At 70.0% G+C, this 57671-nt stretch carries 48 protein-coding genes (2 of these 48 only partly in view); 21 read left to right on the top strand and 27 right to left on the bottom strand.

What is annotated here, in order from left to right; all coding sequences use genetic code 11:
• Positions 1 to 209 carry the 5' end (the start) of a phosphoenolpyruvate hydrolase family protein gene (locus tag HL658_RS14875; RefSeq protein WP_180282869.1) on the bottom strand. Its footprint begins 466 nt before the window's first position, so the window shows 209 of its 675 coding nt (coding positions 1–209); its start codon is at positions 207 to 209; its stop codon lies beyond the left edge, outside the window.
• A 131-nt stretch (positions 210 to 340) separates the two neighbouring features.
• Between HL658_RS14875 and HL658_RS14870 the strand changes: the two genes are divergently transcribed.
• Entirely contained in the window at positions 341 to 1573 is a 1233-nt protein-coding gene (locus HL658_RS14870) for an ABC transporter substrate-binding protein (protein WP_246337607.1), read from the top strand.
• 137 nt (positions 1574 to 1710) lie between these two features.
• Here HL658_RS14870 and HL658_RS14865 read toward each other — a convergent pair whose 3' ends face one another.
• Positions 1711 to 2532 (bottom strand): DNA-binding transcriptional regulator, encoded by an 822-nt coding sequence (locus tag HL658_RS14865; RefSeq protein WP_180282868.1) that lies wholly within the window; start codon positions 2530 to 2532, stop codon positions 1711 to 1713.
• Between the two features lie 279 nt (positions 2533 to 2811).
• Here HL658_RS14865 and HL658_RS14860 point away from each other — a divergent pair, with 279 nt between their 5' ends.
• The 12 genes from HL658_RS14860 to HL658_RS14805 all read left to right on the top strand — a co-directional run bounded on the left by HL658_RS14860 (position 2812) and on the right by HL658_RS14805 (position 14735).
• Positions 2812 to 3750 carry a 3-carboxyethylcatechol 2,3-dioxygenase gene (locus HL658_RS14860; RefSeq protein WP_180282867.1) on the top strand — a complete coding sequence of 313 codons (939 nt, stop codon included), beginning with the start codon at positions 2812 to 2814 and terminating at the stop codon, positions 3748 to 3750.
• A 54-nt stretch (positions 3751 to 3804) separates the two neighbouring features.
• Entirely contained in the window at positions 3805 to 4998 is a 1194-nt protein-coding gene (locus HL658_RS14855; protein ID WP_180282866.1) for an acyl-CoA dehydrogenase family protein, read from the top strand.
• Positions 4999 to 5079: 81 nt separating this feature from the next.
• Positions 5080 to 5643, top strand: coding sequence for a flavin reductase family protein (locus HL658_RS14850; protein WP_196242231.1), 564 nt, complete (start codon positions 5080 to 5082; stop codon positions 5641 to 5643).
• A gap of 40 nt (positions 5644 to 5683) precedes the next feature.
• Complete coding sequence (locus tag HL658_RS14845) at positions 5684 to 6829, top strand: ABC transporter substrate-binding protein (protein WP_180282865.1); 1146 nt, start codon at positions 5684 to 5686, stop codon at positions 6827 to 6829.
• Positions 6811 to 7626, top strand: coding sequence for a 2-keto-4-pentenoate hydratase (locus HL658_RS14840; protein WP_180282864.1), 816 nt, complete (start codon positions 6811 to 6813; stop codon positions 7624 to 7626). Before HL658_RS14845 ends, HL658_RS14840 begins: the two co-directional genes overlap by 19 nt.
• Before the next feature lie 17 nt (positions 7627 to 7643).
• Positions 7644 to 8558, top strand: coding sequence for an acetaldehyde dehydrogenase (acetylating) (locus HL658_RS14835; RefSeq protein ID WP_180282863.1), 915 nt, complete (start codon positions 7644 to 7646; stop codon positions 8556 to 8558).
• Positions 8559 to 8572: 14 nt separating this feature from the next.
• Positions 8573 to 9604, top strand: coding sequence for a 4-hydroxy-2-oxovalerate aldolase (gene dmpG / locus HL658_RS14830; protein WP_180282862.1), 1032 nt, complete (start codon positions 8573 to 8575; stop codon positions 9602 to 9604).
• Between the two features lie 48 nt (positions 9605 to 9652).
• Positions 9653 to 10699 carry a branched-chain amino acid ABC transporter permease gene (locus tag HL658_RS14825; RefSeq protein ID WP_180282861.1) on the top strand — a complete coding sequence of 349 codons (1047 nt, stop codon included), beginning with the start codon at positions 9653 to 9655 and terminating at the stop codon, positions 10697 to 10699.
• Positions 10696 to 12498, top strand: coding sequence for a branched-chain amino acid ABC transporter ATP-binding protein/permease (locus tag HL658_RS14820; RefSeq protein WP_211109742.1), 1803 nt, complete (start codon positions 10696 to 10698; stop codon positions 12496 to 12498). The genes HL658_RS14825 and HL658_RS14820 overlap by 4 nt, the downstream gene beginning before the upstream one ends.
• Before the next feature lie 3 nt (positions 12499 to 12501).
• Positions 12502 to 13248: an ABC transporter ATP-binding protein gene (locus HL658_RS14815; RefSeq protein WP_180282860.1), complete on the top strand. Its 747-nt coding sequence runs from the start codon at positions 12502 to 12504 to the stop codon at positions 13246 to 13248.
• 18 nt (positions 13249 to 13266) lie between these two features.
• Positions 13267 to 13836 carry a hemerythrin domain-containing protein gene (locus HL658_RS14810; protein ID WP_180282859.1) on the top strand — a complete coding sequence of 190 codons (570 nt, stop codon included), beginning with the start codon at positions 13267 to 13269 and terminating at the stop codon, positions 13834 to 13836.
• 23 nt (positions 13837 to 13859) lie between these two features.
• Positions 13860 to 14735 carry an alpha/beta fold hydrolase gene (locus HL658_RS14805; protein WP_180282858.1) on the top strand — a complete coding sequence of 292 codons (876 nt, stop codon included), beginning with the start codon at positions 13860 to 13862 and terminating at the stop codon, positions 14733 to 14735.
• On the opposite strand, the gene HL658_RS14800 is transcribed toward HL658_RS14805, so the two are convergent.
• The 5 genes from HL658_RS14800 to HL658_RS14780 are packed head-to-tail and all read right to left on the bottom strand — an operon-like array spanning position 14707 to position 22392.
• Positions 14707 to 15456 (bottom strand): TetR family transcriptional regulator, encoded by a 750-nt coding sequence (locus tag HL658_RS14800; RefSeq protein ID WP_180282857.1) that lies wholly within the window; start codon positions 15454 to 15456, stop codon positions 14707 to 14709. The genes HL658_RS14805 and HL658_RS14800 overlap by 29 nt on opposite strands.
• 27 nt (positions 15457 to 15483) lie before the next feature.
• Positions 15484 to 16746, bottom strand: a complete 1263-nt coding sequence (locus HL658_RS14795) for an MFS transporter (protein ID WP_180282856.1) — start codon at positions 16744 to 16746, stop codon at positions 15484 to 15486.
• A 6-nt stretch (positions 16747 to 16752) separates the two neighbouring features.
• A complete protein-coding gene (locus HL658_RS14790; RefSeq protein WP_180282855.1) occupies positions 16753 to 18510 on the bottom strand; it encodes an ABC transporter ATP-binding protein in 1758 nt (585 codons plus the stop codon).
• On the bottom strand, positions 18507 to 20291 hold the full coding sequence (locus HL658_RS14785) for an ABC transporter ATP-binding protein (protein WP_180282854.1): 1785 nt from the start codon (positions 20289 to 20291) through the stop codon (positions 18507 to 18509). The genes HL658_RS14790 and HL658_RS14785 overlap by 4 nt, the downstream gene beginning before the upstream one ends.
• A gap of 28 nt (positions 20292 to 20319) precedes the next feature.
• Positions 20320 to 22392: a TonB-dependent receptor plug domain-containing protein gene (locus HL658_RS14780; RefSeq protein ID WP_180282853.1), complete on the bottom strand. Its 2073-nt coding sequence runs from the start codon at positions 22390 to 22392 to the stop codon at positions 20320 to 20322.
• A 254-nt stretch (positions 22393 to 22646) separates the two neighbouring features.
• On the opposite strand from HL658_RS14780, the gene HL658_RS14775 reads away from it, so the two are divergent.
• The 3 genes from HL658_RS14775 to HL658_RS14765 are packed head-to-tail and all read left to right on the top strand — an operon-like array spanning position 22647 to position 26418.
• Positions 22647 to 23153, top strand: coding sequence for a 2Fe-2S iron-sulfur cluster-binding protein (locus HL658_RS14775; protein WP_180282852.1), 507 nt, complete (start codon positions 22647 to 22649; stop codon positions 23151 to 23153).
• Positions 23150 to 24136 (top strand): FAD binding domain-containing protein, encoded by a 987-nt coding sequence (locus tag HL658_RS14770; RefSeq protein ID WP_180282851.1) that lies wholly within the window; start codon positions 23150 to 23152, stop codon positions 24134 to 24136. The genes HL658_RS14775 and HL658_RS14770 overlap by 4 nt, the downstream gene beginning before the upstream one ends.
• A complete protein-coding gene (locus HL658_RS14765) occupies positions 24133 to 26418 on the top strand; it encodes a xanthine dehydrogenase family protein molybdopterin-binding subunit (protein WP_180282850.1) in 2286 nt (761 codons plus the stop codon). The genes HL658_RS14770 and HL658_RS14765 overlap by 4 nt, the downstream gene beginning before the upstream one ends.
• 45 nt (positions 26419 to 26463) lie before the next feature.
• Here the strand turns inward: HL658_RS14765 and HL658_RS14760 are convergent, their stop codons facing one another.
• The 6 genes from HL658_RS14760 to HL658_RS14735 all read right to left on the bottom strand — a co-directional run bounded on the left by HL658_RS14760 (position 26464) and on the right by HL658_RS14735 (position 34947).
• Positions 26464 to 30081 (bottom strand): hydantoinase B/oxoprolinase family protein, encoded by a 3618-nt coding sequence (locus tag HL658_RS14760; RefSeq protein ID WP_180282849.1) that lies wholly within the window; start codon positions 30079 to 30081, stop codon positions 26464 to 26466.
• A gap of 50 nt (positions 30082 to 30131) precedes the next feature.
• The gene (locus HL658_RS14755; RefSeq protein ID WP_180282848.1) at positions 30132 to 31436 is read right to left on the bottom strand and encodes a TRAP transporter large permease; all 1305 of its coding nucleotides are present in this window, start codon (positions 31434 to 31436) and stop codon (positions 30132 to 30134) included.
• A gap of 52 nt (positions 31437 to 31488) precedes the next feature.
• Complete coding sequence (locus HL658_RS14750; protein WP_180282847.1) at positions 31489 to 31992, bottom strand: TRAP transporter small permease; 504 nt, start codon at positions 31990 to 31992, stop codon at positions 31489 to 31491.
• Positions 31993 to 32035: 43 nt separating this feature from the next.
• On the bottom strand, positions 32036 to 33004 hold the full coding sequence (locus HL658_RS14745; protein WP_180282846.1) for a TRAP transporter substrate-binding protein: 969 nt from the start codon (positions 33002 to 33004) through the stop codon (positions 32036 to 32038).
• 132 nt (positions 33005 to 33136) lie between these two features.
• Complete coding sequence (locus HL658_RS14740) at positions 33137 to 33934, bottom strand: putative hydro-lyase (protein ID WP_180282845.1); 798 nt, start codon at positions 33932 to 33934, stop codon at positions 33137 to 33139.
• Between the two features lie 95 nt (positions 33935 to 34029).
• The gene (locus tag HL658_RS14735; protein WP_180282844.1) at positions 34030 to 34947 is read right to left on the bottom strand and encodes a LysR family transcriptional regulator; all 918 of its coding nucleotides are present in this window, start codon (positions 34945 to 34947) and stop codon (positions 34030 to 34032) included.
• A gap of 146 nt (positions 34948 to 35093) precedes the next feature.
• Here HL658_RS14735 and HL658_RS14730 point away from each other — a divergent pair, with 146 nt between their 5' ends.
• Complete coding sequence (locus HL658_RS14730; protein ID WP_180282843.1) at positions 35094 to 40238, top strand: LamG domain-containing protein; 5145 nt, start codon at positions 35094 to 35096, stop codon at positions 40236 to 40238.
• Between the two features lie 22 nt (positions 40239 to 40260).
• Here HL658_RS14730 and HL658_RS14725 read toward each other — a convergent pair whose 3' ends face one another.
• The 6 genes from HL658_RS14725 to HL658_RS14700 all read right to left on the bottom strand — a co-directional run bounded on the left by HL658_RS14725 (position 40261) and on the right by HL658_RS14700 (position 46729).
• Entirely contained in the window at positions 40261 to 41583 is a 1323-nt protein-coding gene (locus HL658_RS14725) for a TRAP transporter large permease (protein ID WP_180282842.1), read from the bottom strand.
• Positions 41580 to 42158, bottom strand: a complete 579-nt coding sequence (locus tag HL658_RS14720; RefSeq protein WP_180282841.1) for a TRAP transporter small permease subunit — start codon at positions 42156 to 42158, stop codon at positions 41580 to 41582. Before HL658_RS14720 ends, HL658_RS14725 begins: the two co-directional genes overlap by 4 nt.
• 74 nt (positions 42159 to 42232) lie before the next feature.
• Entirely contained in the window at positions 42233 to 43324 is a 1092-nt protein-coding gene (locus tag HL658_RS14715; RefSeq protein WP_180282840.1) for a C4-dicarboxylate TRAP transporter substrate-binding protein, read from the bottom strand.
• Between the two features lie 16 nt (positions 43325 to 43340).
• Positions 43341 to 44993, bottom strand: coding sequence for an AMP-binding protein (locus tag HL658_RS14710; protein WP_180282839.1), 1653 nt, complete (start codon positions 44991 to 44993; stop codon positions 43341 to 43343).
• A gap of 49 nt (positions 44994 to 45042) precedes the next feature.
• Entirely contained in the window at positions 45043 to 45795 is a 753-nt protein-coding gene (locus HL658_RS14705; RefSeq protein WP_180282838.1) for a citryl-CoA lyase, read from the bottom strand.
• 52 nt (positions 45796 to 45847) lie between these two features.
• Entirely contained in the window at positions 45848 to 46729 is an 882-nt protein-coding gene (locus HL658_RS14700) for an intradiol ring-cleavage dioxygenase (RefSeq protein WP_180282837.1), read from the bottom strand.
• Between the two features lie 135 nt (positions 46730 to 46864).
• Here HL658_RS14700 and HL658_RS14695 point away from each other — a divergent pair, with 135 nt between their 5' ends.
• Positions 46865 to 47827 carry a LysR substrate-binding domain-containing protein gene (locus tag HL658_RS14695; RefSeq protein WP_211109741.1) on the top strand — a complete coding sequence of 321 codons (963 nt, stop codon included), beginning with the start codon at positions 46865 to 46867 and terminating at the stop codon, positions 47825 to 47827.
• Between the two features lie 113 nt (positions 47828 to 47940).
• Positions 47941 to 49308, top strand: coding sequence for an adenylate/guanylate cyclase domain-containing protein (locus HL658_RS14690; RefSeq protein ID WP_180282836.1), 1368 nt, complete (start codon positions 47941 to 47943; stop codon positions 49306 to 49308).
• Between the two features lie 10 nt (positions 49309 to 49318).
• On the opposite strand, the gene soxA is transcribed toward HL658_RS14690, so the two are convergent.
• The 8 genes from soxA to HL658_RS14650 are packed head-to-tail and all read right to left on the bottom strand — an operon-like array spanning position 49319 to position 55605.
• Positions 49319 to 50104, bottom strand: coding sequence for a sulfur oxidation c-type cytochrome SoxA (gene soxA / locus HL658_RS14685; RefSeq protein WP_180282835.1), 786 nt, complete (start codon positions 50102 to 50104; stop codon positions 49319 to 49321).
• Positions 50101 to 50424 carry a thiosulfate oxidation carrier complex protein SoxZ gene (soxZ, locus tag HL658_RS14680; RefSeq protein WP_180282834.1) on the bottom strand — a complete coding sequence of 108 codons (324 nt, stop codon included), beginning with the start codon at positions 50422 to 50424 and terminating at the stop codon, positions 50101 to 50103. Before soxZ ends, soxA begins: the two co-directional genes overlap by 4 nt.
• Positions 50421 to 50900, bottom strand: a complete 480-nt coding sequence (locus tag HL658_RS14675; protein WP_180282833.1) for a SoxY-related AACIE arm protein — start codon at positions 50898 to 50900, stop codon at positions 50421 to 50423. The genes soxZ and HL658_RS14675 overlap by 4 nt, the downstream gene beginning before the upstream one ends.
• A gap of 3 nt (positions 50901 to 50903) precedes the next feature.
• Positions 50904 to 51338 carry a sulfur oxidation c-type cytochrome SoxX gene (gene soxX, locus HL658_RS14670; RefSeq protein ID WP_180282832.1) on the bottom strand — a complete coding sequence of 145 codons (435 nt, stop codon included), beginning with the start codon at positions 51336 to 51338 and terminating at the stop codon, positions 50904 to 50906.
• Positions 51335 to 52615 carry an FCSD flavin-binding domain-containing protein gene (locus tag HL658_RS14665; protein WP_343055110.1) on the bottom strand — a complete coding sequence of 427 codons (1281 nt, stop codon included), beginning with the start codon at positions 52613 to 52615 and terminating at the stop codon, positions 51335 to 51337. Before HL658_RS14665 ends, soxX begins: the two co-directional genes overlap by 4 nt.
• Positions 52602 to 52952 (bottom strand): c-type cytochrome, encoded by a 351-nt coding sequence (locus HL658_RS14660; protein ID WP_180282831.1) that lies wholly within the window; start codon positions 52950 to 52952, stop codon positions 52602 to 52604. The genes HL658_RS14665 and HL658_RS14660 overlap by 14 nt, the downstream gene beginning before the upstream one ends.
• A complete protein-coding gene (locus HL658_RS14655; protein WP_180282830.1) occupies positions 52949 to 55123 on the bottom strand; it encodes a xanthine dehydrogenase family protein molybdopterin-binding subunit in 2175 nt (724 codons plus the stop codon). The genes HL658_RS14660 and HL658_RS14655 overlap by 4 nt, the downstream gene beginning before the upstream one ends.
• A gap of 11 nt (positions 55124 to 55134) precedes the next feature.
• Positions 55135 to 55605: a (2Fe-2S)-binding protein gene (locus tag HL658_RS14650; protein ID WP_180282829.1), complete on the bottom strand. Its 471-nt coding sequence runs from the start codon at positions 55603 to 55605 to the stop codon at positions 55135 to 55137.
• Positions 55606 to 55928: 323 nt separating this feature from the next.
• On the opposite strand from HL658_RS14650, the gene HL658_RS14645 reads away from it, so the two are divergent.
• Positions 55929 to 56648, top strand: coding sequence for a response regulator (locus HL658_RS14645; RefSeq protein ID WP_180282828.1), 720 nt, complete (start codon positions 55929 to 55931; stop codon positions 56646 to 56648).
• On the top strand, positions 56645 to 57671 hold the 5' portion of the coding sequence (locus HL658_RS14640) for a sensor histidine kinase (RefSeq protein ID WP_180282827.1). 428 nt of this gene lie beyond the right edge of the window; 1027 of the gene's 1455 nt are visible here — the first part of the coding sequence; it begins with the start codon at positions 56645 to 56647; its stop codon lies beyond the right edge, outside the window. The genes HL658_RS14645 and HL658_RS14640 overlap by 4 nt, the downstream gene beginning before the upstream one ends.

The raw sequence follows: 57671 nt of genomic DNA, 5'->3' as shown, positions 1-57671 counted from the left end.
ATTCCCACGGTCGTGCCATCCAGACTTCCGGGCGTCAGGGTGGCCAGCGCCTGAAGCAGCCGCCCGTTGCTGTCCTGCACCGGCAACAGGGCGAGATACTCCGCACAGTCCGGCGGGTGTCCGGCGAGGGCAGGGCAGAACAGGCGGTCACCGGTGGTGGCGGCCAATTCGGCTCCGACACACAGGATCGGAATGATTTGCACGTCCATCGGACTGTTTTGCCCAATTTTACCCATGGCGCCGCCGCGACGCGGTTGAGGAGTCGATCACGGCGCGTGACGGTGTGGCAACCGGTTTCGGCATGGGGCTCGCCGGAACGACGGAATCCAGGGAGGACGACATGAAGCGACACATGCGCAACGGGTTGTTGGCGGGTGCGGCGATGCTGCTGGCGACGGCCTTGCCGGCGGCGGCCCAGACCGGCAGGACGGTTTCGGGCGACGTCGTGCGCATCGGCGTCATCACCGACCTGTCCGGCGTCTTCTCCGACCAGAGCGGCAAGGGGTCGGTGGCTGCGGCGCAGATGGCGGTGGAGGATTTCGGCGGCAAGGTGCTGGGCAAGCCCGTCGAGCTGCTGTCGGCGGACCACCAGAACAAGGTGGACATCGGCTCGGCCGTGGTCCGCGAATGGATCGACGCGCAGGGCGTCGATCTGGTGCAGGACGTCGCGAATTCCGGCCTGGCCCTGGCGGTCGCCGACATCGTGCGGGACAAGAACCGCATCGCCATCTTCAACGGCCCCTCGGTCACCCGCCTGACCGGCGACAAATGCACGCCCAACACGATCCACTACGCCTACGACGCCTATTCGCTCGCCAAGGGCACCGGCACGCAGACGGTCAAGCAGGGCGGCGACAGCTGGTTCTTCCTGACGGTCGATTTCGCCTTCGGCCATGGGCTGGAGGAGAACACGGCGGCCATCGTCAAGGACAGCGGCGGCAAGGTGCTGGGGGCCGTGCGGTTCCCGCTGAACAGCATGGACTTCGCGTCCTACATCAACCAGGCCCAGGCGTCGAAGGCGAAGATCATCGGCCTTGCGACCACCGGGACCGATGCCCGCAACGCCATCAAGGCGGCCAGCGAGTTCGGCCTGACCCAGGGCGGGCAGCAGCAGCTCGCCGGGTTGCTGCTGTTCGACACGGACATCCACGCCCTCGGCCTGGAAGCGACGCAGGGCATGTATCTCACCACTGCCTTCTACTGGGACCGCAACGAGGAGACACGGGCCTTCTCCAAGCGCTTCTTCGACCGGGTCAAGATCATGCCGAACATGGGGCAGGCGGGCGTCTACTCCTCGACCCTGGCCTATCTCAAGGCGGTCGAGGCCGCGGGCACCGACGAGGCCGGCGCCGTCATGGCCAAGATGAAGAGCATGCGCGTCAACGACGTGTTCGTGAAGGACGGCTGGGTCCGCGAGGACGGCCGCTTCATGCGCGAGATGTACCTGATGCAGGTGAAGAAGCCCTCGGAGTCCAAGTATCCCTGGGACTATTACCACCTGCGCGCGACCATTCCGGCGGACGAGGCGTTCCGGCCGCTGGCGCAGAGCGACTGCCCGCTGGTGAAGAAGTAGGCGGGGTGACGGACGGGTCCCCGCCGCCCATGGGCACGCCGGTCACGGCCCGTGATTTGGCACGTGCACCCGTCCGTCGATCTCCCGCACGGTCCATGCGGTAACCGAACAACGCCTCACCAGCACGGCCAGGAGGCTCACGTCCGGGCGCCGGCAAGCAGGGTCGGGTTCTCGTCGATCTGCGCCTCGATCTTCGCGATGGCCGCCGTGAGATGCCCGAGGTAGCGGTCGGCGGCCTCCCCGACGCTCATCACGCTTTTCATGAACACGATGTTGATGGTCGCCAGCACCCCGCCGCGATGCCGGACGGGGAGGGCGAGCGCCGACACCTTGACCTGCTGCGACCATTCCCCGTCGTTGCTCGCATATCCCTGCTCGTGGACCCGGTTCAAGACCTTGTCGACCAGGATCCGGTTGCGGGCGAGGCCGGCCTGCTCCCCCCCTTCCACGATCAGCAGCCGCAGGATCTGCTGCCGCTCCTCCTCGCCGCAGTGGGCCAGATAGGCGCGTCCGGAGGCGGTGTACAGAACCGGCATCCTCTGCCGGATCATGGCCCGGTGGAAGGACAGCGGGCTGTAGCGGTGGGTGGTCTCGCGCACCAGCATCGCCGTGCCGTCGAGCGTGCACAGGTCCGACGGCCAGACCACCTTCTGCAACAGTTCGCCCAAGACCGGCGCGGCAAGCTCCGAAATCCATTCGTCGTCGGTGAAGCCGTCGCTCAGCTCCCGGATCTTGAGGTTGAGGCGATAGGTGTCGTCGGAGGCACTGCGGCGCACATAGCCCTCCTGCTCCAACGTGGCGAGCATGCGGCGCACCGTGGTGCGGTGGAGACCGGTCGCCACCCCGAGTTCGGCGATCGAGGCAAAGCCATTTGGTGAGCGGCTCAGCGTGCGCAGGATCGCCAGACCCCGGCTCAAGCCTTGAATGTGCCGGTACGGGCCGACGCGAGCCGCACTCATCGGGGCGCTTTCCTGTGGGTTTCTCCAATGAAAACAATGGTGTGCACTATGTGCCCATTTCTGAAAACAAGATTGTATTCATTCAATCGGCTTCATAGACTGTAGTCACAAAAAACAACCATCACGGGCGGAAACAACGTGGCGCTGATCGTGGCTCGAACAGCGTCATCCAGCGCATAGAGCGCCGGAAGTCAGCCAAAATCTCAGAAGAAATCAGGACTGCAATCACAACGCCTGAATTTGGCGAACGGCATTGCTGTGCCTATCGGGAGGCAACTCATGACCGTCATGGTAAAATGCTTGTCGCACACGCCGTTGCGCGGGCTCAACGACCCCGGTGTCGAGGTGGTCGATGAAGTCGATACGGTTCTTGCGCAAGCGCGCGCCGAGGTGGAACGCTTCGATCCCGAGCTGATCGTGATCTTCGCTCCGGATCACTACAATGGCCTGTTCTACGACCTGATGCCGCCGTTCGTCATTGCGACGGCCGCCGATTCCGTCGGCGATTACGGAACCCTGCCAGGTCCGTTGCGGGTGGACCGGGATGTGGCGCTCGCCTTGACGCGGTCCATCCTCGACAGCGACATCGACATCGCGCTGTCGCACCGTCTGCAGGTCGACCATGGCTGCACCCAGACGCTGGAGGAGCTGACCGGCAGCCTCACCCGCTATCCCACCGTTCCCGTCATCATCAATTCCGTCGCCCCGCCCTTCGCACCGTATCGGCGCGTGCGGAAACTGGGCGAGGCGGTCGGCCGATTCATCGGCGGTCTGGACAAGCGCGTCCTGGTTCTCGGGACCGGCGGCCTGTCGCACGAGCCGCCGGTCCCGCTGCTCGCCGGGGCACCGGAGGAGATCGCCAATTTCCTGATCGCGGGACGGAATCCGACGCCCGAGGCGCGCGCGGCGCGCCAGGCGCGCACGATTGCCGCCGGCAGGATCTACGGGACGCCGGACTGCCATCTGACCCCGCTCAATCCGGATTGGGATCTCGGCTTCATCGACACCCTGGTCGAAGGCCGGCTGGACGAGGTCGACACCTTCAGCGTGGAGGAGATCTCCAGCACAGCCGGCCGCTCGACGCACGAGATCCGCACCTGGGTGGCCGCCTTCGCAGCACTTGCCGCCACCGGCCCCTACCGGGCCCGCAAGGACTATTACCGGCCGATCAACGAATGGATCGCCGGCTACGGCGTGATCAGCGCGGAAGCCGCCTGACACCCTGCCCCGACCGCCCACCGGACGCACCGAAATCCGAGGAAAGCCAAGCCCATGGATTCCATCACCCTGTCCATTCCCAGCGAACGCGAACTTGTCGGCCGTGCGCGGGACATGATCCCCTGGCTGCGCGAACGCGCCGACGCCTGCGAGCAGGCCCGGATGGTCCCGCCCGAGACCATCAAGGCCTTCCAGGATGCCGGCTTCTTCCGCATCCTCCAGCCGCGGCGCTGGGGCGGGTACGAGATGCACCCCAACGTCCTCAACCGCGTGCTGATGGAGCTGGGCCGCGGCTGCCCGTCGAGCGCGTGGAACGTCATGGTGCTCGGCGTCCACCCCTTCGAGGTCGGCCTGCTCGACCCGCGCTGCGGCGACGAGCTGTGGGGCGACGACGACACGCGGCTGGTCTCCTCCTCCTACGCCCCGTTCGGCACCGTGAAGGCGGTGGACGGCGGCTACCGGCTGAACGGCGACTGGCTGACGTCGAGCGGTTGCGACCACGCGGCCGGCGGCGCCTTCGTCGGCGCCCGGCTCTTCGACGGCGACGGCAAGCTGACCGACTACAAGGCCTTCTGGGTCGAGGCGAAGGATTACGAGATCATCGACGATTGGCACGTCGTCGGCCTCGCCGGCACGGGCAGCAAGAAGCTGCGCCTCCGGGACGTGTTCGTTCCCGCCTACCGCACCCACAGCATCATCGCCTACGGCGAGGCAAGCCACGGCGGCCTCGACAACCTGTACAAGATGCCCTTCCTCTACGTGTTCTACGCGGCGGTCTCCTCGGTGATCACCGGCATGGCGCTGGGCATGCGCGACCTCTACGTCGAGCACATGAAGCCCCGCCAGAACATCTCGCAGGCGGTCGGCGCGGCCACGCAGAACCCCTTCGTGAAGGGCCGGCTGGGCGAAGCGGAGGCGAAGATCACCGCGGCGGCGGCCCGTGTGCTCCAGAACACCGACGAGGCCTGGGCCTATGCCTCGCACGGCCGGCTGGTACCGCTGGAGGACCGGGTGCGGCACTTCGCCACCAACATGTTCACCGGCGGCGAGGTCTTCGAGGCCGCCCACATGATCTTCAAGAAGACGGCGACGCGCGGCGTCTGGCTCGACAACCCGATGCAGCGGCAGATGCGCGACATCCTCGTCGGTGCCAACCACATCACCCAGAATCAGGACGACATCGGCGACCTGCTGGGCGGCTTCATGCTGGGCAACCCGCTGCCGTCGGGAAACCAGTTCGGCGCTTGACGGCGCCTGAACGCGCGTGCCGGCCGGCCGCGGCACCATCCCCGTCCTCCCCGCTCCACCCTCCCGCAGGAGTGTCCTGCCATGACTCTCACCGTGACCCGCGACATCAACCAGTTGCTGGACTGGACCCCGAACGCCGGACTGGCGGATGCCCCGACGGTGCCATCCGGCGACCACAAGCAGGGCATGCGCCACGTCGCCGCCAGCGTGTCCATCATCGCGACCCGTGACGGAGACCGGCGGCTGGGTCTGACGGCGACGGCGGTCTGTTCGGTCACCGCCGACCCGCCGCGGCTGGTGGTCTTCGTGAACAAGAACGTCGCCGCCGACGAGGCCATCCTCAACAGCGGCATCCTCTGCGTGAACGTGCTGGCCGGCGACCAGGAGGAGACCGCCCGGGTCTTCGCCGGCATGGTCGAGGGCGTGCAGGGCGAAGCCCGCTTCGCGTACGGGGGCTGGGACACGCTGGCCACCGGTGCCCCGGTGCTGCGGGGCGCGCTCGCCAACTTCGATTGCCGGGTCGTCAAGGTCTTCGACGAGAGCACCCACCACGCCTTCCTGTGCGAGGTGCTGGCCACGCGGGAGCGGGACGACGGGCAGGCGCTGATCTACCTGAACGGCGCCTTCCGCCGCATCGACCAGTAATCGCCGGTCCCAAACAACAATCATCAGGAGGAAACGGAGCATGACGTTTCGCAGTTGTGCGCTGGCCGGTGCCGCCGGCCTGGCCGCGACCCTGCTGTCGCTGCCGGCGATGGCGGACATCACCATCGGCATCATCGCCTCGCTCACCGGACCGGCGGCCGCGCTGGGGGCGGAGACCCGCAAGGCGGTGAGCCTGCTCCCGGACAGGATCGGCGACGAAAAGGTCACCTACATCCTGCTGGACGACGCCACCGACCCGACGAGCGCCGTGAAGAACGTGCGCAAGCTGATCAGCGAGGACAAGGTCGACGCACTGCTCGGCCCCAACCTGATCAGCACCGCCGTCGCGATGGCCGACATCGCCAACGCCGAGATGGTGCCGATGGTGTCGGTCGCCCCGCTGGACGTCGGCGGCGACAAGCGCGGCTATGTTTTCCGCTCCGAGCCCAGCGCCGACCTGATGGTGCAGCGCATCGTGGACGACATGGTCGCCGGCGGCGCGAAGACGGTGGGCTTCATCGGCTTCTCGGATTCCTGGGGCGAACTGTTGCTGAAGGCGCTGACCAGGCTTGCCGAGAACAAGCTCCGGATCGTCGCCGTCGAGCGCTACGGCCGCGCCGATCCCAGCGTCCAGGCGCAGGCCCTGAAGGTCATCGCCGCCAAGCCGGACATGGTGTTCATCGGCGCCTCGGGCACCCCGGCCGCCATGCCGCAGATCACCCTGCGCGAGCGCGGCTACAAGGGCCGCATCTACCAGTCGCACGGCGTCACCAGCAAGGAGTTCCTGCGCGTCGGCGGCAAGGCGGTGGAGGGTGCGGTGCTGCCGGTCGGCCCGGTGCTGGTGGCCGAACAGCTTCCCGACACGCATCCGGCCAAGACGTCCGGCGTCGCGTTCGTCCGGGAGTTCGAGGCCCGGCACGGACACGACAGCCGCTCCACCTTCGCCGGCGCGTCGTGGGACGCCTGGCTGATCCTGAAGACCGCCATGGCCGGCGCGCTCCAGGACAAGATCGCGCCGGGCACGCCCGCCTTCCGCACCGCCGTGCGCGACCGCATCGAGCGGACCAACGGTCTGACGGGCACCAACGGCGTCTACACCATCACCGCCGGCGATCACGCCGGCTACGACCCGAGCGCCATCGTGCTCGTCACCGTGAAGGACAACCAATGGCGACTGGTGAAGTGACGGGGGCGGAGCCCCCGCTGGACGCCGGGGAGGCCGCGGCTCTGCTGAGGGCCGCCGCCGCGAGCCGCGTCCCGATCCCGCCCCTGCGGGACCGTCTGCCCTCGGCGGACGTGGAGACCGCCTACGCCGTGCAGGAGGCCAACACCCGCGCATGGCTGGCGGAGGGGCGGCGGCTGGTCGGCCGCAAGATCGGCCTGACCTCGCGGGCGGTGCAGGCCCAGCTCGGCGTCGATCAGCCCGATTTCGGCATGCTCTTCGCCGACATGGCCGTCGGCGACGGGGAACCGGTGCCCGCCGGCCGCCTGATCCAGCCGAAGGTCGAGGCGGAGATCGCCCTGGTGATCGGCCGTGACCTGACGCGCGAGCGGCACACCTACGCCGACATCATCGGCGCCACGGACTGCGCGCTGCCGGCGATCGAGATCGTCGACAGCCGCATCGCCGGCTGGAACATCCGTTTCGCCGACACGGTGGCCGACAACGCCTCCAGCGGGCTCTTCGTCCTCGGCGGGCGGCCGCGCCGGCTGGCGGATTTCGACATCGCCGGCTGCGCCATGGAGATGCGGCGCGGCGACGCGGTGGTGTCGCAGGGCAGCGGCCGGGCCTGCCTCGGCAATCCGCTGACGGCGGCGGTGTGGCTGGCCGACACGATGGTCCGCTGCGGTCGCCCTCTGTTGGCCGGCGACATCGTGCTGACCGGCGCGCTCGGCCCCATGGTGGCCGTGACGCCCGGCGGACCGGACCGCTTCGACGCCGCCATCGAGGGGCTGGGCAGCGTCGCCGCCCTCTTCTCCTGAGCCCGGAGACAGGATTCATGACCGAGAAGATCAAGTGCGCCGTGATCGGCCCCGGCAACATCGGGACCGACCTGCTGATGAAGCTGAAGCGCAGCCCGGTGCTGGAGCCGGTGTGGATGGTCGGCATCGACCCGGCCTCCGACGGGCTCGCCAAGGCGCGGGCGATGGGGCTGAAGACCACCGCCGAGGGGGTGGACGGGCTGCTGCCGCATGTCCGGGCGGACGATCTCCGCATCGCCTTCGACGCCACCTCCGCCTATGTGCACGCGGAGAACAGCCGCAAGCTGAACGCGCTGGGCGTCATGATGATCGACCTGACGCCGGCCGCCATCGGCCCCTACTGCGTTCCTCCGGTCAACCTGAAGGAGCACATCGGCCGGGGCGCCATGAACGTCAACATGGTGACCTGCGGCGGGCAGGCGACCATCCCGATCATCGCCGCCATCGCCCGCGTGCAGCCGGTGGCCTATGGCGAAATCGTCGCCGCCATCGCCTCGCGCTCCGCCGGGCCGGGCACGCGCAAGAACATCGACGAGTTCACCCGCACCACGGCCGGCGCCATTGAGAAGGTCGGCGGTGCGGCCCGCGGCAAGGCCATCATCATCATCAACCCGGCCGATCCCCCCCTGATCATGCGCGACACGGTCCATTGCCTGACCGAGGGCGAGCCGGACCGCGAGGCGATCGCCGCCTCCATCCACGCCATGATCGCCGAGGTGAACCGTTACGTCCCCGGCTACCGGCTGGTGAACGGGCCGACCTTCGACGGCCGGCGGGTGTCCGTCTTCCTCGAGGTCAGGGGGTTGGGCGACTACCTGCCGGACTATGCCGGCAACCTGGACATCATGACCGCGGCCGCCGCCCGCACCGCGGAAATGTTCGCCGAGCGCATCCTGGACGGGACCCTGGTCCCGGAACCGGTTGCCGGGTGAGGGGAGGAGGAATCATGGATTTGCGCGGCACCAAGATCACCGTCCACGACATGACGCTGCGGGACGGCATGCATCCCAAGCGTCACCAGATGACGCTCGAACAGATGGTCGACATCGCCACCGGCCTGGACGCGGCCGGCGTACCGCTGATCGAGGTCACGCACGGCGACGGGCTCGGCGGCTCGTCGATCAACTACGGTTTCCCGGCCCACACCGACGAGGAGTATCTCGGCGCGGTGGTGCCGCGGATGCGGCGGGCCAAGGTGTCGGCGTTGCTGCTGCCGGGCATCGGCACCGTGGACCATCTGCGGATGGCGCACGGTCTGGGCGTTTACACCATCCGGGTCGCGACCCACTGCACCGAGGCCGACGTGTCGGAACAGCACATCGCGCTGGCCCGCAAGCTGGGCATGGACACGGTGGGCTTCCTGATGATGAGCCACATGGCCGACCCGCAAACACTGGTCCGGCAGGCCAAGCTGATGGAGGGCTACGGCGCCAACTGCGTCTACGTCACGGACAGCGCCGGGTACATGCTGCCGGGTGACGTCCGCGCGCGCATCGCCGCGGTGCGCGAGGCGCTGAAGCCGGAGACGGAGCTGGGCTTCCACGGCCACCACAACCTGGCCATGGGGGTCGCCAACTCCGTCGCCGCGGTCGAGGCCGGCGCGAACCGCATCGACGCCGCCGCCGCCGGGCTCGGCGCCGGGGCCGGCAACACACCGATGGAGGTGTTCATCGCCGTGTGCGAGCGCATGGGCATCCAGACCGGCGTGGACACCTTCGCGATCAGCGACGTGGCCGAGGACCGGGTGGTGCCGATCATGGACCACGCGATCCGCATCGACCGGGATTCGCTGACCCTCGGCTTCGCCGGCGTCTATTCGTCCTTCCTGCTCTTCGCCAAACGCGCCGAGCGGACCTATGGCGTGTCCGCCCGCGAGATCCTTGTCGAACTCGGCCGCCGCGGCATGGTCGGCGGGCAGGAGGACATGATCGAGGACACCGCGATGTCCATGGCGCGCGAACGGGGCCTTTCCGTCTGAGCGCCCGCGCGCCGCGCGCCCGAGGCCCGGTGGAACAGGAGTCCTCCCATGGATCAAACGATCTTTGTCCTGCTGGCGCAGGACGGCGTCACCAACGGCGCCATCTACACATTGCTGGCGCTGGCCCTGGTGATGGTCTTCGCCGTGACCCGCATCATCCTCATCCCGCAGGGCGAGTTCCTCGCCTATGGCGGGCTGACCATGGCGACGCTGGAAGCCGGTTCCCTGCCGGGAACGCTCTGGGTGCTGCTCGGCGCCGGTGCAGTGGCCTTCGCCATGGATCTGGCCACGGCGCGCGGCGGGGGCCGGCGGTTGCCGGGCCGGTCGCTGGCGCGTTCGGCCGCCTGGAACCTCGGCTACCCGCTGGCCCTGGCCGCGCTGCTGACGCAGCTCCCGCTCGCCGGCCTGCCGCTGGCGGCGAAGGCGCTTTTGGCGCTGGCGCTGGTGGTTCCGCTGGGGCCGATGATGTACCGCATCGCCTTCCAGCCGGTCGCCGAGGCGCCGGTGCTGGTGCTGCTGATCGTCGCGGTGGCCGTCCATCTGGCGATGGTCGGCGTCGGGCTCCTGGTGTTCGGGCCGGAGGGGTCGCGCACCACGCCCTTCAGCGACGCGCAGTTCGAGGTCGGCGCGATGCAGGTCGGTGGTCACACGCTGGCGGTGATCGGCGCCTCGCTCGCCCTGATCGTCGCCCTCTACCTGTTCTTCGACCGCACCCTCTACGGCAAGGCGCTGCGCGCCACCGCGGTGAACCGCAACGGCGCCCGGCTGATGGGCATTTCCCCGGCTTTGGCCGGACGGCTGACCTTCCTGCTGGCGGCGTTCGTCGGGGCGCTGTCCGGGCTGCTCTTCGCGCCGATGACCACCGTCTATTACGACAGCGGCTTCCTGGTCGGGCTGAAGGGATTCGTCGCCGCCATCATCGGCGGGCTGGGCAGCTATCCGCTGGCCGCGGCGGGGGCGGTGATGGTCGGGCTGCTGGAATCCTTCTCGTCCTTCTGGACCAGCGCCTTCAAGGACGTGCTGGTCTTCACGCTGATCATTCCGGTCCTGCTGTGGCGCTCGCTCGCCTCTCACCACGTCGAGGAGGAAGAATGACCATCCGCTCCTACATGGCGGCGCGGGACCGTGAGTGGCCGGGCGGCCGGTGGGTGATGGCGGCCTTCCTCGCGGCGCTCGCCGCAGCGCCGCTGGTGCTGCCGGAATTCCACGTCACGCTGCTGAACTACATCGGCCTCTCGGCCCTGGTCGCGCTGGGCCTGGTGCTGCTGACCGGCGTCGGCGGGCTGACCAGCTTCGGACAGGCGGCCTTCGTCGGGCTGGGTGCCTACACCAGCGCCGTGCTGACCACGACCTACGGCCAGTCGCCGTGGCTGGCCCTCGGCGTCGGGCTGGTCCTGACCCTGGCGGTGGCGGTCGTGCTGGGGTCGGTGACGCTGCGGCTGTCCGGCCATTATCTTCCCCTCGGCACCATGGCCTGGGGGATCAGCCTCTATTTCCTGTTCGGCAACCTGGAATTCCTGGGCGGCCATTCGGGGATCTCCAGCGTGCCGCCGGTGACGCTGCTGGACTTCGCGCTGACCGACAGCCGCCACTATTACTATCTGGTCTGGGCCTTCGTGCTGATCGCCCTGTTCACCACCCGCAACCTCCTGGACTCGCGCGAGGGCCGCGCCATCCGCGCGCTGAAGGGCGGCATGGTGATGGCCGAGGCCATGGGCGTGGACACCTCGCGGGCGCGCATGGTGATCTTCGTCCTGGCCGCCCTTCAGGCCTGCGCTGCCGGCTGGCTCTACGCCCATCTCCAGCGCTTCGTGAACCCGACGCCCTTCGGGCTGAACACCGGCATCGAATACCTCTTCATGGCGGTGGTCGGCGGCGCCGGGCAGGTGTGGGGCGCGCTGGTCGGCGCCGGGGTGATCACCATCCTCAAACAGTGGCTCCAGGACGTCCTGCCTCGGCTGCTGGGCAGTGCCGGGAATTTCGAGATCATCGTGTTCGGCGCCATGATGGTGCTGGTCCTGCATCACGCGCGCGACGGTCTGTGGCCGCTGCTGGCCCGGCTGGTTCCGCTGCGCTCCCAGCCCCGCCGCATCGATCCCACCGCGGAGCCGCTGCCGAGAAAGCCCCGGCCGCCGCACGGCGAGGTGATCCTGGAGGCGCGCCGGGTGACCAGGAGCTTCGGCGGCCTGGTCGCCAACAAGAACATGGACCTGAGCGTCAGGGCCGGCGAAATCCTCGCCCTGATCGGCCCGAACGGCGCCGGCAAGAGCACCATGTTCAACCAGCTTTCGGGCGTGGACGACCCGACCTCGGGCGAGATCCTGTTCCGCGGCCGGTCCATTGCCGGGCTGGGGCCGCACCGGGTCGCCGCGATGGGCATCAGCCGGACCTTCCAGCATGTGCGCCTGCTGCCCCGCATGAGCGTGCTGGAGAACGTCGCCATCGGCGCGCATCTGCGGGGGCACAAGGGCGTCCTGCCGGCCGCCTGGCGGCTCGACCGCGCCGAGGAGGCGCGGCTGCTGCGCGAGGCGGCGGTGCAGCTCGAACGCGTCGGGCTGCACGGCCTGATGGACGAGGAGGCGGGCAGTCTTGCGCTCGGGCAGCAGCGGATCCTGGAGATCGCCCGCGCGCTCTGCGCCGATCCGTGCCTGCTGCTGCTGGACGAGCCGGCGGCCGGGCTGCGGCTGAAGGAGAAGCAGGCGCTGGCCGAGCTGCTGAACCGCCTGCGCGCCGAGGGCATGGCCGTGCTTCTGGTCGAGCACGACATGGACTTCGTCATGGGGCTGGTCGACCGCGTCGTGGTGATGGAGTTCGGCGAGAAGATCGCCGAGGGCCTGCCCGAGGAGGTGCAGCGGAACCCCGCCGTCCTCGAAGCCTATCTGGGAGGGGTGTGAGCCATGGGCAGCAACCTGCTCGACGTGAAGGGTCTGTCGGTCGCCTACGGCAAGGTGGAGGCGGTCTCCAAGCTCGACCTGTCGGTGCCGCACGGCAGCATCGTCACGGTGATCGGCCCCAACGGGGCCGGCAAGACCACGACGCTGTCGGCCATCATCGGCCTGTTGCCGTCCACCGGCCGCATCGTCTTCGACGGCGCGGACGACAGGCCGGACGTCGAGGCGATGGTGGCGCGCGGCATGACCCTTGTTCCCGAGAAGCGCGAGCTGTTCGGCTCGATGTCCATCGAGGACAACCTGCTGCTCGGCGCCTTCCAGCGCTGTCGCGCGGGGCACCGCGACCACGCGACCACGCTGGCGGACGTGTACGCGCTGTTCCCCCGCCTGAAGGAGCGGCGCGCCCAGGCGGCCGGCACGCTGTCGGGCGGCGAGCGGCAGATGCTGGCCGTCGGGCGGGCGCTGATGGCGAAGCCCAAGCTGCTGATGCTGGACGAGCCGAGCCTCGGTCTCGCCCCGCTGATCGTGCGCGAGATCTTCCGCATCATCGCGGAGCTGCGGCGCCGCGGCGTCTCCATCCTGCTGGTCGAGCAGAACGCCCGCGCCGCCCTTCAGGTCGCCGACCACGCCTACGTTCTGGAAAACGGCGCGGTGAAGATGCAGGGCGAGGCCCAGGCCATCGCCGCCGATCCGCGCATCGTCGAAAGCTACCTCGGTCTGGCCAGCAAGCACCAGGAACGGCTGGCCGGCTGACGCACCCGGAGGAACCCCATGAACGCGCTTCGCATCATTTCCGAGGAGCATCAGTCGCTGGCCGCGGTGCTGCACGCCATCCGCTTCATGCTCAAGGAGGCCGCGGGCGGACGGCTGGAGCCGGACCCGGAGCTGTTTCAGGCCATGGTCCATTACCTGGACGCCTACGCCGAGCAGCGCCACCACCCCAAGGAGGAGCTGCTGTTCAGCCGGCTCCGCACCCTGACGGACGCCGCGGCACTCGACACGCTGAGCGCCGAGCACGCGGCGGGGCCGCGCCGCATCGCCGACCTGAAGGACGCGCTGGCGACGTTCCTGGCCGACCCGCGGGCGCTTGACCCCTTCATCGCCGCCTTCGACCGCTACGCCGAGTTCTACCGCGGCCACATGATGCTGGAGGAGGAAGCGGTGCTGCCGCTGGCCCGGCAACTCCTGTCACCGGCCGACTGGCGGGAGATCGACGTCGCCATCGCGGCGGAGGAGGCGCGCCCCGCCGCGGAGGATTTCACGACCCTCTTCTCGCGCCTTGTGGCCTGCGCACCGGCGCCGATCGGTCACGGCCCGCACCCCTTCGCCCTCACCCCCTGATCCCAGTCTCAGAGGCATCGACCATGACCGCACAGACCCCCGCCCTCACCGAGGACTCCACCAGCCGTTTCGCCCGCATCAGGGAGGGCGACCTCGACCTGACCATCCACTTCAACGACGCCGGCCAGGGCGAGGAGACCGTGGTGATGCTGCACGGTTCCGGACCCGGAGCCAGCGGCTGGGCCAACTTCAGCCGCAACGTCGGTCCGTTCGTCGACGCCGGTTACCGCGTGATCCTCATGGACTGCCCGGGCTGGAGCAAGAGCGACCCGATCCTGTGCACCGGCTCCCGCTCGGAGCTGAACGCCCGCGCGCTGAGGGGACTGCTCGACGCGCTCGACCTCGACCGGATCCACATCGTCGGCAATTCGATGGGCGGACACAGCGCGGTCGCCTTCGCGCTGGCCAACCCCACGCGGGTCGGCCGGCTGGTGCTGATGGGCGGGGGGACCGGCGGCGTCAGCCTGTTCCAGCCCATGCCGCTGGAGGGCATCAAGCTGCTGCAGGGCGTCTACCGCGACCCGACGCTCGAGAACCTGAAGAAGATGCTGAACGTCTTCATGTTCGACGCGAGCAAGCTGACCGACGAGCTGATCCGGGAGCGGCTGGACAACATGCTCGCCCGGCGCGAGCATCTGGACAATTTCGTCAAGAGCCTCGCCGCCAACCCCCGGCAGTTTCCGGACATCAGCCCCCGCCTCGGCGAGATCGCGGCCCCCACCCTGGTGATCTGGGGCCGTGACGACCGCTTCGTGCCGCTCGACGTCGGCCTGCGCCTGCTCTGGGGACTGCAGGACGCCCAGCTCCACGTCTTCAACCGGTGCGGCCACTGGGCGCAGTGGGAACACGCCGACGCGTTCAACCGCATGGTCATCCAGTTCCTTGCTGCCGGTTCGTGACGGTTCGCGCTCCTCGCGTCGACTGTCGGTTCCGGGACGGGGATGGCGCCTGTTCCGGGGCTGGCGGCGCGGGGGCCTGGATCAGGGTCATGAGCGCTTCCACCAGCATCTCTTCGGATTCCGTTGCCGCGCCGACGATCTGCCGACCATGGAAGCAGAAATGCAGGATGGCACCGGCCAGGATGTTCATCACCATCGCCGCGGGCAGATCGGTGCGCAGTGTACCGGCTGCCTGGGCCCGCTCGAACGCGGCGACGGAGCGTTCATGGTGGCGCTGGTCGCGCGCCAGCGACTCCGGCGTGGCACCCTCCAGCAGGCGCCACAGATAGATGCGGGCCGCCGTCGGGTGGTCGCGCCAGAAGCGCCAGTACAGCCGGATGCCACGGCGGATGCTCTCGCGGTCCGGCCGGGGGTCGTCCAGGAACGGAGCCTCCAGGTGGAAGAACGCGTCGGCGATCCCGGCGCCGACGGCCAGCCACAGATCCTCCTTGGTGGGGAAGTAATGGTGGATCAGGCTTTGCGCGCAGCCCGCCCGCTGTGCGATCGCCCGCACGCTCGAACCGCCGCGGCCGTGCTCCGCGAACTCGACCTCGGCCGCGCGCAGGATGCGGTCGCGCGCGCTGGGCGCCGGCGACGGGGCCGGTTTCGGCGGGGCGGCGGCGTCCGGAACGGCCACCACCCGGCGCGGCAGCCGGGCCTTGACGGAGCGGGGGTGATGCACGGTGTCGGACCTCCTCGATCGGCGGGCTCAGCGGGCCGGAGCCCGTGGCCCGCCCGTCAGCCACAGCGCGGCCATGGCCCCGACCACGGCCACACCCGCCGCGCTCAGGAACAGGCCGGTCAGGCCGAGCCAAACAGACAGGCTGTTGCCGGCGCTGGCAAGCGCCAGGTTCAGCGCGCCGCAGAAACACAGGAAGGTCGCCAGCTCCGTTCCCGCCCGCGCCGCGTCGCAGACACCCATGATCAGGCTGCGACTGGCCGTGAAATGGGCGAAGAGGAGGAGGTTGGACGTAAGCACGAAGACCGCGGCGGCCCCGGGCGTCGGTCGCCCCTCGACCAGCAGGGAGAGGCCCGCGTAGAGCGTGGCCGTCAGCAGGCCGATGCCGAAGAGCGTGCGGCCGGCGCCGAGCCGGTCGACCACCGGCCGCGCGGCCCAGGCACCCAGCAACCCCGCCGCGTTGCCGCCCACCACCCCGAGCAGCCCGATCTGTGCGACGGTGAGACCCGCATCGACCTGCACGATGGCCTTCATGCCGTAGGGCAGCGCGAGGCCCGTTTCGACGAACATCAGCAGCAGGAGCAGGCGCCGCACGTCCGGCCGCTTCAGCATGACGAGGCTGGCCATCGGCGACACTCCGGACGCGGCGGCGCCCCGGCCGCGGTCGAGCGGCAGGAGCAGCACGGCCACCAGACCGAGGGCGCACAGCCCGGCCAGCACCGTCACCGTCGCCGTCCAACCGCGATCCGCCACCAGATACAGCACACCGCCGCCCAGCACGAAGCCGGCCACCGCCGCCGCCATGCCCTGGACGCTGGCCGCGGCCGGGTGGGAGGCGCGCGGCAGGTTCTCCAGCATGAAAGCGCCGATGGCGACGAGCTGCGTGCCGATCAGCACCATGATCAGCCCTGCCATCACCACGATCGGCCGGGCCCCGTCGGCCGGGTCCAGGAACAGGAGCCCGCCCACCGCCAGCACCATCAGGAGCTGCACCGGCAGGATCCAGGATCGGCGGTGTCCGAACGCCGGCCAGCCGTAGCGGTCCACCAGCGGCGCCCACAGGAAACGCAGGATGTACGGAATGCCGGCCAGGAAGATCAGCCCGATCACCTCCGGCGAATGGCCGGCCTTGCGCAGGAAGGCCGGGATTCCCTGGAACACGAACTGCCCGACCATCCCCTGGACCAGCAGGACGAGCGCGGCGGAGGCCAGCACGGTGCGGACGCGGGCTGTGCCCGGAGCGGGCCGGCTCGCGGTTTCCGGAACGGTCGGGTCGGCGTGGAGGTCGGGCATCCGGGATCACTCCGGTCGGGCTGCGGGTGGCGGGCGGAGGGTCCAGGAGGACGAGCGTTCCTGCGCGCGCCACAGGCGGGCGTAGACGCCGCCCGCGGCGAGCAGGTCGGTGTGTCTGCCGCGCTCGACGATGCGCCCCCCGTCCAGTACGAGGATGGCGTCGGCGTGCCGGACCGTGCGCAGCCGATGGGCGATGACCAGCAGCGTCCGGCCCCGCTCCAGCGCGGCGATGCCGGCCTGCAGGGCGCGTTCGGTCACCGGGTCGATGGCCGAGGTGGCTTCGTCCAGCACAAGGACGGGCGAGTCCTTCAGGATGGCGCGGGCGATGGCCACGCGTTGACGCTCGCCGCCGGACAGCGTGCGCCCGCCATCGCCCAGCGGCGTGTCGAGCCCCTGTGGCAGGGCGGCAACCAGCTCGTCCAACCGGGCCGCGGCCACGGCGGCGGCCAGCCGGCGCTCGTCCGCCGACGGGTCGCCGAGCAGCAGGTTCGCCCGCAGCGTGTCGCGGAACAGGAACACATCCTGCGACACCACCGACACCGCCCGGCCGAGTGCCGCCGGATCCATGTCCCGCAGATCGATGCCGCCCATCCCGACGGTGCCGGCGGACGGATCGTCCTGGCGGGCCAGCAGATTGGCGATGGTGCTCTTGCCGGCGCCGCTCGGGCCGACGATGGCGGTCACCGACCCGGCGGGCAGGGCGAAGCTGACGCCGTCGAGTGCTAGGCCGCGGTCGCCGGAATAGGCGAAGCTGACGCGGTCGAAGACGATGTCGTGGGACGCCGGCACCGCGACCGCCGTATGCGCCGGCACCGGCTCGGCGAGGAACCGCCGGACCTCGCGCTCCGCCCGCTCCGCCATGCGGTAACGCACGAGCTGCCCGGCCAGCGTGCCGACGAACAGTTCCGTAGCGACGAAGGCGAGCAGCGTGGCGAACGCCAGCGGCCCCAGTTCCACCCCATCGGCGGCGCGCAGCGCCACCAGACCAAGCGCCGCCAGCAGCCCCAGATCGACGATGATCCGCCCGGCCTGCATGGCGACCGCGAAGGGCGTTAGGGAGCGGGTGCCAAGGTCCCGCATGGTGGCGACCGCCGTCTCGAGCGCGGTGAGCGCGAAGCCGGTCCGGCCGAAGCTGCGGAAGACCGGAATGCCGTCGGCGTATTCCCCGACCCGCGCCGTCGCCTCGGCCAGCGCACCCGTGCGTGCGCGGGCGACGCCACGCACCACCCGGTCACCGCGGGCGAAGGCGACCAGTCCGAGGCCGATCGCCACCACCACGGGAAGCCCGACCGGCGGCGCGGCGGCCACCATGACCGCCAGCAGAACCACGGCCGCGCCGAGCCCGGCCAGCAGGAGGAAGAGCGTCATCCGCCCGGCCTCGCCCACCCAGTGGGCGTCGTCGGACACCAGCGTCCCCAGCCGGGAGGGCCTCCAGCGCCTTGCGGTGGCGAGCGGCACCCGCCGCATATGGTCGAGCAGCGCCAGGCGAAGCCGCTCGCTCGCCAGCGCCCCGGCGGGAAAGGCGCCGGTGCGCGCCGCCAACAGCAGCGCGAGGCGCAGGGCGAAGGCCGCCGGCACCCCGGCCGCGACCAGTGCCAGCTCCGTGCCCGACAATCCGCCGCCGCCCATGGCCGCGACCGCGACCCCGACGAGCAGGGCCGGCACGGCGGCGACGATGCCTTCGAGGAAGGTGAGCGCGAGCCCGAGGGCGAAGCGCCAGCGGTCGGGACCCAGGAAGCGCCAGAGCAGCGCCATCACCCTCATGGCGCCGCCTCCGCCAACCGCCCGCCGCCGTGGTGGAAGCGGTGCGCCTCCTCATGGGCGTGCCACAGAGCCGCGTAGACGCCGTCCGCCGCGACCAGCGCGGCGTGCCGACCCCGCTCGACCACACGGCCGCCGTCGAGCACCAGGATCTCGTCGGCGTGCACGATGGTCGACAGCCGGTGCGCGATGACGATCACCGTCCGCCCGGCGGCGAGCCGGGCGACCGCGTCCTGGATCAGCGCCTCGTTCTCCGCGTCGGCGAAGGCGGTGGCCTCGTCCAGCACCAGGATGGGGGCGTCCTTCAGGATGGCGCGGGCGATGGACAGCCGTTGCCGCTCTCCGCCGGACAGACCCTGGCCCAGCTCCCCCAGCGGCGTGTCGTAGCCCTGGGGCAGCCGCGTGATGAAGCCGTGCGCGCCGGCCGCCACCGCGGCGGCGACCACCGCGTCGTGTCCGGCGTCCGGCCGGCCCAGGCGGATGTTGTCCCGCACCGTGCCGGCGAACAGGAACACGTCCTGGAACACCATGGCGACATGGGCGTGCAGGCCATCGGGGGCCATGCACCGGACATCGGTCCCGCCGACCAGAACGCTTCCCTCCTCCACATCGTGGAATCGCGCGATCAGCTTGGCGATGGTGGATTTGCCGGATCCGCTCGGACCGACCAGGGCTAGGCAACGGCCGGGCTCCACCCGGAAGCTCACGCCATCCAGCACGCGCCGCCCGCCGTAGGAGAAGCCGACATCACGGAATTCGACGGAACCGTCCGCCGGCAGCAGGGGCATGGCCGGCACCGGCAGTTCCGGCGCCTCCAGGATGCCGTCGATGCGGTCGAGAACCGCGACCTGCCGGGTCAGACGGTGCGCCAGCCCGGCGATGCCGGCGAACAGGTCGCCGAAGCCGATGGACAGCACCAGGAACACGATCAGCGTGTCGGTGGCGATCATCCCATCGGCGTGCATCAGCACCCCGGCCGGGGCCACCAGCATCAGGTTTCCAACCAGGAAGAGCTGGGCGACAGCGGCGGGGGCCACCGACCGGCGCAGCCAGTCGATGGCGAGTGCCGTGTATCCGGCAAAGGCGGTCCGCGCCCGCTCCAGCGCCTGATTGCTCTGGTTGAAGGAGCGCAGGGTCGGCAGCCCTTCGGCGAATTCGGCCGCGACATGGGCCATGCGCGCGCTCATGGCCTGATAGCGACGGGTCACCTCCCCGCCGCGCCGCATCAGGGCGCCGACGAGCCACACCCCCGTCGCGGTCGGCGCCAGCACGAGCAGCGCCAGACGCCAGTCGAGTGTCGCCATGGCGGCGAAGGCCAGCAACGGGGTCAGCAGGGCGGCCAGCGTCTCCGGCACCAGATGGGCCATGCCGTCCTCCGCCATGTCCACATCATTCAGCAGCGTCGTGCGCAGCGCGCCCTTGGCGCGTTGGTCGAAGAAGCCGAGCGGCACCCGGGCCAACTTCCCGGCCAGGGACCGGCGCAGCTCGTACTGGGTGGCGTAGGCGACGCGGTGCGACACCAGCATCGCCAGCCCGTATGCCAGATGCCGCCCGACCACCCCGATGGCGCCGAGGAGCGCGTACAGGCCGATCCGCCCGCCGTCCGGGGTCCCGTCGAACAGCTCCACCAGCGTCAGCGCCACCGCGATGTGGGGGGACAGGGAGAGCAGGGCGGCCAGCGTGCCCGCCGCCACCGACACGATCAGCGGCCCGCGCCGCCGCTGCATCATGGCGACCAGCCGGAGAAAGACGGTCAGCACCGGGGGCATCGAGCCGGCCCTCATCCGCAAGGTCCGCTTGCCGACGCCGTCATCAGAACCGGACCGTCGCCTCGACGCCCACCGTGCGGGGCGGCGTCAGGTCGGCGTAATTGGTGGAGATGCGGCGGGTGTACGCCAACTCGTCCGTCAGGTTATTGACGTACAGCCGCGTGGTCAGGCTGCCGACTGTGTAGCTGACGCCTGCGTCCACCAGCACATAATCGCCCACCCGCTCCGCCGACAGGTTGTTCACGTCACTGTAGTAGGCGGACACGTAGGACACGCGGCCATCCACCGACAGGCCGGGAAGCGGCGTCCACACCGCACCGACCGACCCGGTGAAGGACGGGTCCCGGCCGAAACGGTTGCCGTCGATGGCGGGGTTGCCGGTGGGCGCCTCCGTCACTTCGGTGCGCAGCAGGCCGATCCCGGCGGTCAGCATCAGGCTGGGCGCAACGCGGGCGGACGCCTCCACCTCCAGGCCGTAGGAGCGGCCCTCCGGCGCGTTCACCACCTCCAGGCTGGTGAGGTTGCCGGCGGCGCGCTGGATGTAGAGCTGGGGATCGTCGTGCAGATTGTAGAAGGCGGTCGCGTTCAGCGTCGCGCGTCCATCCAGCCATTGCGAGCGGTACACCGTCTCGAAGGTCCAGACCCGTTCGGAGTCGAAGGTGTAGGGCTGGCCGGTGAAGAAGTTGACGGAACCGCCGCCCGGGTTGTAGCCGCGCCGCGCCGTCGCGCCGACGGTCTGGTTCGCGTCGAGATCGTAGCTGACACCCAGCTTGGGAAGGAGGGTGATCTCCGTCTTGTCGTAGCTGGTGGAGGCCGCGCGCACCAGGGAGAGCTGGTCGCGGTCGTCCACATTGCGGTTCAGCCGCGCCCCCGCCACCACCTGCACCCGCTCGCCCAGCCGGTGGCGAATGTCGGCGAACAGCGCCTGGGAGGAGGAGCGCCCCGACGCGGTGGTCAGCCGGCGCACGTCGATGTCCTGCCAGCGCTCGCTGGCGTTCAGACCGACCAGACCGCTGGTGGCGCTGGTCTCGCTGCCGAACTCGTACAGCAGGTCCTGGTTGAACAGTTGCTCGGTCACATGGAAGATCGTGGGGTCGCTCTGGCGGTTGGCGCTTTCGTAGTGGTCGCGGACGTAGCTGGTGATGGAGCGCAGCCGGCTGTTCCCGCCAAGCCAATAGGTGGCGTCGAGGCCCGCAGTCCAGGCCAGCGTGTCGAACACCCGCTGTCCGCCCGAGGTGCCGTAGGGGTAGCTGCGGTCCTCGAACTCCCGCCGGTTGATCGGCGGTCCCACCACGGTGTAGCGGTTGGCCGGCACGGTTCCGGTCTGCACCTCGCCGATCGCCATGACCTGCAGGTCTTCCGCCGCTCCGCCGGGGGTGAGCAGCGCCTTGGCGCGGATGCGCGTCTGGTCGAAGCGGGTCTGCTTGTCGCCATCCACACCGGCCGGCACGTTGGTGATGGTCATGGGCGCGTGGCCGCCCTCGTGCTCGGTGGTGAGGCGCAGCGCCAGGCGGTCCTTCACCACGCCGCCCGACACCATCCCGGCCGCCGTATAATTCGGACCGCCGTATTCGTCGAAGGACAGGCCGGCACGGACGGCGGCCTCCGGCTCGAAGGTCGGGTCCTTGGTTTTCACCACGAAGGCGCCGGCGATGGCGTTGCGCCCGCGCAGCGTGGATTGCGGGCCGCGCAACACCTCCACCTGCTCCACGTCCCACAGGCTGGTGAAGCTGGTGTTGGCCAGCGCCGCCGGCCGGGCGATCTCGTCCACGATGAGGGGCGCGCGGGGCAGGGTGCCCTGGGTGACGCCGCTCGGCAACCCGCCGGCGCCGCTCGTCTCCATGCCGCGGATCGCCGGCGCACCGACCGCCGTGGTGGCCGTGAGGTTCGGCACGCCCTGCAGCACGGAGAAGACATCGGTGTTGGGCCGCCGCTCGATCTCCTCCTCCGAGGTCACCGACACGCTGGACAGCGCGCGCTGCAGCGACTGCTCCCGGCGCTCGCCGGTGACCAGGACGGGGTCGAGGACCGTGGGCGCCTCCTGGGCTGCGGCCGGCAGGGCGGTGCCGGACAGCAAGGCCGCCAACAGCAGGCAAAACCGGCGGCTCTCCAACACGACCGTATTCCGCTTTGACTGCGATCCACCCGCCATCATGTCCGAGCCGCCCCTGATTGATCGTTCGATCAGTCACCGTTATCAAACGAGCAATTGCAAGTCAATCGCATACAAAGAGCCGGCGGCGAGGGCGATCACAGCGACGTCCGCGGGCGGGATTGCCGGGAACGTCGGGCGTCGGCCGAGGGTTATCGTGGCGGCGCGCCGGCAACCGTGCCCGCGTCGTGCATCGCGTGTGTCCGGTCGGAGGTGTCATGTCAATCAACGTCAACGGCAATCCGGTCGAGCTGCCGGGCGACCCCCGCGTGTCGCTGCTCGACCTGCTGCGCGAACGGCTGCTGCTCACCGGGACCAAGAAGGGCTGCAACCAGGGCGCCTGCGGGGCCTGCTCGGTGCTGGTCGATGGCGAGCGCATCATTTCCTGCCTCGCGCTCGCGGTGCAGTACGAGGGACGCTCGGTCACCACCGTCGAAGGCCTGGCGGAGGACGGGGCGTTGCACCCGCTCCAGGCGGCCTTCATTGCGCATGACGGTTTCCAGTGCGGCTACTGCACGCCGGGGCAGCTCTGTTCCGCCCTCGGCATGGCGGCCGAGGCGCGCCGCGGGCTGCCCAGCGCCGTCACGGCCGACCTCGAGGCGGACAGCATGCCGCTGACACGCGACGAAATCCGCGAGCGGATGAGCGGCAACCTGTGCCGCTGCGGCGCCCACAACGGGATCGTCGACGCGATTCTCGATGCCTGCGCGGGAGGTGGCCGGTGATCCCCTTCACCTACACGCGTGCGCACGACGCCGCCGAGGCGATCCGCCTGGGCGCGGATGCCGCGACCAAGTATCTCGGCGGCGGCACGAACCTCGTGGACCTGATGCGCGAGGGTGCCGAGCGGCCCGGTGCGCTCGTCGACGTCACCGGGCTTCCGGGCGCGATCGAGGAATCCCAGGACGGGTCGCTGAGGATCGGGGCGGCTGTGCGGAACACGGCCGTCGCCGAGCACCGGGCGGTGCGCGCGCGTTACCCGATGCTGGCGCGCGCCATCCTCGCCGGCGCGTCGGCGCAGATCCGCAACATGGCGACCGTGGGCGGCAACATCCTGCAACGGACGCGCTGCGCCTACTTCTACGACGGGACCGTCCGCTGCAACAAGCGCACGCCCGGTGCCGGCTGCGACGCCATCGACGGGTTCAACCGTATGCACGCCATTCTCGGCGCCTCCGCCTACTGCGTGGCGACGCACCCGTCGGACATGTGCGTGGCGCTGGCCGCCCTCGACGCGCTGGTCGAGTTGGAAGGACCGGGCGGGCGGCGGACGATCCCCCTGACCGACCTGCACCGGCTGCCGGGGGACCGCCCGGACCTCGACACGGTCCTCGGCCCCGGCGAGCTCATCACCGCGGTCGTCCTGCCGCCGCTGCCCTGGGCGCAGCGCTCGACCTACCGGAAGGTGCGGGACCGCGCGAGCTACGCCTTCGCGCTCGTCTCGGTGGCAGCGGCGCTCGATCTCGCCGAGGACGGCACGGTCCGCGACGTCCGTCTGGCGCTTGGCGGTGTCGCCCACAAGCCCTGGCGGGCGGAGCGGGCGGAGCAGATGCTGCGGGGGCGCCCGGCCGGCACGGAGAGCTTCCGCGCCGCGGCCGACGCGGAGCTCGCCGGTGCCGCACCGCTCAGGGACAACGCCTTCAAACCGGAACTGGCCCGCCGGCTGATCACCGCCGTGCTCGGCGAGCTCATGGGAGATGCGGCATGACCGACCTCCAGAAGACACCGGAACAGACCGCGACGCGTTGGACGCCCGACGGCGGGCGCGATCCGCTGGCCGGCCGGCACGGGGCCATCGGCACGTCACTGCCGCGCATCGACGGGCCGCTCAAGGTCCGCGGCGAGGCACAGTTCGCCGCCGAGGTGCCGGCGGATCGCCTGGCCTACGCCGCGCTGGTGACCTCCACGATCGCCCGCGGTGCGATCGCGACGCTCGACACCGCGGCGGCCGAGGCGGCACCGGGCGTGGTGCTCGTCATGACCCACCGCAACGCGCCGCGCATGGCGCCGCCGGCCGTCATCATGACCGATCCGCGCGCGGCGGGCGCCAGCAGTCTGCCGATCATGCAGGACGCCTCCATCCACTGGAATGGCGAGCCCGTCGCGGTGGTGGTCGCCGAGACGCAGGAGCAGGCCGACCATGCCGCCTCGCTCGTCCGCGTCACCTACCGGGAGGAACCGGCGAGCCTGTCCTTCGAACGGGCCATCGCGGTCGGGCGTCATCCGGACACCGTTCTTGGCGAGCCGGCGGTCATCGAGACCGGAGACGCGGAAACGGCGCTGCGCAACGCTCCGCACCGGATCGACCGGGTCTACCGGACGCCGCGCCACAGCCATTCCGCCATCGAGCCGCACGCCGTCACCGTCTGGTGGGAGGGTGGCGACCTCGTCCTTCACGACGCCACGCAGATGCTGCACATGACCCGCTACACGATCGCGGGCGTGTTCGGGATGGACGAGGAGCGGATCCGCATCCACTCGCCCTATGTCGGTGGCGGGTTCGGGAGCAAGGGTCCGTGGTCGCATCATTTTCTCGCCATTGCCGCCGCGAAGCTGGCCGGCCGGCCGGTGCGCCTCGCCCTTTCCCGCGGGGATGTCTTCCGCGTCATCGGCGGGCGCACGACGACGGAGCAGCGGGTGGCGCTCGGCGCGCGGGACGACGGCACGCTGGCCGCGCTGGTCCACACCGGGACCGCCGCCATGACCACCCACAACAACTGCCCGGAACAATTCACCTTCCCGGCGCGGCACCTCTACGCAGCGGACACCATTCGGGTCGAGCAGCGCGTCGCCGACATCGACATGGTGGCCAACACCTTCATGCGGGCACCCGGCGAGTCGGTCGGGACCTTCGCCCTGGAATGCGCGATCGACGAGATGGCCGGGGAACTCGGTCTGGACCCCATCGAGTTCCGGCGCCGGATCGAGCCGGAGACGGACCCGACGAGCGGCAGGCCCTTCTCGTCACGGCAGCTTCTCAAGGCCTATGCGGACGGCGCCGAGCGATTCGGCTGGTCGCGGCGTGCGGCAGCCCCGGGGGCGGTGCGGGACGGCGACTGGCTGGTCGGCATGGGGGTGGCGACGGCCACATATCCCTACTACCGCATGCCGGGGGGCCGGGTCCGCATCACGCTCGGCCGCGACGGGCGGGCGGTGGTCGCTGTGGCCGCGCACGAGATGGGGATGGGGACCGCCACCGTGCACACGCAGGTGGTCGCCGACCGGCTCGGCCTGTCCGTCGACCGCGTCGATTTCCAGCACGGCGACACGGCCCTGCCCGCCTTCACCATGGCGGGTGGTTCCTCGCAGACGGCCACGCTCGCCGCGGCGGCGCACGAGGCAACGTTGGCGCTGCTGGAGGAGCTGTTGCGGCTCGCCGGCAATGACTCGCCCCTGGCCGGCCTCACCGTTGACGAGGTGGAGGCGCGGGACGGGGGCCTCGGCCACCGGGGGTCGCGCGAGCGTTTCGAAAGCTACGCCTCGATCCTCGGCCGTGCCGGCCGCGAGGAGGTAGGCGCGGAGGGCGAGTCGCCGATGCCGACCGAAACGCAGAGCTTCTCCATGCACTCCTACGGCGCGCAGTTCTGCGAGGTGCGGGTCCATGCGGTCACCGGGGAAATCCGTGTCTCCCGCTTCCTGGGGTCGTTCGATTGCGGGCGCATCCTCAACCCGCGGACGGCGGCCAGCCAGTTCCGCGGCGGCATCATCATGGGGCTGGGGCTCGCCCTGACGGAGGAGACGCAGTTCGACGAGCGCAACGGACGCATCATGAACCCCAGCTTGGCCGAGTACCATGTGCCCGTCCACATGGACGTGCCGGAGATCGACGTGATCTTCACCGACATCCCCGATCCCCGCGCGCCGCTGGGTGCCCGCGGCATCGGCGAGATCGGCATCACCGGCGTGGGTGCGGCCGTCGCCAACGCCGTCCACAACGCGACGGGACGCCGCATCCGGGAGCTGCCGATCACGCTCGACAAGCTCCTCTGACGGACGGGCCGCCGACCCGGCGCCCGTCCGTCACCCGCAACCCGGTCAGCGGGGGCCGTAACCCCCGCCGCCCGGTGTCTCGATGACCACCGCGTCCCCGGCGGCCATTACCCGGCGATCCTGGGACAGCAGCGTCTCGACCGTTCCATCGGCCCGCTGCACCCAGGTGCGGCCGGTCTGTCCCGGCTCACCACCGGCCAGACCGAAGGGCGGCACCCGGCGGCGGTTGGCCAGGATGGCGACCGTCATCGGCTCCAGGAAGCGGATGCGGCGGACCACCCCGGCGCCGCCCTGCCAGCGTCCACCGCCGCCCGAGCCGCGGCGGATGCCGAAGCTCTCCAGCAGCACCGGGTAGCGCCACTCCAGCACCTCCGGATCGGTCAGGCGGGAGTTGGTCATGTGGGTGTGCACGGCGTCCGTCCCGTCGAACCCGTCGCCGGCCCCCGAACCGCCGCAGATCGTCTCGTAATACTGGTGCCGCTCGTTGCCGAAGGTCAGGTTGTTCATGGTCCCCTGGGCGGAGGCGAGAACGCCCAGCGCGCCATACAGCGCGTCGGTCACGCACTGGCTGGTCTCCACATTGCCGGCCACCACCGCCGCCGGGTAGCGGGGGGCGAGCATGGAGCCCTCCGGGATCAAGATCTCGATCGGCTTCAGGCAGCCCTCGTTCATCGGGATCTCGTCGTCCACCAGCGTGCGGAAGACGTACAGAACCGCCGCCCGGCACACCGCCGACGGCGCGTTGAAGTTGCTGGCGAGCTGCGCGCTGGTGCCGGTGAAATCGACCCTGGCCGATCGGGACTTGCGGTCGATGGTGATGGCGACCTTGACCATCGCGCCGCTGTCCAGCTCCACCGTGAAGGCGCCGTCCGTCAGCACGCCGATGGCGCGGCGCACCTGCTCTTCCGCGTTGTCCTGTACGTGGCGCATGTACGCGCGTACGGTCTCCAGCCCGAAATGCCCGACCATCTTGCGGAGGTCCTGGACCCCCTTCTCGTTGGCGGCGAGCTGGGCGCGCAGGTCGCCGAGATTCTGGTCGATGTTGCGGGCGGGGTGGGGGCCGGCGCGCAGGCGCGCGACGACCTGGGCCTCCTGGAATCGGCCGCCGGCCACCGCCAGGAGATTGTCGAACAGGGCGCCCTCCTCCTCGATGCTCGTGCTGTCCGGCGGCATCGAGCCGGGGGTGGTGCCGCCGACGTCGGCGTGATGGCAGCGCGAGGCGACGTAGAACAGCACCTCCCGCCCCTCCGGGTCGAAGACCGGGCTGACCGTGGTGATGTCGGGCAGGTGGGTGCCGCCGTTGTAGGGGTCGTTCAGCATGTACACGTCGCCGGGCACCATGGTGCCGCGGCGGCGTTCGATCACCGTGCGGACGCTCTGCCCCATCGACCCCAGATGCACCGGCATGTGCGGGGCGTTGGCGATCAGCCCGCCGTCGCCGTCGAACACGGCGCAGGAAAAGTCCAGCCGTTCCTTGATGTTGACCGAATAGGCGGTGTTCTGGAGCACCGCCCCCATCTGCTCCGACACCGACATGAACAGGTTGTTGAACACCTCCAGCAGGATCGGGTCGGCGTCGGTGCCCACCGCCACGCGGGCGGGCAGGGGCACGGCGCGGGTCAGCACCAGCTCGCCGCCGGGCCGCATCTCCGCCCGCCAGCCGGGCTCCACGACGGTGGTGCCGACGGCCTCGCGGATGATCGCGGGGCCGAGGACGCGGTCGCCGGCGGTCATGGCGTCGCGGTCGAACACGCGGGTCTCCCGCGGCCGGCCGTCCATGTGGGCGGTGACGGTGCCGAGCGGGGCCAGCGTGTCGACCCGCGTGCCGGGCACGAGGATCCGCTCGCTCCCGCCGGCGTCCGCCGCTCCCACAGCCTCGGCCGTGACCGCCTCGACCACCAGCGTCTTGCCCGGTGCGACGAAGCCGAAGCGTCGCTGGTGGGCCTCCTCGAAGCGCGCGACGATCTCCGGGAGCGGCCCGTCCTCCACCTCCAGCGCCGTGTCCGTGCCCTCGTATTTCAGCTGCAGGCGGCGCAGCACCCGGATGCGGCCGGGGGGCACGCCCTGGCCGGCCACCTCGCGCACCGCCTCCGCCGCAGCCTCGTCCAGGCGGGCGCCGATGGCCGGCAGCGCTTCGGCCGACAGCACCCCCTCCACCGCGCGTTCCCGCATCGCCACGATGTCGGCGAGCCCGATGCCGTAGGCCGACAGCACGCCCGCGAACGGGTGCAGCAGCACGGTGCCGATGCCCAGCGCGTCGGCGACCAGACAGGCGTGCTGCCCGCCAGCCCCGCCGAAGCAGTTGAGCGCGTAGCGCGTGATGTCGTAGCCGCGCTGGACGGAGATGGTCTTGATCGCGTTCGCCATGGTGGCGACGGCGATGGTGACGAAGCCCTCGGCCAGCTCGACCGGTGTCATCCGCCGGCCGGTGGCCGCCGACACCTCGGCGGCGAGCGCTTCGAAGCGGGTGGCGACGATGTCGGCGTCGAGCGGCTGGTCGGTGTCGGGTCCGAAGACGCGCGGGAAGAAGTCGGGGTGCAGCTTGCCGAGCATGACGTTGCAGTCGGTCACCGTCAGCGGGCCGCCGCGGCGGTAGCAGGCCGGGCCGGGGTTGGCTCCGGCGCTCTCCGGCCCGACGCGCAGGCGGGTGCCGTCGAAGCGGCAGATCGAGCCGCCGCCGGCGGCCACCGTGTGGATGTGCATCATCGGCACGCGCATGCGAACGCCGGCCACCAGCGTCTCGAACGCGCGCTCGTACTGGCCGGCGTAGTGCGACACGTCGGTGGAGGTGCCGCCCATGTCGAAGCCGACCATGCGCTCGAAGCCGGCCGCGACGGCGCTGCGCACCGCGCCGACGATGCCGCCGGCCGGTCCCGACAGGATCGCGTCCTTGCCCTGGAACAGGCGCGCGTCGGTCAGCCCCCCGTTCGACTGCATGAACATCAGCCGCACGCCGTCCAGCTCGGACGCCACGCGGTCGACATAGCGCCGCAGGATCGGCGACAGGTAGGCGTCGACCACCGTGGTGTCGCCGCGCCCGACGATCTTCATCAGCGGGCTCACCTCGTGGCTCGGCGAGACCTGGGTGAAGCCGATCCGGCGGGCGATGCCGGCCACCAGCCGTTCATGGGCGGTGTGGCGGTAGCCGTGCATGAAGACGATGGCGGCGGAGCGGATGCCGGCGTCGAAGACGCTCCGCAGGTCGCGCTCCACCGCATCCGGGTCGGGGACCGCGAGCACCCGGCCGTCGGCGGTCACCCGCTCCCGCACCTCCACCACGCGGTCGTAGAGCTGTTCCGGCAGAACGATGCGCCGTGTGAACAGGTGGGGGCGGGCCTGGTAGCCGATGCGGAGCTGGTCGGCGAAGCCTTCGGTGATGACCAGCGCGGTCGGTTCGCCCTTGCGCTCCAGCAGCGCGTTGGTGGCGACGGTCGTGCCCATCTTCACCGCCTCGATCCGCTCGGCCGGGATCGGCGCGCCGGCAGGCACGCCCAACAGGTCGCGGATGCCCTGGAGTGCGGCGTCGGGGTAGCGGCCGGGATTCTCCGACAGGAGCTTGTGGGTCACCAGCCGGCCGTCGGGCCGCCGGGCGACGATGTCGGTGAAGGTCCCGCCCCGGTCGATCCAGAACTGCCAGCGGGCGGCGGGAAGGGTGGTGTCCACGGAAGGTCTCCTTGGGGGAAAGGCGTCTCGGGGGATCGCGGGCGGGCCGGTCAGCGGCCCAGCATCTGCTGGGGCAGGGCGGTGACGATGCCGGGGACCATCACGACCAGGATCGTCATGAGCATCAGCACCCCGAAGAAGGGCAGGGCGGCCCGACTGATGTAGAGGATGTTGCGGCCGGTCAGACCCTGGATGACGAACAGGTTGAAGCCGACCGGGGGAGTGATCTGCGCCATCTCCACCACCAGCACGATGAAGATGCCGAACCACAGCAGGTCGATGCCGGCGGCCTTCACGGCGGGCAGGACGATGGAGGTGGTCAGCACCACCATGGAAATCCCGTCGAGGAAGCAGCCCAGCAGGATGAAGAAGGCGGTCAGGACGGCCAGCAGGGCCAGCGGCGACAGCCGCATGGCGCTGATCCATTCGGCCAGCGCCGCCGGAATGCCGGTGAAGCCCATGGCGATGGTGAGGAAGGAGGCGCCGGCCAGGATGAAGGCGATCATGCAGGAGGTGCGGGTCGCTCCCATCAGACTGTCGAGGAAGGTCGCCGGGGTCAGCGAGCCGGAGACGGCGGCCAGCACCAGCGATCCCAGCACGCCGACCGCCGCCGCCTCGGTCGCCGTGGCGATGCCGGCGTAGATCGAGCCGATCACCGCCGCGATCAGCAGCACGACCGGGATCAGCAGCCGGCCGCGCCACAGCTTTTCGGCCAGGGACAGCCGCTCGCCGTCGGCCGGCACCTTGGAGCGGTTCGCCAGGGACCACAGCACGATGTAGCCCGAGAACAGCAGCATCAGGATCACGCCCGGCAGGATGCCGGCGATGAACAGCCGGGCGATCGACACCTCCGCCGCGACGCCGTAGACGATCATGATGATCGACGGCGGGATCAGCAGGCCGAGCGTGCCGGCCCCGGCCAGCGAGCCGATCGCCATCCGCTCCTCATAACCGCGCTGGCGCAGTTCGGGCAGCGAGATGCGGCCGATGGTGGCCGCGGTGGCGGCGGAGGAGCCGCTGACCGCGGCGAAGATGCCGCAGCCGATCACGTTGGAGTGGAGCAGCCGGCCGGGCACCCGCTGCAGCCAGGGCGACAGGCCGGTGAACATGTCCTGCGACAGCCGGGTGCGGTAGAGGATCTCCCCCATCCAGATGAACAGCGGCAGTGCTGTGAGCGTCCAGCTCGCGCTGGCGCTCCAGGTGGTGCTGGCCATGATCGTTCCGGCCGGCGCGTCGGTGAAGACGATCATGGCGAACAGCGCCACGGTGAAGAGCGACAGCGCCACCCACAGCCCCGTTCCCAGCAGGAACAGAAGCACCGACATCAGCAGGGCGGCGATCCAGAGCATATCCATGGCGGCAAGTCCCGAAGCAGGAAGGGTGTGGTGGGGTGGGGAGGCTGTCCGGTCACTCGGTGCGGGCGGCGTCGAGCGTGGTCTGCACGGCCCCGCCACGCAGCACCCGGACCAGCTCCCCGGCCATGGCCAGCGCGATCAGCACCGCCCCGGCGGCCATGCCGCTCTGTGGAACCCAGAGGGGCAGGGCGAGCCGGCCGACCGAACGTTCGTCGTAGAGGAAGGAACCCCAGACGAAATCGACCGTGTAGACGGCGAACACGGCCGTCACGACGCTGCCGACCGCCAGGCACCACAGCTCGGCACCGCGTCGGCCACCGGGCCGCAGCCGATCAATGATCAGCGAGACGCGGATGTGGTCGCCGCGCCGGAAGGTGTGGGCCAGCGCCAGGAAGCTGGACGACGCCATGCACCAGGCGGCGATCTCGTCGCCGTCGGTCACCACGAAACCGAACAGACGCCCGCCGATCTGGGCCAGGATGACGATCGCGATCATGGTCAGGAAGAAGGCGGCGGCGTAGCCGGCAACGGTGTACAGGCGGTCGAGCTGGCGCATGGCGCGTCTCCGCATCGGGAAAGACTGTCGGTGGGGACGGGGGTCAGTTCTTCTGCAAGGCCTCGATCACCTTGGCGCCGTCGCCGCCGACCCGGGCCAGCCATTCGGTGCGCATGGTGGAACCGATGGTCGCCAGCTCCTTGGCGAACACCGGCCCCGGCTGGTGGATCTGCATGCCATGCTTGCGCAGGGTGTTGATCAGCTCGTCGTTGACGGCGCGGGCGGTGGCCCAGCCACGGGCCTCGGCGTCGGCGGCCGCCTTCAGGACCGCCGCCTGCGCGTCGGCCGGCAGCCGGGCGAAGGCGCGCTCGTTCACGAACACCACGCTCTTCGGCAGGAAGGCGCGGACGTCGTAATAGTGTTTCACGAAGTCCCAGGCCTGGGCGTCCACGCCGGTGGCGGGGGAGGTGATCATCGCCTGGATGATGCCGGTGGAGAAGGCCTGCGGCACCTCGGCCACCTGGACGGTGGCGGGAATGGCGCCCAGCAGCTCGGCAAGCCGGCTGGTGGTGCTGTTGAAGGCGCGGAACCGCACGCCCTTGAAATCGGCGGCGCCGTTGACCGGTGTCTTGGAATAGATCGACTGCCCCGGCCAGGGAACCGAGAACAGCAGCCGCAGGCCGCTGCGCTTCAACCGTTCCTCGACGAACGGCTTGGTGGCGGTGTAGAGCTTCGCCGCGTCGTCGAAGCTGCTCGCCAGGAAGGGAACGGCGTCCGCCTCGAACATCGGATCCTCGTTCGACAGGGTGGACAGCAGGATCTCGCCCGCCTGCACCTGCCCGGTCTGTACCGCCCGCTTGATTTCCGGCAGCTTGAACAGCGAGGCGTTGGAGTGGACGCGGATCACCAGCCCGCCGTTGGTCGCCGCCTTCACGTCGTCGGCGAAGGTCCGGATGTTCTGGGTCTGGTAGTTGCCGTCCGGGTAGGGGGTCGGCATTTCCCAACGGTCCTGCGCGGCGGCGGTGCCGGCAAGGCCGAGGGCCAGGACACCGGCCAGGGCAGTCATCCTCATCGTGGTCTCTCCGTCGTTGCTGCGGTGGTGGGGAGCGGTCGGCGCGCGGAAGCCCGGACCCGCCACGGCGTTGGTGGCGGGGTGATCACTCCGGGGCAGGGTCGTCCGGCTGGGCGGTGAAGCCGCGCCGGCTCAGTTGTGGTGGATTCGGTCGGTGATGAGCATGCAGCCCGGAGCGTGCGTGATGCACAGCTCCGGCTTCGCTTCGGCGAGCGCCGCCTGCGGGGTGACGCCGCAGGCCCAGAAGACGGGATACTCGCCCGCTTCGACCGGCACGGGGTCGCCGTAGTCGGGGTTCTGCAGGTCGCCGATCCCAAGCGTTTCGGGCGAGCCGAAATGGACCGGCGAGCCGTGGACGTCCTGCCGGGTGCTGGTGATCTCGATGGCGCGGATGATATCGGGGGCGGTCATCGGCCGCATGGAGACGACCAGCGGCCCGCGGAAGGGACCGACCGGCACCGTCGGCACGCTGGTCCGGTACATGGCGACGTTGCGCCCCATCTCCAGGTGCCGGAGTTTCAGACCGGCGGATCGCAGCACCGTGTCGAAGGTGAAGGAGCAGCCGATGACGAAGGCGACCAGATCATCCCGCCAGAGCGCGGTGATGTCGGTCGGCTCTTCGGCCAGAACCCCGTTCCGCCAGACGCGGTAACGCGGCAGGTCCGTCCTGAGATCGATGTCGGCGCCGAGACCCGGCAGGGACGGATCGCCCGGCGTCGAGATGCCGATGAGCGGGCACGATTTCGGGTTGTGTAGACAATAGCTGTGGAAGTCATCGGCGTAGCGCCGCGGCAGGATCACCAGATTTCCTTGAAGAAATCCCGGGGCGAGACCCGCAGTGTGACTGGAAATCCTGCCCGACCTTATGTCACGGCGGATCCTTTTCACGACTGATTGCGGATCGGGGTGGTCCAATGATGCTTCGCTCATGGCGGATCATCCGATTTGTTACATCCATGAGAAAAGCAGATGGCAATTCGGCCGTCCAATTTTCTTTTTTGATGACAATTGATAAACGGAGCTTATCAGGCCGGGCCGGCGGGCGGCTCCCGCTCCCATGCCGCGGCGGTGGACTGGGCGAGCGCGGCGACCGCGCTCGCCAAAAGGTTGTCCGGCCGGTCCATGATGCTGGCGGTGTAGGAGAGCCGCGGCATGTCCGCGTCGAACTCCGTGCGGACCAGCCGCAGGCGGCCGCTGTGGCGTTCCTCGCGGATCGCCACCTCCGCCACCACGCCCACCCCGATCCCGTCGAGCGTCATGCGGACGATGGAGGACAGCGAGGAGTTGGCGAACACCCGCGGCCCGCGGGTGCTCCCGGTGGCCAGGCGTTCCATCAGCTCAAGATAGGGGCGGGTGACGCGGGAATAGGTGATGATCGGATGGGCCAGCAGCTCCGCCGCCGTCACCACCCGGTCGGGAAGGTCCAGCGCCGGGCTGGCGAAGCAGCGCAGCGGGTAGTCGCAGATCGGCAGGTTCTTGATGCGCGGGGCGCTGACCGGACCCAGCAGCAGCGCCACGTCCACCTCGCCGGAGACGAGCTGGTCGCGCAGCACGCCGGAGACGTCGACCTCGATCTCGATCGTGACCTTGGGGTAGATCGCGTGGATCTTCTTGAGAAGGTCGGAGAGCCAGGTGTGGACGATGGTCTCCGACACGCCGAGCCGCACCGTGCCGCGCACGCCGCTCGCCGGCCCCAGCGCCATCACCATCTCGGAATGGAGCTTCAGCATCCGCTCCGCATAGCCCAGCAGCTCGATCCCCTTGGCGGTCAGCACCGCGCCGGCCTTGCTGCGGTCCAGCAGCCGGCAGTCCAGCGCCTCCTCAAGCTGCGCGATGCGCGCGGACACCGCCGGCTGCGTCATGTGCAGCTTTTCCGCCGCGCGGCGGAAGCCGCTGAGGGTCGCCACCCAGTAGAAGACCTCCAGACTGCGCAGATCCAGCATCGGCCCCCCTTGCCGCCTTCCTTCCACCAGGATGCGCCGCGGGTGGCCGCGATGCCACCGGTTTCGGTCGGGAGCCGTGACGCTTCGCGGTCGCCCGGATCATCGTCGCCCGGATCATCGCGGCCGAACCGGTCGCCGGACATCCGGTGGAGGCGGTGATCCCGGTGCCGCCGGGTCCGGAAGGCTGGACGCTGAGCTGCGGCGGTGACATCGACATTGCGGGGTTCACCGATCTGGCGGCCTTCTTCGGGGGTGATCCGAACCGGCTGGCGACGCTGCTGGCGCCGCTCGGCACGCTGCGGACCTTCGCGCTGACCAACCTGTTCTTTCGCTTCCACCCGCCGCCCGCCGGATCGATCGACGAGATGACGGTCGGCCTGAAGGTCGCGGAATGGACGATCCCGGCCCTCCCGTGGTTCACGGTCGACACGATCCATCTCGAAGCGACGGTGACGAACCCCCTGGCGCCGGGTGCCTGTGGCGGCACGGTGCGCTCGCGCGCGCTGCTGTCCATCGTCGACCGCGCGTGGCTGACCCTGGAGGGACGCTGCGGCGGCGCCGACGGCATGCTGGAGATGGCGACGGTCACCGGTTGCGTCGATCTCGTGTCCATCGCCGACCTGTCGCAGATCGTGACGCCGCAACAGGTGGACGCCAACATTCCTCCCGAGCTGCCGATCGACGGGGAGTTCAGCGTCGGCCAGCTCGCCTTCGCCTACCAGACCGCGCAGGGCTACCTGCCGCGGCTCCTGCTCTCGCTGGAAACCACGGTGCCCTGGACCATCGTTGCGGATCTGCTGGTCCTCGACGGATTCTCGCTCGAACTGGAGTTCCACACGCCAGGGCCGGGGCAGCCCACCGACAGCACCGGCGCCGTGGTGGCGCCGATCCTGCTCGCCGGCGTTCCGCTGCTGCTGCGCGCCGACAAGCCGGCGATCGGCGATTCCTGGACCTTCCGCGGCTTCCTTCCGTTCCTCGACATCGATTTCGCGGATCTGGTCGCGCAGTTCCTGGGTGCCGACACGGTGCTGCCGGCGGGGTACGGGTTCCCGACCGCGCTGACGATCCGCGAGCTGTCGGCCACGCTGGTGCCGTCGCGGGCCTCCTTCCGGCTCACCGGCGAGGCCTTCACCGATTGGATCATCCCCTTCGGCCGGGCGGACTTCCTGATCACCGGGCTGCAGGGCGACCTCGACATTCCCGGCGGTGCCGCCCCGTCCGTCGGCTGGATCGGCGGCACCTTCCGGTTCGAGCCGATGACCGGTGCGGCCACGCTGCGGATGGGCGGCAGCGGCACCCCGATGGTGGTGGCGGTGGACGTTGCGAACGCTCTCGACATCACGCCGCGCAGCCAGGTCGACCGGATCTGCGGCAAGGGAAGCTGGGAGACCGTGCCGGCCCCGGCGGACTTCACCGACCCGTCCTTCTACCGGGCGGGCGTGTTGCTCGACCTGACCGACGACAGCTATCTGGTGCATGGGGTGTACCGGCCGGCCGGCCGCAGTCTGTACGGCGCTGTCGTGCTTCTGGTCGGCCGCCGGGCCGACGGAACCTGGGGCTTCGCCCTGTCGGCCGCGCTCGCCGACTGGACCTTCGCGCCGATCTCGGCGCCGCCGGCGGTGGTGGACACGGTTCTCGGCGTGCGGAAGGCGGGGGCGGCGGTGTCGCTGTCGTCGCTCGACGGCGATGCGGGGCCGCGGATCGCGCCCTACATCCCGGCGCTTGGCCAGGGCACCACGGTCGCTCGCGGGCTCAACCTGTTCGCGATCCTGGATTTCTCGACGGGCCTGCTGCCGCAGGTGGCGTCTCTGCTGGGCATCACCACGCAGGGGCCGTTCACCGTCCGGGGCCATATCCCCGCCGATTCGGCGGCGTCACGGTTCGAGGCGTCGCTGGGCAACCTGACGCTGCTGGGCGTTCTGTCCTTCGACAGCCTGACGCTGACCTACGAGGTGGCGGACTCCGGCGTGCTCACGCTGACCGGGGTGGTCGGCCTGACGCTGCCCACGCCGGCCGGTGGGGCGAGGCTGGACTTCGCCGGTTCCATGACGGTGAACAACGTCGCTGCCCGCTTCCGCGCGGCCCCGTCCACGGAGTCCGTCGTCGATCCGCTCGGCATTCCCGGCGTCGTGATGTCCGGCCTTTCAATCGGGCTCGACTATGTCTTCGCCACCGTCACGCCGCAGGCGTGTCCGGTGCCGGCCATCTGGCGTATGCGGCTCGACGGAACGGTGGCTTTTCCCGGCGATGTCGCGCTGGCGGGCAAGGTGCTGTTCGAGAAGGGCTCCCCGATCCTGAGCGCGGTCGAGATCACCGAACCGCTGTCTGTGGACGCGCTGTTCCAGCAGATGGTCGGCTCGGCCTGGCCGGCCGGCCTGCTCGACGTCGTGTTTCGGACGGGGGCGATCTGGTACGCACCGGCGGCCGTCACCGTCGACGACACCCCCTACGCCAAGGGCTTCAACGCGCGTGCCCTGACCAGCGTCTACACGCTGGTCGATATCCTGCTGTCGGCCAGCTTCACCGAGGCCTCGGCCGACGGGTCGGGCGGCATGGTGGCCTCGGCGCAGGCGCGGACGCCCATCGACTGGGGATTCGTGTCCTTCCACGACCCGTCCGACCCGGCGCTGGGGCCTGTGGTGGCGATCGACAGCGGGCGCGACCCGTTCCAGGTGCGCTGCGGCATCGCGTTGTTCGGCTCCCCCGCGGCGGACTGCGTGCTCACGGTCACCGACAGCACCATGGCCGGCACCCTGACGGTGCCGGGCAGCATGGGGCCGTTCGGAAATCCGACCATGGGCTTCACCTGGGACAACCGCAATGGGTTCCAGGTTGCCGACTGGTCGCTGTCGGGGCTGGAGCTTCCGGACTTCAGCTTCGACGCCATCCACGGATCGGGGAACTGCCGGCAGACCGTCATCGACCATCTGCCCATCGACAGCCGGTTCAACCTGGACACATCGCTGGTCGTCACATTGCGGAACGGCGTTCCATCCTTGACGATCGTTCTGAACGGCACCTTCGATCGGGTGGTCCGAAGCGCCGCCTATCCGCGAACGCTGCTGACCGCCCATGTGGTGGACACGGAACTGGTGGTGCCATTCCCCGGCACCGGCCGCTTCACCTGGGACGATCTGGCGGACAGCTTCATCCTGTGCCTGCAGGACGCGGCCGACAGCATCTTCCGCAACCTGCTGGAGGATCCCGCCAATCTCGCCAAGCTGCTGGCCGTAGAGGCCATCACCTTCGCGACGGGGGAGGTCGCCGCCTATCTGATCTGCCGCGACATCCCGGCGGCGACGGCGGAGAGCTTCGCGGCCGCGACCCCGGCCACGCCCGGCGCGCCGCGTCTGTCCTGGTCCGACGGGCTGTCGGCATCGTGGGACCCGGTGGCCGCGGCCGACCATTACGTCGTCGCCTACGGCACCAGCGCCGCGACGCCGGTCCAGCTCGGATCGGTCCAGGCCACGACCGCGGCGATACCGGGCGGGGCCGGCCCGACCTGCTGGGTGCGGCTGGTGTCGACCGGTCCCGGCGGGGTCTCCGCCGCGGGGCCGGAGGCGTCCATCCGCACCGACGATGTGCCCACCGGCATCGTCTGTGGCTTCGCCGATCCCGTGCTTTCCGTCCGCTGGGACCCGGTGGCGGGGGCGAGTCGCGTGGTGTCGGTGTCGCAGGGCGGTCAGCCCGTTCCCGCGAGCGTCCGGATGACCACGGCCAACGGCTGCGAGATCACCGCGGACCGGTTCGAAACCGGCGGCACCTTCACGATCACCGTCACCTCGGTCACACCGTCGATGGGCAACCGGTCGTCCAGCGTGGACACGACCATCGGCGTGCTTCAATCGGTAGGCGACGCCTATCTGTGCTACGGCCCCGGGGCCGTGTTCGTGGACTGGAACCCGGTTGCGGGAGCGACGGGCTATGTCGTCCAGACGGTGGACGCGGACAACGCGCCGCTGTCGCCGCAGCCGTCCGTCGTGTTCGGTCCCAACCCCACCTCCGCAGCCCTGACCGGCGGGACCCTTGCCAGCGGGCTGATCTTCGACCGGGGCAACAACGCGCTGATCGTGGGCTACGGCCCCGTCCCCGGTGCCGAATTCTACAACGTCGATGCCATCGACGAGAGCGGCAGGTCGGTGTCCGGCTTCATCCAGACCGTGACCAGCGAGCCGGCAACGGTCACCGCCCACGGCCTGACCGTCGGAAACCGCTTCGGCATCACGATCAGGGCCTGCGCGACCAAGGCGAACGGGGCGTGGTCCACCCCGGTCGACATCGTGCCGGCCACCGTGGATGCTCCCGACGTCCTGTCGGTCATACTGTACAGCGACCGGGTAACGGTGACGTACACATACGTCGCGAACGCCACCTCCTACACCCTGACCGTCTCACCCACCCAGCCGTCGATCTACGCTCCCCGAACCTACACGAGCGTGGGCAACATCATCGTCATCCCGACGAACTCGCTGACGAGCGGCATGACCTATTCGCTTTCCCTCTACGCCTTCCATGCCGATTCCGCCGGTTGCGTTCCGACGAACACGTGGAATCCCGCGCCGCGGACCGCGGTCTCGCGCAGCCCCGCCAAGCCGCCCGCCGATTTCGTCTGGAATCCGTACCACGTGACCGGCAAATGCCTGACGATCAACAGCTGGCGAGCGCTCATGCAGGTCAGGACAGCGCCGCAGTATGATGTCGGTGGCATCGGCAATTTTTCGATCCAGGTGACGATCCGGGTGGTGCAGTCCGATCCGTACGGCTACGGCCGGCTGATCGACCGCCTCGGCGGGGACCTGTCGGGACGGACGCCGGGCTACCGGCTCTCCATCCTCGAAAACGGAAACCTCGGCTTCGTCATGTCGGACGGCAACGGCACCCTGGTGAGCGCGACGTGGAGCTCGCCGCCCGATCTGCTCGACGGGAACTGGCACGACATCGTCGTCCGGCGGCAGAGAGGCGCCAACGACGCACCGGTGACCATCCAGGTCGATGGACGCTTTCTGTACACGGACGGTCGCTCCTGGCCGTTCGTCGATGTCACCTGCCGGAACGATCTGTGGATCGGGTTCGGATCGGCGGGCGGGCGGGTGTGCGACCTGACGATGATTCGCTTGTGGTCACGCGCGCTCGCCGATACGGAGTTGGGCGCCATGCGGTTCGGGCCGCCCACCGACCGGACGGGTCTGGTCGGGGAATGGACGTTCGAATCCTACTGGACCGACGACACCTCCACCTACCAGAACCCTTACGCCTATCTGCTCAACGACTGCAAGATCGTGGACCGTTAGGGATGCACCGCGCGGCGCATCCTCAAGGGGCCGTCAGGTAGGTCGAGATGCCGGGGAAGGCCACGAGGATGCCGAGCGCGAAGAGCATCGCCAGGACGAAGGGCGTGGCACCGGCGAAGATCGTCCGGATCGACAGGGTGTGGTCGTTGAGGGCCGATTTCACCGTGTAGACGGAGATCCCGAAGGGCGGCGTCAGCAGCCCGATCTCCACCGCCACCACCGTCAGCACGCCGAACCAGACGATGTCGAAGCCGGCCGCCCGCGCCACCGGCAGGGCGATCGGCAGCACGATCAGCATGATCGACACCGAATCGATCAGGCAGCCCAGCATCAGGATCAGCGCGAGATAGCCGAACAGGAACACGTACGGGCCCAGCGCCCCATCGAGGAACACGCCCGACATCGCCGAGGGCAGCCCGGACATCGCCAGCATGCGGCTGAACATGCTGGCGGCCAGCACCAGGAACAGCACGGACACCGCGACGTGCCCCGTCTCCACCAGGATCTGCCAGAAGCGCCCCGGAGTCAGGGTCCGGCGCAGCAGCGCGATCACCAGCGCCCCCAGCGCGCCGACGGCACCGGCTTCGGTCGGGTTGAAGAAGCCCGCATACAGGCCGCCCAGCACCAGCACGATCAGCGAGACGATGGGCATGCCCTTGCGCAGCACCTCGCCCAGTGTCCCGCCATCGTCCGGCCCCACCGCCATGGGCCGGTCCGGATGCTCGAGCACCAGGTGCGGACGCAGATAGGTCATGCCGACGATCAGCACGATGAAGCAGGACGCCACCAGGATGCCCGGCAGGATCCCGGCGATGAACATGCGGCCGACGGATTCCTCGGCGAGCACGCCGTAGACGATCATCAGAAGGGACGGGGGGATCAGCATGCCCAGCACCGAGCTGCCCGCCACCACCCCGACCGAGAAGCGTTGGGTGTAGCCGTGGCGGATCATCTCCGGTACCGCGACCTTGGAGAAGACCGAGGCCGACGCGATCGAGATGCCGGTGATCGAGGCGAACACCGCGTTGGCGAACACGGTGGCGACACCCAGCCCACCCCGCACGCGGCGCAGCAGCCTTTCGAACAGGTCGAAGGTGTCGCGGCCCACCCCGGAGACGGTGACCAGAAGCCCCATCAGGATGAAGAGGGGGACGACGGCGAACAGGTATTCGCGCAGCGAATCGTTGGCGACCGCACCCGTCATGCGCAGCGCCACGTCGGGCCCGCGCAGCGCCGCCACGGCACAGAGCGACGTCATCAGCAGCGACACGCCGATGTGCAGGCCGAAATAGATCAGCAGCAGCAGCGCCGCCACCGACAGAAGACCGATGGTTTCGCCGCTCAAGGGAGCCTCCCGCGGGTCACGGTGCGCAGCGCCTGCACGGCGCCGATCAGATACTGGATGGCGGCCACGCCGGCGCCGAAGACGACCAGCACGCGGAACGGCCAGGTCGGGATGGTGGCGAAGCCTTCGATGCCGATGTACTCGCCGATGTCCAAGTCCTTGGCGATGACGGGGTAGGTGGCCCAGGCGATCAGAGCGCAGGCCGCGCAGCCCAGCAGCGCGAACAGGCCGCCCAATACCGCCGCGACCCGCGGATGACGGCGGCCGAGCGGGTCGATGAAGATGTCGGCCCGCGCCATTCGGTCGTGCCGCACGGTGCTGGCGAGTTGGAGGAAGACGATCACCACCACCGAAAAGGCGGACAGCTCCGCCACCGTCGGGATCGGCTGGTTCAGGAGGTTGCGGCCGAGCACGTCGGCGCAGACGAGCACCATCAGCCCGCCGATCAGAACCGATCCGACGGCACCCAGCCCGTCCACGAAGACGTTCCAGGCGCGCAGGAGGGACCCGGCCGGCGGCACGCCGCTGGCGGTGTGGGGGGACGGTGTCGTCCGTTCGCTCAGTTCGAGGGACATCGCCGGCTCGCTGGTTGGAAGGTGCGGCGCGGGCGGATGGCGTCCACCGACGCCGTCCGCCCGGGGCAACCGTGTCAGAGGTTCTTGTCCCACTCGCGGGCCGGGGTCTGCCCCTGCTTGCGCAGCCCCGCCATGTAGGCTTCCAGGAACTTGCGCGCGGGCAGGCCCTTCGCCTCGTTGGCCTTGACCCACTCCGCCGCGAGGTTGGGGAGCTGGTCGATCCACTTGCGCCGCTCCTCCGGCGGCAGCTCGTAGATCGTCACCGGCGGGTTCTGGGTCTTCCCGGCCTCGACGATGGCCTTCATCGCGGATTCATGCCGCTCCATCAGGTCCTCGCCGTGGGTCTTGGAGTAGACCGCACCCGCCTCCTTCAGCGCGGTCTGCACTTCCTTCGGCAAGCCGGCCCAGCGGTCCTGATTGATAGCGAGGCCGCCGGAGAAGACGACGCCCAGATTGACGCGCGTGACGTAGGGCGCCACCTCGTACAGCTTGGTCGGCAGCACACCGGTGGCGAGCGACAGCACCCCCTCCGACACGCCGGTCTGGATGTCCGTGTAGAAGGTGGTGAGCGCGCCATCGACCGGGGTGGCACCCACCCCGCGCAGCCAGATGCCGGGTGCGCCGGGCGACGAGATCTTCTTGCCCTTCAGATCCTCGATCTTCTTCACCGGGAACTTGGTGAACACATCGTAGGTGTCCGAACCCGTGGCGCCGAGGAAGACGATGTTGTACTTCTCCCATTCCTTGCGGAAGGCGGGGACCGTGTCCATCAGTTCGGTCATGGTGTTGAGCATGGCCGGAACGTTGTCGGTCGAGAAGGGCGTGTAGGTGGTCACCTGGCTCAGCGGCATCTTGGCCGCCTCAAGGTAGCTGAACACCCAGCCGATGTCGGTGATGCCCTGTTCGACCGAGGTCAGGGTGGCGTTGGCCTTGTAAATCTGGCCGCCATACGCCTGCTGCCACTGGATCTTGTACTTGCCGGTGGCCGCCAGCCGCTTGTCCACCTCGGGGATGAACACCTTCGGGATCAGGGCGATCCACGGGATGGTGACGGGGTGGCTCGCCGCCACGGTCAGCTTGATGGTTTCCGGTTCCGCCGCGGCCGGTGTGGCGGCGAACGCCGTCACACTGATGGCCAGAAGCGCGCCCGACACGCTCGTCTTCATGAGTGACCTCCCTCTGTTATGCTCTTGTTGGCTCCGCACCCGCCATCGCCCGCTCGCGGTCGTAGGCTTTCGCCAGCAGCGACGGATCCTGCTTCAACCGGTACTTCTCCACGCGGTGGGACGAGGTGTGCGGCAGCGCGTTCACGAAGACCACGAAGCGCGGGATCTTCATGGTCGCCATCCGCCCGTGGCACCAGTCCAGCACCGCCTGCGCCGAGGGAGGGTCGGCGCGCGGCACCAGCACGGCCATGATCTCCTCCTCGCCCAGCTCGGCCGGCACGCCGATGGTCGCCGCCTCCAGGATGTCCGGGTGCTCGGAGAGGATGCGATCCAGCTCGGCGCCGGAAATGTTCTCGCCGCGCCGGCGGATGATGTCCCGCTTGCGCGCCACGAAGTAATAATATCCGTCCTCGTCGCGGCGGACATAGTCGCCGGTGTGGAACCAGCCGTCGCGCATGGCGGCGCGCGTCTGCTCGGGGTCGTCGAGGTAGCGGAGCGCCATGATCGGCGTCTTGACGAGGAGTTCGCCCATCTCGCCCACCGCTGCGTCCCGCCCGTCCTCATCGATGATGCGCAGCTCGACGAAGGTGCCGTCGAGGCGGGGGTGCCGCGCCGGCCGGCCGATGCTGCCGACCTTGTGCGGGCCGTCGAACGGGTTGTTGCAGGCCCCCGGGATTTCCGACATCCCGTAGCCCTCGATCAGGGTGGGGATGTGGAAGTCCTGCTGGAAGACGCGGATCATCTCGGCGCTGATCGGCCCGCCATAGATCCGGGTGATCCGATGGCGCGGGTCGAACTCGCTGCGCGGCCGGTTGGCCAGGATGTTGCCCAGGGCAGCCAGGATGTTGAACACCGTGGCCCCGGTCTCCGCCGCCAGCGCCCACAGCCGGGAAGCGCTGAAGCGCGGCGCCGTGATCATCGCCGCACCGGCGGCGAGCGCGCCGCCCCAGGAATAGAAGAGCGCGTTGATGTGGAAGAACGGCAGCACCGTGAACAGGCGGTCGTCCGGCTGCAGGTGCATCCGCTCGACGAAGGCCTCGCCCGCCCACACGTGGTTGCGATGGCTGTGCACGACGCCCTTGGGCAGCCCGGTGGTGCCGGAGGTGTAGATCACCACGGCCGGGTCTTCGGGCCGGACGGCGGCGAGTCCGATGGGGCCGTTCGGGCCCGCGTAGTCCTGGATGCGCGCGACGATGCCGTCGACGTCGCGCGCGGTGGCCCCGATCTCGTCGAGCGGGAGCAGCCAGGGCACCTCGTCGAAGGCGCCGGTGATGCGTTCGATCCGCTCCAGGTCGTCGGCCTGGCTGGCGACGACCACAGGCCGGGAATGCTTGAGCAGGTAGGACAGCTCCCCATCGGTGAGGTTGGGGTTCATCGGCACGAGGACGGCGCCCGCCTTGACGGCGGCCAGGAACACCAGCAGGCCGACGTCGCTGTTCAGCGACACCAGCGCCACGCGGTCACCGTGGCGGACGCCGCGCAGGACCAGCGCACGGGCCAGCGTGTCGCTGGCGTCGTCGATGCGGGCGTAGCTCCAGATCCGCCCCTCGAACAGCAGCACCGGGCGATCCGGCCCGACCGAACGGCGCGAGGCCAGCAGCGACGGGATCGTGTCCTCGTGGGGCGGGTAGAGGTCGAGAACCTCACGGGGCTTGAGATCGGCGGCCATGAATGCATCCCTGCGAAGATGTCGTCGCTGGAAGAGAACCGGATGGGGGTCACTCCGGCGGTTGCGCCTCGTGCTCGGTGCGCAGCCAGAGTTCCCGTGCCAGGGGCGAGCGGATCTCCTCCAGCAGATGGGCGACCAGCCCGATCGTCCGGGCGATCAGCCCGATGCCGCGGCACACCCGCCAGTCCATGCCGAGCTCGCTGGCGATCGCGCCGATGGCGCCGGAGACGTTGATCGGCAGATGGCGGTCCAGCGACCGCTCGGCTTCCGCCGCGACGGCCTCAAGAAGCTGCACGTGCCGGCCGCGGAAGCCGTTCTCCGCGGCGATGGACAGCAGCCGCCCGGTGCGCGGATCCACCTGCTTGTGGATGGGGTGGCCAAGGCCGGGGATGATCCGCTTCTCGGCCTTGAAGCGTGCCACGATCTCCCGCGCCAGGGCCGGGATCTGATCCTCCGTCGCGTCCGCCGCCTTCGCCTCCTGAAGCATGCGGGCGGCGCCTTCGATGCTGCCGACGAAGACCGTGCCGAGACCGCTCAGCCCGGCCGCCACCGCCGCCTGCAGCGAGTCCGGTGCGCCCAGGTAGGTCAGCCGGGCCGCGAGCACGCTGGGCGTCAGCCCATGCTCGACGAGCGAGACCACCAGCGCGTTGAAGACGGCGTTCTCCTCCGGCGTGGGCAGGCGGCCCCAGATCTCCAGGAAGGCCATCTGGCCCAGATCGACCTTGCCGATGATGTCGGTCGTCAGGTCGAGGCCGTGAATGCGGATGCTGTCCGCATCGCTGCGGCAGATCGCACTGCGCATCGCAACTCTCCCTATGGGTTTGGCGCGGCGGCGGCCGGGGCCGCCGTCGGGGTCACGCGGGCAGGGCGGCTTCACGAACCGGGCAGAGCACGAAGTCGTACTCGGCGGTGTGGAAGGGGACGTCCATCACCTCGCCGGTCGGCGCGGGTCCGGGCTCGTGCCGTTTGAAGTCGATCACCAGCGAGTCCTTCACGCCGAACACCGCGTCGGAGTCGAGGTACGGGTCGCCGGCGACGAAGAGCTGGGTGGTCACGGGCTGGAAGCCGGGTGCGGACACGATCATGTGGATGTGCCCGGGCCGGAAGGGGTGCCGCCCCATTCGGTTCAGCATCGCGCCGACCGGACCGTCGACCGGAACCGGGTATGAGGCCGGCCGGATCGACCGGAACCAGTAGCGCCCCTCGGCGTCGGTGCGCAGCTTGCCGCGCGCCAGCATCTCCGTCTGGCCGGGAAGCTGCATGTCGTAGTTGCCCTCGCCGTCGCCCGACCAGACGTCGAGCAGGGCACCCGCCACCGGCGTGCCGTCGAGCGTGACCACGCGGCCCGAATAGAAGGCCGGCTCGCCCTTCACCCCCTCGGCCAGGTTGGCGCCGAGCGGCCGTTCCGGCGCGCCTTCCCAGTAGTAGGGACCTTGCACCGCCGACTCCAGGGCGCCGGCCGGCTTGCGGTTGTTGACGGCGTCCACCAGCATCGACACGCCCAGCGTGTCCGACAGCAGGATGAATTCCTGCCGCTTGTCGGTGCAGGTCTGGCCGGTCGCCGTGAGGAACTGGATGCCGGCCATCCACTCCGCCTCGGTCAGCTCGACCTCGCGGACGAAATCGTGCATGTGGCGGACCAGCGACGTCATGATGGTCCTGAAGCGGTCGTCACCGCATTCGGCGAAGCGCGCCAGCACCGCGTCGGTGATGCTGGTCTCGGTGAACTGAGACATTGGTCCTCCCCTCCGGATGCCACCGCCGGGCGGTGATCGTTCTGCGGAGCGGCGCCCGGCGGAAGCCGCCGACACCGTCCGTTCCGTGGACTGCTTGAAACTCTATTGTTTCCTGCACGAATGGAGAAATGATAGATGCCCATCATCACCATCGACCGCATCGATCGTTCGGAGCGGCTGGGCCAGGGGACGGGCATGGAACTGCGGCACCTCCGCTACTTCGCGGCACTCGCCGAGCGGCTGAACTTCACCCACGCGGCGGAGAAGGTGCACGTCACCCAGTCCACCCTCTCGCACCAGATCAAGCAGCTGGAGGACGAGGTCGGCCAGAGGCTGTTCGACCGCGTCGGCAAGCGGGTGGCGATGACCGAGGCGGGCGAGCTGCTGCTGCCCAGCGTCACCAAGGCGCTGCGCGAGATCGACGACGGCATCCGCACGCTGAAGGGCTCGGCACGGCCGCTCGCCGGTACCGTCCGCATCGGCGCCACCCACACCTTCAACATCGGGCTGATCCCGACCTGCCTCGCCACCTTCCTGACCAACAACCCGTCGGTCCGGGTGATCGTGGAGGAGCTGCCGGCGGCGGCCATCGAGGAGGGACTGCGCTCCGGCGATCTCGACATCGGCATCGCCTACCGGCCGGCGGAGCTGCACGATCTGTGGTTCGAGCCGCTGTACAACGAGGAGATGGTGCTGGCCGTCGGCGCCATGCACCCGTTCGCCCCGCGCAAGCGGATCCGCATGATCGACCTGCACCGCCAGAACCTCGTCATGCTCCCGCGGGAGTTCACCACGCGGGGCATGCTCGAAAGCTGTTTCCAGTCGGTCGGCGCCGAGCCGGTGGTGCTGGCGGAGACGAACACCGTCGCCGCCATGCTGAGCCTGGTGCGCCGGATGGAGATCGCCGCGATCGTGTCGGAGCAGGCGGTCTCGGACCAGGACAACCTGCGGATCGTCGCGCTGGAGAGCCCGACGCCGATGCGCACCCCCGGCATCCTGTGGAAGCGGGAGGGCGAGCGCCCGGCGGCCGTGCGATCCTTCGCCGTCATCGTCCGCCGCGCCGTGTCGAGCGCCAAGCTGAAGCGCCCCCGCGAATAGGGACGGGTTCGGCGCGCCGGTCCAACCTCGATACAAGTTCGCCCGGCGCTGACAAGGTTCTGCGACAGTCGCCGGCTATCCTCCACCGGCACACGGCTTTGGAGAGGGTGGTCATGTCCAGGTGTGAAGAGCCGCCGCAGCGGATCCGGCTGGCCTTTGTCGCGGCGGAGCAGGAGGGGCTCGCCTTCGCCCATAAGGCGCGGGTGGCGGCCATCATCGCCGTTGCCCTGTGGCTCCTGATGATGGTGCCGTTCCCGCGGGTCACCTGGTATCTCGGCGGGCTGGCGCTGTTCTACCTGTTCGGTGCCATTCCCCACGCGCTGAGGACTCGGCCCGACGCCTTCCTGTGGAAGGCCGGCTTCGCGCTTCTGGATGTGGCGCTGCTCACCACGATGCTGCTGCTGCCCAACCCCTTCGCCGGCGAGGGCTGGCCGGTGCAGATGAAGCTGCGGTTCCCGGACTTCCTCTATTATTTCGTCTATCTTTCCGGCACGGCGCTCAGTGGCTCCGTCCTGCTGGTGGTGTGGGTCGGGGGCGCGTCCGCCCTGGCGTGGAGCACCGGGATGCTGCTCATCCTCGGGCTTCCCGACACCATCACCGACGTGGAGGCGGCCAGGCTGACCGGAGCGGGACAGGACGCGGACAACTGGCTCGCCCTGTTCCTGTCGCCGACCTTCGTCAACCTCGTTGTCTGGTACAATCAGGTGGCACTTCTGCTGATCGTCACCGGGCTGCTGGCGGCCGGCGCGTGGCGGGCGCGCCGCCACCTTGAGCGGCTTGTGGAGGCCGAGGTCGACCGCACCCTGCTCACCCGCTATTTCTCCCCCGGCGTGGCGGAGCGGCTGGCCCTGGAGCCGGGCGAGCCCGGTCCGGTGCGGCGGGTGGACGCCGCGGTCCTCTTCGTGGATCTGGTCGGCTTCACCCGCTACGCCGCCGTCCGCGACGCGACGGAGGTGATGGAGTTCCTGCGCGCCTTCCACGAACGCATGGCCGCCTGTGTCTTCCAGCACGAAGGGTGCCTGGACAAGTATCTGGGCGACGGCCTGATGGCGTCCTTCGGTGCGGTCACCGGCACGGGCCGGGATGCGTCGAACGCGCTCGCCTGCGCCTGCTCCATGGCCGCGGCCATCGAGGACTGGAACCACGATCGTGTGCGCGGCGGTCTGCCCCCGGTGCGGGTCGGGATCGGCGTGCATTGGGGGCCGGTGGTGGTCGGCACACTCGGGCACGGGCGCCGGCTGGAATACACGGTGGTCGGCGACGTGGTGAATGTCGCGAGCCGGCTGGAGCGCTTGACCCGAACCCATGGCGTGACCGCACTGGCCAGCGCCGACCTGATCGAGGCCGCGCGGCGCGACGGCCGTGATCCGCTGGCAGCCTGGTCCGTTGTGGGTGACGTGAACGTGCCCGAGCATGGCGGCGTGATCGGCGTCTGGGCCGTGCACCCGGCCGGTGACGACCGCGGGATGCGGGTCGCCTGAGCTTCGGTTTTCAGGGGCGGACGCCCGGCGTCTCCATGGGCATCCCCGCGGCGCGCTGCATCAGGTGGAGTTCCAGCTCGATCAGCTCCGGTGCGCCGAAGGGCAGGGGCTCCGCGCGGACGCCGGCCATGCAGTTGCGCAGGCGCCTCTGAAGTGAACCGAGCGCCTGCCACTCCAGCCGGTAGAGCGGGTAGGCGGTCGGGTGCGCCTGGGTGATCGGGGCGCCGCCGAGCCGGCCGTCCCACCGCTCGTCATGGCAGTTGGCGCAGGCCAATCCAAGCTGGCCCAGGGGCTGCTGGAAAAGCCGTCGGCCATTCTCGCGGAACGGGTCCAGCCGCGTGTCCCCAGGCGGTGCGACGGGCATGCCGCGGGACTGGTGGGCGACATAGGCGGTGAGCGCCAGCAGGGGATCGCTTTCGCGCGCCAGCGGCGGCGCCCCCTGCCTCGCCTGTCGGCACTGGTCGATCCGGCCTGCAAGGTCCACCGGGCGGTCCGACCCGTTGTCGAAAGCGGGGTAGCGGGCGGCGACCCCGCGCATGGTCCGCGCCGCGTCGCCGTGGCAGGTCGCGCAGGCCCGCCCCTCCGGGCCGGCCGGTTCGGCCCACAGCCGCTCGCCCTCCAGGACCCAGAGCATGCCGGGGTTGCTGGCGTCGTCCGCCTGCATCGCGCGGGTTTCCGGCGCCATGAAGTCGGCGCCGGAGCGCCGCGCGTCGGGTTCGACGTCCGCGGCCCCGGCAACGCCGCCGGCAAGGAGCGCCGCGGCGGTGACGCCGACGGCACGGCCGCCGCGCGTCATCCGGCGACCGTGATCTCGGCCGTGGCCGTTTGCGTCGCCCCGTGGTCGTCGGTCCAGGCGAGCGCGATGGTGCCGCTGGCCGTCGCCACCATGCTGAAGGCGATGTAGGGGTTGGCGGACATCGCGGGGTACAAGTCGGCGGCGAAGACCTCGGCGCCGTCGTAGGTGCAGACCAGCCGCCGGATGATGTGGCGGGGGATCGGCGCGCCGTTGGGGCCGATGCGGTAGCCGGTCTCCATGGGGTGGGCGATCATGGCGCGGATCTCGATCACCTCGCCGGGCCGGGCGGTCTTCGGTGCGTTGACCAGGGCGCGGGTCATGACAGATCCTCGATGCAGGCGGCGAGCGTGACGATCACGCTTCCGGTGCTCGACCAGAAGCTGCCGTCGCTCAGCTCCGCGACCGCGGCCAATGTCTGGCTGGTGGCCAGCCGGATGCGGGTGGAGACGCGCGCACGGCCCGAGCGCGGGCCCAGATGGAAGACGGCGACGTCGGGCTGCGGGTTCTTCTCGTTGAACAGCGCGATGCGGCGGACATGGTCGTCGGCGGTCATCGGGCTGTCGACGGTCACGGTCACGCCCACGGCGTTGCCGTTCTCGACCAGCGGCGGGATCTCCAGCCGCACCCGGCCGTCGTTGACGGGCGCCCCGCCCGTGAAGCCGCGGATCGCCTCCTGCAGCGTGGGACGCGCGGCGGCGCGGACGGTTAGGGACAGCACGAGCAGCCCGCCGGCACCGCCGAGGAGAAGGCCGCGCCGGCCAAGTCGCGGCGACCGTGACGGGGCATGGTGGGGCATGTCTCACTCCTTCAGGGTCACGAGATAGGCCACGAGATCCTCGATCTCGCCGTCGTCCAATATGGGACGGCCACGCCACGCGGCGGCCACCCGGCGTTGCGGATCGTCGTCGGCCGGTCGGCCGTAGGCGGGCATGATCGACGCGGGGTTGAGCCGCTTCATGTCCGCCACGCGCAACCGGATCTGCCCCTCCGTCAGGCGCCGGCCCACGCCGGCAAGGTCCGGGGCGATGCTGCCATGCAGATGCGGGGCGGGAAAGGGACCGGTGTGGCACAGGGTGCACAGGCTCTTCGGACGGTCGGCGACCAGCCGTTCACCCCGCGCGGGATCGCCGGGACGGCCGGTGAGCGGTGCGTCGATGGCGTCGTCCGCCATTGCGCTGGCCGGCGTCGTGGCGGAGAGCAGCATGACGACCGGCACGACACGCCAGGGGATCATCGCCCCGCCCCACCGAAGACGTCGCTGGTGATGGTGTGGAACCACGCCTCCGCGTAGCGCGCCTCCAACGCGCGCGTCTCCGGCGGGGCGTTCGGCGGACTGGTGCCGCCGGCGCCTTCGACCTCCCTCAGCAGACCGTCTTTCGGGTGGTAGACCCCGGCGACGGAGATGCCGTAGCCGGGGGCGACGAGGCTGTAGCAGGTGTTGACCAGCTTGGGAGCCGGCGGCGTCTCGCCACGAAGCAGGGTCACCACGGCGGCGGCGCAGACCTTGGCCTGTCCGTTCGCCGCGAAGGCGGATTTTGGCATGGCCCCGGCGATGGCCGCGTCGCCCAGCACATGGATGCCCGGCTGCAGGGTGGATTCGAAGGTTACGGGATCGATCGGGCACCAGCCGCTGCGGTCCGCCACGCCGGCCGCCGCGGCGATGGCACCGGCCCGCTGCGGCGGGATGACGGTGGCGACGTCGGCGCGGTGCTGGCCGAACTCCGTCACCAGGGTCTTCGACGCGGCGTCCACCTCCGTCACCCGCCCGCCGAAGGACAGCGACACCCATTCGATCAGGCCGGGATAGAGCTCCTGCCACGCCGCCTCGAACAGGCGCTGCTTGGAGAAGGCGTCCTTGGCGTCGAGGATGACCAGCTTGCTGCGCGGCTTGTGGGTCTTCAGGTAGTGGGCGATCAGGCTGGCCCGCTCGTAGGGGCCGGGCGGGCAGCGGTAGGGGTTGGCCGGCACCGCCATCACCACGACACCGCCGTCCTCCATCGCTTCCAATTGGCGACGCAGCAGCAGGCTCTGGGGACCGGCCTTCCAGGCGTGCGGCATGCGCTCCGCCGCCGCCTCGTCGTAGCCGGGCAGCGCGTCGAAGCGCAGGTCGATGCCGGGGGCGAGCACCAGCCGGTCGTAGGGCAGGGCGGTGCCGTCCTCCAGGCGGACGCGGCGGGCCTGCGGATCCACCGCGACGGCCGCGCCCCGCAGCAGCTCCACCCCCTCCGCCGCCACGCCGTCGTAGCCGAACTCCTGCGCGCCCATGTCGCGGAGGCCCGCGATCACGGCATTGGACATGGGGCAGGCGGTGTAGCGCGGGGACCGCTCCACCAGGGTGACGGCGACCGTCGGGTCGGCCCGTTTCACGGCGCGGGCGCAGGTGGCGCCGGCGAAGCCGCCGCCGACCACCACGACGCGCGGCGGCGCCTGGGCCAGCACCGCCGGAGCCCCCAGCGCCATCACCGCGCCGGCGGCCCCGAGCCCGCGCAGGACCGCCCTACGGCCCGGCACGGCGTGCCTCCCCGCCGCCGGGTGCCGACAGCCAGTCGGCGATGGCGCGCGTTTCCTCATCCGAGAAGCCCTTGGCGATGCGGTCCATGACGGTGGCCGGGCGGGTGCCGCCGCGGAAGGCCTGCATGGCCGCCACGATCTCCACCGCCGGCCGGCCGGTCAGGTCGGGGACCGGGCCGCCGACGGCGGCCGGAGCGTGGCAGCCGGCGCAGGACACCGCACCCGGTGGTGCCCCGGCGGTCGCGCCGGGAGGCGGCCCGGCCGCCGCCCCGGGGTCGGCGGCGGCCAGGACCGACACCCCCGCCCACAGCGCGAGGCTTCGGGCGGAGCCGGTCATGCGAGGCTGTGGTTCTTCAGCGGCAGGGTGCGGATGCGCTTGCCCGTCGCCGCGAAGATGGCGTTCAGCACGGCGGGGGCGGCGACGGCGATGGTCGGCTCGCCCACCCCGCCCCAGAAGCCGCCCGACGGCATGACGATGGTTTCCACGTCCGGCATCTCCGCCATGCGCATCACCTCGTAGCTGTCGAAGTTCTCCTGCTCGATGCGGCCGTTCTTCACCGTGCATTCGCCGTAGAGCGCCGCCGACAGCCCATAGACGAAGGACCCCTCCACCTGCCGCTCGATCTGCGCGGGGTTGACCATGTGGCCGGGGTCGGTGGCGGCGACGATGCGGTGGATCTTCAGCCTCCCGTCAGTCACCGACACCTCCGCCGCCGCGGCGACGTGGCTGCCGAAGCCCATGATCTGCGCGAGGCCACGGGCAACGCCGGCTGGCGGCGGCCGGTCCCAGCCGATGCGCTGGGCCACCGCGTCGAGCACCGCCAGATGCTTGGGATGGTTGGCCATCAGCTTGCGGCGGAAGGCCAGCGGATCGACGCCGGCGGCGTGGGCCAGCTCGTCCATGAAGCATTCCACATAGATGGTGTTCTGGTTCAGGTTGACCCCGCGCCAGAAGCCGGGCGGCACCGGCGGGTTGCGCATGGCGTGGTCGATCAGCAGATCCTTGATCGCGTAGCCCAGATGCCCCTCCGGCCCCGCCGCGTTCAGCCCCTGGAACACCACCGGGTCCTTGCCGCCCTGCATGCCCTCCGGCCGCACCGCCGCCAGGATCGACTGGCCGGAGATGCGCATGTGCAACGCCGTCAGGTTGCCGTCGACGTCCAGCGTGCCGGTCATCCGGGCCTGGGTGATCGGGTGGTAGGCGCCATGCAGCATGTCCTCCTCCCGCGACCAGATCAGCTTGACGGGGGTGCCCGGCAGGTCCTTGGCGATGGCGACGGCCTGCCGGACATAGTCCTGGAAGTTGCCGCGCCGGCCGAAGCCGCCGCCGAGATGGATCTTGTGGATGTCGCACCGGTCGACCGGCAGCCCCGCGGCCTCCGCCGCCGCGGCCAGGCTGGCCTCGCCGTTCTGCGTCGGCACCCACACCTCGCAACGCTCGGGCGTGTAGAGCGCCGTGGCGTTCATCGGCTCCATGGTCGCGTGGTTCTGGTAGGGGTAGGCGTAGTCGGCGGTCACCGTCCGGCCGCCGCGCGCGAGTGCTGCCCGCGCGTCGCCCATGGTGGTGCCGACGAAGGCGTCGTCGGCGCCGAGACCCGCCTTCAGCGTCTCGGCGATGGAGGCGCTGGACACCGCCCGGTTCGGCCCTTCGTCCCAGACGATGGGCAGGGCGTCGAGCGCGGTCTTGGCGCGCCACCAGGTGTCGGCGACGACCGCCACCGTGGCGTCGTCGATCCGCACCACCTTGCGCACGCCGGGCATGGTGGCGACGGCGGCGGCGTCCAGGCTGGCGATCCGCCCGCCGAAATGCGGGCAGGCCTTGACCGCGGCGTTGAGCATGCCGGGCAGCTTCAGGTCCACGCCGTAGACCTGCTTGCCGGTGAGCTTGTCGGCCGTGTCCAGCCGCTTCAACGGCTTGCCGGCGATGGTCCAGTCCTTGGGGTCCTTCAGCGCGACGGTCTTCGGCGGCGTCATCCGCGACGCGTCGGCGGCGACGGCGCCATAGCTCGTGGTGCGCCCGGTGGGTGTGTGGGTGACCACGCCCTTGGAGGCGCGGCATTCGCCGGCGGGGGCGTTCCAGCGCGCCGCCGCCGCGGCGACGAGCATTTCACGAGCGACGGCGCCGCCCTGGCGCACATACTCGTGGGAATCGCGGATGCCGCGGCTTCCGCCGGTGGAGAAGCTGCCCCACACCCGCTGCCGGGCGAGGTTCTGGCCGGGCGTGGGGTATTCGGTCGTCACCTTCGACCAGTCGCACTCCAGCTCCTCCGCCACCAGCTGGGCGAGGCCAGTCAGGGTGCCCTGGCCCATCTCCGAACGGGCGATGCGGATCACCACCGTCTCGTCGGGGCGGATCACCACCCAGGCGTTCACCTCCGCCGGGGAGCCGACGGGCTGGGCGAGCGCCCCACCGGTCAGCGGGATGTGGAAGCCGAGCGACAGCCCGCCGGCCGCCGCGGCGGTGCCGACGATGAAGCCACGGCGGGAGACCGATTGAACCTGTGTCATGGGTGCCTCCCTCAGCCTTCCTGGGTCGCGCCGGCGCCCTTGGCGGCCAGCTTGATCGCCGCACGGACGCGGTTGTAGGTGCCGCAGCGGCAGATGTTGGTGATCTCCGCCCGGATGTCGTCGTCGCTTGGCTTCGGGTTCGTTTGGAGCAGGCCGGCCGCCGCCATGATCATGCCGGTCTGGCAGTAGCCGCACTGCGGCACGTCGAGCGCCGCCCAGGCCTTCTGGAGGGGGTGCGAGCCGTCCGGGGAGAGCCCTTCGATGGTGACGATGCGCTGTTCCGGGGCCACCGCGCTGACCGGCATGGCGCAGGACCGGATGGCGACGCCGTCGATGTGCACGGTGCAAGCGCCGCACTGCGCGATGCCGCAGCCGAACTTGGTGCCGGTCAGGCCCACCTGCTCGCGGATCACCCAGAGCAGGGGCGTGTCGGGATCGGCATCGACGTCTCGAACCTCGCCGTTGATGGTCAATCGGGCCATGTCGGGTTCCTCGCGCAATGGGATGGGCCGGTGGGATGGGCCGGAATGCACCGCGGGCGTGACGGCGGACGCGGCATCGCCCCCAGGGACTTACACTGATTGTTCGGACCGTCAACGATCCGACGGACCCGAGCCTAGGCCGCGGCTGTCGCAGAATTTTGCCTCCGCGATCGGCGGTTGTCGCGGCGTGTCGCGCAGCGGCGGCTTGTGACGCTTTGATACAATTCCGTGCCGCGCCACCCGTCGCGGCACTTTTCTTGCGGCCACGACTGTCTTTAGATGACAGAAACAGGACGCCACCGCCGCAAGCCGGAGCCGCGTGCATGGACACGGTACCGCACATCGCCGTCGTCGACGACCACCGGGACATCCGCGACCTGGTGGGCAAGTATCTCGTGCAGCACGGCTACCGCGTCAGCGTCGCGGAGAGCGCCGCGGCGTTGCGGCGCCTGCTGGAGCGCAACGCGCTCGACCTCGTCATCCTCGACGTGATGATGCCGGGGGAGGACGGGATCAGCGTGTGCCGCCATCTGCGCGGGACCACGGAAATCCCCATCATCTTCCTGACCGCCATGGCGGAGGAGACCGACCGCATCATCGGGCTGGAACTCGGGGCCGACGACTACCTGACCAAGCCCTTCAACCCGCGGGAATTGCTGGCCCGCATCAAGGCGGTGCTGCGGCGGGTGAACAGCCTGCCGCCGCAGCGCGGGGTGCCGAAGGCCCGGCTGCTGCGCTTCGACCGGTGGGCTCTCAACGTCGGGCGGCGCGAGCTGCAGGGTGCCGATGGCGTGGCCGTCCCGCTCAGCACCGCCGAGTTCCGCCTTCTCAGCGCCTTTCTCGACCACGCCGGGCTGGTGCTGAGCCGTGACCAGCTCCTCGACCTGACCGTGGGACGGAGCGCCGACTGCTTCGACCGCAGCATCGACAACCAGGTCAGCCGGCTGCGCAAGAAGATCGAGACCGATCCCCGCAATCCCATGCTGATCAAGACCCACTGGGGCGGCGGCTACAGCTTCACCGCGGAGGTGGAGCAGGCATGACCCGACTTCTGCCCCGCAGCCTCGCGGCCCGGTTCATCGCCGTCTTCCTGCTGGCCCTGGCGCTGTCGCAGGGGGTCGGTTTCCTGATCGCGTGGGAAGACCGGGGGCAGGCCTTGCGCGCCCAGGCAAAGGCGGAATTCCTCAGCCGCACCGCCTCGCTGGCCTTGCTGCTGGAAACCACGCCGTCGGCGGTCCACACCGACATGCTGCAGGTCAGCGGCACCGCCTACACCCGCTTCTGGATCTCGCCGCAGCAGCCGATGGACGCCGGCCGCTGGCGCAAGGAAGCCTGGGTCCAGCTCGCCAAGCCGCTGCCGACGCTCCACAAGCCGCAGCCCGATCCCCAGCCGGGCCCGGTGGTAGACAGCGCGCCGGGGACGGCGATGCTCGGGGCGGCCAACGCCACGACCGTCACCGACGACACGGTGCGCTGGCTCGACCTGCCGCCGCACGCATGGCCACTGTCGCGACCGGCCAAGTTCATGTATCTCGACACCGCCATCGGGATGGGGCTTGCCGTGCGTCTCGACAACGGCGCCTGGCTCAACGCCGCCTTCGCGAAATCCCTGCAGAATTCCCCCTGGGCGTCGCAGACGGCGCTGTCGCTGGCCGTCACCGCGGCCGTTCTGTCGGGTATCGCCGTCATCATCGCCCGCGGCATCGCGCGGCCGATGCGCCGCCTTGCCGCCGCCGCCGAACAATTGGGGCGGGGCGAGACGGTGCCGCCGCTCCCCGAATCCGGACCCGACGACATCCGGCAGACGGCGGAGGCCTTCAACCGCATGCAGGCCCGGCTGCAACGCTTCGTGCACGACCGCACGCGCATGCTGGCGGCGATCGGCCACGACCTGCGCACGCCGCTGACCTCCTTGCGCCTGCGGGCCGAGTTCGTCACCGATCCGGAGCTTCAGGAGAAGATGCTGAACACCATCGCCGAGATCCAGACCATGACGGAGGCGGCGCTGGCCTTCGCCCGGGAGGAGGCGACGGTGGAGGAGACGCGCACCGTCGATCTGTCGGCGC

The sequence above is a fragment of the Azospirillum oleiclasticum genome (assembly GCF_013423485.1).
Lineage (GTDB): Bacteria > Pseudomonadota > Alphaproteobacteria > Azospirillales > Azospirillaceae > Azospirillum > Azospirillum oleiclasticum.
The sequence above is the reverse complement of the archived record's forward strand: the minus strand, read 5'-3'. Positions and strand labels throughout refer to the sequence as shown.

What these genes read in the sequence shown, in the direction of transcription:
- HL658_RS14715 (WP_180282840.1), bottom strand. Translation starts at nt 43,324, where the DNA reads ATGAAGACGAGCGTGTCGGGCGCGCTTCTGGCCATCAGTGTGACGGCG.
- HL658_RS14755 (WP_180282848.1), bottom strand. Translation starts at nt 31,436, where the DNA reads ATGGATATGCTCTGGATCGCCGCCCTGCTGATGTCGGTGCTTCTGTTC.
- HL658_RS14825 (WP_180282861.1), top strand. Translation starts at nt 9,653, where the DNA reads ATGGATCAAACGATCTTTGTCCTGCTGGCGCAGGACGGCGTCACCAAC.
- HL658_RS14655 (WP_180282830.1), bottom strand. Translation starts at nt 55,123, where the DNA reads ATGACACAGGTTCAATCGGTCTCCCGCCGTGGCTTCATCGTCGGCACC.
- HL658_RS14810 (WP_180282859.1), top strand. Translation starts at nt 13,267, where the DNA reads ATGAACGCGCTTCGCATCATTTCCGAGGAGCATCAGTCGCTGGCCGCG.
- HL658_RS14865 (WP_180282868.1), bottom strand. Translation starts at nt 2,532, where the DNA reads ATGAGTGCGGCTCGCGTCGGCCCGTACCGGCACATTCAAGGCTTGAGC.
- HL658_RS14740 (WP_180282845.1), bottom strand. Translation starts at nt 33,934, where the DNA reads ATGAGCGAAGCATCATTGGACCACCCCGATCCGCAATCAGTCGTGAAA.
- HL658_RS14695 (WP_211109741.1), top strand. Translation starts at nt 46,865, where the DNA reads ATGCCCATCATCACCATCGACCGCATCGATCGTTCGGAGCGGCTGGGC.
- HL658_RS14745 (WP_180282846.1), bottom strand. Translation starts at nt 33,004, where the DNA reads ATGAGGATGACTGCCCTGGCCGGTGTCCTGGCCCTCGGCCTTGCCGGC.
- HL658_RS14660 (WP_180282831.1), bottom strand. Translation starts at nt 52,952, where the DNA reads ATGACCGGCTCCGCCCGAAGCCTCGCGCTGTGGGCGGGGGTGTCGGTC.
- soxZ (WP_180282834.1), bottom strand. Translation starts at nt 50,424, where the DNA reads ATGACCCGCGCCCTGGTCAACGCACCGAAGACCGCCCGGCCCGGCGAG.
- HL658_RS14855 (WP_180282866.1), top strand. Translation starts at nt 3,805, where the DNA reads ATGGATTCCATCACCCTGTCCATTCCCAGCGAACGCGAACTTGTCGGC.
- dmpG (WP_180282862.1), top strand. Translation starts at nt 8,573, where the DNA reads ATGGATTTGCGCGGCACCAAGATCACCGTCCACGACATGACGCTGCGG.
- HL658_RS14675 (WP_180282833.1), bottom strand. Translation starts at nt 50,900, where the DNA reads ATGCCCCACCATGCCCCGTCACGGTCGCCGCGACTTGGCCGGCGCGGC.
- HL658_RS14645 (WP_180282828.1), top strand. Translation starts at nt 55,929, where the DNA reads ATGGACACGGTACCGCACATCGCCGTCGTCGACGACCACCGGGACATC.
- HL658_RS14860 (WP_180282867.1), top strand. Translation starts at nt 2,812, where the DNA reads ATGACCGTCATGGTAAAATGCTTGTCGCACACGCCGTTGCGCGGGCTC.
- HL658_RS14710 (WP_180282839.1), bottom strand. Translation starts at nt 44,993, where the DNA reads ATGGCCGCCGATCTCAAGCCCCGTGAGGTTCTCGACCTCTACCCGCCC.
- HL658_RS14850 (WP_196242231.1), top strand. Translation starts at nt 5,080, where the DNA reads ATGACTCTCACCGTGACCCGCGACATCAACCAGTTGCTGGACTGGACC.
- HL658_RS14700 (WP_180282837.1), bottom strand. Translation starts at nt 46,729, where the DNA reads ATGTCTCAGTTCACCGAGACCAGCATCACCGACGCGGTGCTGGCGCGC.
- HL658_RS14705 (WP_180282838.1), bottom strand. Translation starts at nt 45,795, where the DNA reads ATGCGCAGTGCGATCTGCCGCAGCGATGCGGACAGCATCCGCATTCAC.
- HL658_RS14775 (WP_180282852.1), top strand. Translation starts at nt 22,647, where the DNA reads ATGTCAATCAACGTCAACGGCAATCCGGTCGAGCTGCCGGGCGACCCC.
- soxA (WP_180282835.1), bottom strand. Translation starts at nt 50,104, where the DNA reads ATGACGCGCGGCGGCCGTGCCGTCGGCGTCACCGCCGCGGCGCTCCTT.
- HL658_RS14820 (WP_211109742.1), top strand. Translation starts at nt 10,696, where the DNA reads ATGACCATCCGCTCCTACATGGCGGCGCGGGACCGTGAGTGGCCGGGC.
- HL658_RS14785 (WP_180282854.1), bottom strand. Translation starts at nt 20,291, where the DNA reads ATGAGGGCCGGCTCGATGCCCCCGGTGCTGACCGTCTTTCTCCGGCTG.
- HL658_RS14815 (WP_180282860.1), top strand. Translation starts at nt 12,502, where the DNA reads ATGGGCAGCAACCTGCTCGACGTGAAGGGTCTGTCGGTCGCCTACGGC.
- HL658_RS14650 (WP_180282829.1), bottom strand. Translation starts at nt 55,605, where the DNA reads ATGGCCCGATTGACCATCAACGGCGAGGTTCGAGACGTCGATGCCGAT.
- HL658_RS14805 (WP_180282858.1), top strand. Translation starts at nt 13,860, where the DNA reads ATGACCGCACAGACCCCCGCCCTCACCGAGGACTCCACCAGCCGTTTC.
- HL658_RS14720 (WP_180282841.1), bottom strand. Translation starts at nt 42,158, where the DNA reads ATGTCCCTCGAACTGAGCGAACGGACGACACCGTCCCCCCACACCGCC.
- HL658_RS14845 (WP_180282865.1), top strand. Translation starts at nt 5,684, where the DNA reads ATGACGTTTCGCAGTTGTGCGCTGGCCGGTGCCGCCGGCCTGGCCGCG.
- HL658_RS14690 (WP_180282836.1), top strand. Translation starts at nt 47,941, where the DNA reads ATGTCCAGGTGTGAAGAGCCGCCGCAGCGGATCCGGCTGGCCTTTGTC.
- HL658_RS14765 (WP_180282850.1), top strand. Translation starts at nt 24,133, where the DNA reads ATGACCGACCTCCAGAAGACACCGGAACAGACCGCGACGCGTTGGACG.
- HL658_RS14735 (WP_180282844.1), bottom strand. Translation starts at nt 34,947, where the DNA reads ATGCTGGATCTGCGCAGTCTGGAGGTCTTCTACTGGGTGGCGACCCTC.
- HL658_RS14870 (WP_246337607.1), top strand. Translation starts at nt 341, where the DNA reads ATGAAGCGACACATGCGCAACGGGTTGTTGGCGGGTGCGGCGATGCTG.
- HL658_RS14790 (WP_180282855.1), bottom strand. Translation starts at nt 18,510, where the DNA reads ATGAGGGTGATGGCGCTGCTCTGGCGCTTCCTGGGTCCCGACCGCTGG.
- HL658_RS14840 (WP_180282864.1), top strand. Translation starts at nt 6,811, where the DNA reads ATGGCGACTGGTGAAGTGACGGGGGCGGAGCCCCCGCTGGACGCCGGG.
- HL658_RS14835 (WP_180282863.1), top strand. Translation starts at nt 7,644, where the DNA reads ATGACCGAGAAGATCAAGTGCGCCGTGATCGGCCCCGGCAACATCGGG.
- HL658_RS14750 (WP_180282847.1), bottom strand. Translation starts at nt 31,992, where the DNA reads ATGCGCCAGCTCGACCGCCTGTACACCGTTGCCGGCTACGCCGCCGCC.
- HL658_RS14795 (WP_180282856.1), bottom strand. Translation starts at nt 16,746, where the DNA reads ATGCCCGACCTCCACGCCGACCCGACCGTTCCGGAAACCGCGAGCCGG.
- soxX (WP_180282832.1), bottom strand. Translation starts at nt 51,338, where the DNA reads ATGATCCCCTGGCGTGTCGTGCCGGTCGTCATGCTGCTCTCCGCCACG.